This is a genomic window from Coraliomargarita parva, from assembly GCF_027257905.1.
Classification (GTDB): domain Bacteria; phylum Verrucomicrobiota; class Verrucomicrobiia; order Opitutales; family Coraliomargaritaceae; genus Coraliomargarita_A; species Coraliomargarita_A parva.
Window position 1 is genome coordinate 56,683 of sequence record NZ_JAPZEI010000007.1, and the last position, 56,117, is coordinate 112,799.

Sequence of the window (56,117 nt, forward strand, 5' to 3'; positions counted from 1 at the left end):
CGATGACCAGTCCGACCACGCCCGGCACCGCGAGTGCCTCGTCATAGATGGCCCTTAGGCGTTCAAGGGGGGCATAGGTGTTAGTGAAAGCCTGGAAGTAGGCCAAATGCTTGCCCGGATCATGGTAGCGTTTCTGATGAAAGCGGATGCCTTCCTCGATTTGTTGGCGCACGGGCTTTGCCGGATCGCAGTAGGCCGGGTTAAAGGCATCGTTGTCGCAGAAGGTACAACCTCCATGGGCAACGGTACCGTCCCGGTTGGGGCAGGTGAAGCCGGCATCAATCGAGACCTTCTGGACCCGTTGGCCGAAGGTACGCTTGAAATATTGGGGATAGGCGTTGAAGCGCCTCTCATGCCCCCAGCTGTAGTTCGCGCACATCGTAGAGCGACGGCACGCCGGTGCCGCCCGTTTAGATCTTCTCGACGATCTCGTCGGCCAGACCGTACTTGATCGCTTCGGGAGCGGTCATGTAGAAGTCGCGGTCGGTGTCCTTCTGGATCTGTTCGAGAGGTTGGCCGGAGGATTCGGCCAGAATGGCATTCAATTCGTCGCGCAGGCGCTCCATTTCCTTGGCTTGGATGTGGATGTCCACCGCAACCGCCACCATTTGCCCGGAAATGAGGGGCTGGTGGATCAGGACGCGAGAGTGGGGGTAGAGCAGGCGTTTGCCCTTGTCCGCGCCACAGAGGAGAATCGAGCCCATGCTGGCGGCCATCCCGGTCACAACTACGGTGATGGGAGAGCTGATCAGCTTCATGGTGTCGTAAATGGCCATGCCTGCGGTAATCGAGCCGCCGGGGGTGTTGATATAGAAAGTGATGTCCTTGCCCGGATCGGTCGCCTCCAGGTAGAGGAATTTCTCTGTTACGTCACGGGCCGACTTGTCGGAAACCTCGCCCCAGAGAAAGACTTTGCGTTGCTCCAGGAATGTGTCCTGGATCTTGCCCAGTCCGGCTTTTTCCTTGTCTTTGGACTTATCTTCTTTTTCGGCCATGGATATATACGTGTTCATGTAAGCATTAGGAGAGCAGAGCTTGGCGAGCTTTCAAGCCGTGAGTCTTATTCGGCTTCAATTTTTGCGATCCGGCGCTCGTGGCGACCTCCTTCAAATTCCGTGTCGAGCCAGATTCCGACGATTTTAAGTGCCAAGTCGACGGGCACCGGACGTGCGCCGATGGCGATGCAGTTGGCGTTGTTGTGCAATTTGGTCATTTCGGCGGACCATTCGTCCCAACAGAGGCCGCAGCGTACGCCTTTGACCTTGTTCGCGACAATCGCTTCGCCGTTCCCGCTGCCTCCCAGCACGATGCCGTAGTCGGCTTCACCGGACGCGACGGCCTGGGCGGCGGGGCGGATGAAATCCGGATAATCGCAGGATTCCGCGCTGTTGCAGCCGAAATCGAGGACTTCGTGTCCGCGCTGGCGGAGGAACTCGCTGATCGGTGCTTTCAAGGGGTATCCGGCATGGTCGGTGCCGATTGCAATCTTTAGGGAGGGCGTGCTCATGAAGCTTGAAGTAAAAGCCCTGCACTTGCCGCAGGGCAATACGTAATACACAAAAAGCTGCATCCTGGATGGCGGGGGCATTCGGTTGCGCCCGGGAATCGGCACATGAACCGAAAAAAAGAGTTGCACCGGGGGGCCAGTCGGCTAACTTCCGCCGTTTTTCCAAATTCACCAACTAAGTATTTAGCCATGCCGAGAGAGCACGTAACCATCGAATGCACTGAAGCCCGCGCCGAAGGCAAGCCGGTTTCCCGCTACATGACCACCCGCGACAAGCGTAAGCAGCCGGAGCGTGTGGAGAAGATGAAGTACAACAAGCATCTTCGCCGCCACACCCTGCACCGCGAAATCAAGAACTAAGGGTCGGTTCGACACTTTCTAAACAAAAACCCGCCATCAGGCGGGTTTTTTTGTGGCCCCGGTTCGAGCAGGGAAATAAAAGGGGGACTTGGATGCGGGAATGGCTTAGTGCTTGGTCTTTTCCACGCCCTTGCGCGATTTGCGCCAATTTTCCCGGTGTTTACGGATCCAGTCGAGGAGGGCGCGCTCAAAGCCGATGTCGCGACCCAGCTTTTCAGACTCCAGCCATTTGTGCCGGAGGATCTCGTCTCGTTCCGCCAGAAACTCCTGATACAGACTCGATTTCTGGGCGAATTCAGGCGCACCTTTGCAGGCTTGGGTGTTTGCGTTCATTTCCTCTGTGTCTTTCTTCGGGCTCATTGCTGGCAACCAACCTTAGATACATGTGCTATGTGAGAATACCTTAAATACAATTTCCGGCTAGTCAAAAGCGTTCTCTATTAATCTTTTATGAGCTTCTCTATCAGCTGTGCTGCGATCTGCTTAAATTCGCTGGACGCCGCGCTCTCCGGGTCGCTCACCACGATGGGGATTCCATTGTCGCAGCCGACGCGGATTGCCGGGTCGATCGGGACCTGGCCGAGTAGGTCGGTTTCGAGGGTGCGCGCTGTTTCTGCGCCACCGCCTTCACCGAAGAGGGCCTGCCGGCTACCATCGGGGCCTTCCAGATAGCTCATATTTTCCACCACACCGAGCAGTGGGACGTTAACCTTGTCAAACATCCGGGCGCCGCGGCGGGCGACTTGATAAGCTGCAGGTTGCGGCGTTGTTACCACGACCGCACCGTCAAGGGGCAGGGTCTGTACGAGGGAGAGTTGTGCATCGCCAGTGCCGGGGGGGAGGTCGACCACGAGGATCTCCAGTTCGCCCCAATTCACATTCTGGGCAAATTGCTGAATCGTCTTCATGATCATCGGGCCGCGCCAGATCACCGGTGTGTCTTCGTCGATCAGGAAGCCCATGGACATGGTGTGAATTCCGAAGTTCTCCACCGGGACAATCATGTCGTTCTGAATCTCAGGGCGGCCGGCGGCGCCGAGCATGAGAGGGACTGAGGGGCCGTAAATATCGCAGTCCATGATGCCCACGCCGCTGGGCATGCTGCGGGCTTCCAGTTCGCGCTGGAGGGCGCAGGCCAGATTGACCGTGACGGTGGACTTGCCCACGCCGCCTTTGCCGGAGGCAACCGCGACGGTATAGCGGACTTTCTGCATGGCCGGGCTGGACGAGGGGCCGACCGGGCTGCCGGAGGCTGGGGTCGGCTGTTGTTGCGGCTGGGAAATTTCCATGCGGACCTTCACGTCCTCGATTCCATCCAGACTGCCGACCGCCGCCTTGATGTCAGCTGCGATCTTTTCAGGGATGCTGCTGTCGCTGGTCGTGATCTCGACGCTGACCTGGGCGACTCCGCTGTCCAGTTGGACGTCACGTATCAGCCCGAAGGACACGATGTCCCGGCTGAAGCCCGGGTATTTCACGGATTTGAGGATTTCTTTAATTTGCTCGGTATCCACGATCTGAAAAATATCAAAGAGTTCGACAGTGAGACTGATTGGCTGCAACACAACCCGAAACATTGTGAATTTATTCAACCGTGAAAATTCCGGCCTCCATTCGATTTGCATTTGCGATTTCCGGCAAGCTGGGGCTAGTTCATTAGCCATGCGCTCCCTACATACTTTTTGCCTTTTTGCTTCACTCCTCATCGCCCTGGGATTGCCGGTTTCCGGGCAGGTTATTCAACTTGAGGATGCGACCCGAAGGAATGAAGGCATTATTCCCATCGCTCTGGAAAGTAGCGACGCCAATATCCGGGACCTGTCCGTGCGGGCCTTCCGTCTGCATGGTGCTTATTATGTGACGGATGCGGGAAAAGCCTCCTTTGCCGTCCGGATCGAGCGGGCCAGCGGGAGCTCTGTGCTTTTGACCATTCGCTCCGGGGGGCAGGAACTCTACCGGAGTACGGTTCCCGGGCGCGATTTACAGAATGCGGTTCTTCGTGCCTGTGACCTGACGGTCGACGGCACCGGCAAAAAGCGAGGTTTGAAGGGCTTTTTTGCCGGAAAGCTGGCTTTCGTGGGTAAACAACGCGGGGTTTCCGAAATCTATACCTCGGACCTGCTCTTTTCTCGGGTCACCCCGCTGACTGCTGACCGCGCGCTGGTGACGGGGCCGAAATGGGCTCCGGACGGCAACAGCCTGGTGTACACGACCTACTACAAGTCGGGCTTCCCTGACATCTACAAGCTGGACCTTCGGGCCGGGCGTAAGGTGCCGATAGCCACTTTCAAGGGGACCAACAACGGTGCCTGTTACAGCCGGGACGGCCGCAGGATCGCCATGACGCTCTCCGGCACCGGCAATTCCGAAATCTTTGTCTGTGACAGCTACGGCAAGAATGCCCGCCGCTTAACCACCAACCGCAGCCTCGAAGCGAGCCCGAGTTGGTCGCCGGATGGGCGTCGCCTGGTCTACACCTCGGACGCCCCGGGGAGTCCGCAACTCTATGAGATCTCTGCCAATGGGGGGCCGGCCCGTCGTATCCCCACGAATATCAGCAATTATTGCTCGGAGCCGGTCTGGAATCCCGTACATGATAATTTGATCGCCTTTACGGCTTCTGTCGCCGGCGGTTTTCAGATCGCTTTGTATGACGCCAAGACACGGAGCAGCAAGTGGGTGACCCAGGGGGGGAACTCTTCGCTCGAGCCGACATGGTTGAATGACGGCCGTCATCTGGTCTACACGCAACGCCAAGGGGGGCGCACGCGTCTCATGCTTCTGGATACGGAAACCGGCAAAAGCGTCGCGTTGCACAAACCCAATTTCGGGGATGCTTCCAGCGCCAGCTTCGTCTACTAGAACTAGAGCGTGCTGTGACTAATCCTCGTCGTCGCCGATCCCCAGTTTTTGGCGGACCTCGGGGAACTCACTGAGTTCACTGAGGAATTCATCGACCGAGAAGTCCGCGACCACGAAGTCGTCGAATTCGAATGTCGGGGCTTTGGTCTGGCCGCTGATTTGCACCATGGCATCCATATCCTTGGGGTTGGCGTACACGTCGCGCACGTCGAGTTCGACACCGTGTTGGTCGAAAAACGAGAGTGCTTCACGGCACCAGGGGCAGCCGCTTTTAACGTAGAGAATGGGAACATTTTTACGCCTCATGATAGCTTATAGAGTATACTGAAACGCCTGATTTACAACGCAAATTGAACGATCCCGATACTTTAGTTTCCTGCGCTTGCCAGGCCTCTTAAACTCGTATATAAGCCCAGTCTTTCTATGTCACCGGCCCAGCATGCAGCTCATTCCATCTCCGTAAAGGGCGCTCGGGAACATAACCTAAAAAACGTCAGCCTGGACATTCCGCGTGACTCCCTTGTCGTGGTCACCGGGGTGAGTGGTTCGGGCAAGTCTTCGCTGGCATTCGATACGATTTATGCGGAGGGCTATCGCAAGTACATCGACAGCCTGTCGACCAAGGCGCGCATGGTGCTGGAACAAATGCCGAGGCCGGATGTGGACTTTATTGAAGGCCTCTCGCCGGTCATCGCCCTGGAGCAGCGTACTGGGGCAGGGGCGAATCCCCGCAGTACGGTGGCAACTGTGACTGAAATTGCCGACTATGCGCGTGTGCTGTGGTCTGTTTGCGGTGTGGCCTATTGTCCGAAGGACGGCGGGCGAATCGAACGGCGGTCGATGGATGATTGCCTGACCCGTATTTATGCGGAGCCGGAGGGGAGCCGCCTGATGATCCTGGCACCTTGGATGACGGCCAAGCCTGCGATCTTGCGGGAAGAGTTACCCCGTTTGCAACAACGCGGCTTCCAGCGCGTGCGCCTCAACGGTGAGGTCCGGCGGCTCGACGACCGGGACCTGATTGACTCGAAGGCGGGCGAAGTGGCGGTCGAGATCGTGGTTGACCGGATCGTACTACGCCCGGACCAGCGCAGCCGTCTGGCGGACTCCCTCGAACTGGCGTTCAGTGAGGGAGATGACCGGGCCCTGGTGCTGCTGGAAGACCGGGAGCGGGGTGGATGGCGCGAAGTCGCCCTCAGCAACCGGCTCTCCTGTGTCAACTGCGGTACGGTATACGATGCACTCACCCCACGCCACTTTTCCTGGAACCACGCGGAAGGTGCCTGTCCGGAATGCGGGGGGATCGGGGAAACCCTGCAGTTTCAAGCGGAGTTGGTGGTGCCGGATCCGACCAAGTCGGTGCGCAACGGGGCGATCAAGCCCTGGCGTCTCGGTTCGAAGCAGATGATCATCAAGCGCAATGCGATTCTGAAGCAACTGGCGGAACAATTACCCTTTGATCCGACCGCACCATGGGAGGAATTGCCGCCCGAGGTGCGGGAGCAGATCCTCTTCGGGACCGGCAAGCGTCTGTTCAGTTTCAAGTTAAAGGGCGGCAACACCAAGCCGGAAGCGATGTCCTTCGCCGGGGTTATGGCCGATTTGGAAGAAACACGCCGGAGCACCAGCAGTGAGGGGCTGAAGGCCAGACTGATGGCCTTTCAGATCGGCAGCCGATGCAATACCTGCCGGGGCCGGCGCTTGCGGCCGGAGAGCCTGAGCGTCCTGATCGAAGGTTCCGGTTTGTCGGAATTCCTGTCCTTCTCGCTCGAGGGGGCGCATGCGTTCATGCGTCAATTATCAGGGAAGCCGGCCTACGCCAGAGTGGGAGATGCCTTGCGAGGTCTGTCGTCCAGACTGGATTTCCTGAACGAAGTGGGGCTCAGTTATCTCACGCTGGATCGTCGCTACACGTCACTCAGCGGAGGCGAAGCCCAGCGTGTGCGTCTGGCCACCCAGTTGGGCATGTCCCTGATGGGCGTTGTTTATATCCTCGATGAGCCGAGTATCGGCCTGCATCCCTTGGATAACCGGCGTTTGATCCAGACACTACTGGCGCTGCGCGACCGGGGCAATTCGGTGCTGGTGGTCGAACATGATGCCGAGACCATGCGGGCCGCCGACCATTTGATCGAACTGGGTCCGGGCGCGGGGGCCGAGGGCGGCTCTGTGATCTATGAGGGCAAGCCGGAAGCGTCCTATGAGTCGCCGGACAGTCGGTCGGGACCATTCTTAAGTGGCCGCTTCCGGGTCGAGAAGTATGCCGACACCTTGCGTCCGAAATCGGACTGGCTGGCGGTGAAGGAGGCCCGTGAACATAACTTGAAAGCAGTGGACGCCCGCTTTCCCGTCGGCTTGTTGACGGTTGTCTGCGGTCTTTCCGGTTCGGGCAAGAGTACCTTGGTCAACGATATCCTGGCCCGGGCGGCCGCCTTCAAGTTGAACCGGGCGAAGGCCATCCCGGGGCGGCATGGTGGTATTGAGGGCTTGGAGCACTTCAGTTCCGTGGTTCAGGTCGACCAGGAACCGATCGGTCGCAGCCCGCGTTCGAATCCAGCGACCTATACGAAGCTCTTTGACCAATTGCGCGACCTTTTTGCCAAGTGCTCTCTCGCCAAGATTCGGGGCTACAAGGGTAGCCGTTTCAGTTTCAATGTCGCCGGTGGGCGCTGCGAGCGCTGCAAGGGGGACGGCGTGATCAAGCTGGACATGCAGTTTATGGCGGATGTTTACAGTGAGTGTCCCAGTTGTCAGGGGCGGCGTTACAACCGGGAAACGCTGGATGTGAGGTTCAAAGGCTATAGCATCGCCGATGTGCTTGGTATGAGTGTGGATGAGGCCTTGGCCGTCTTTGCCAAACAACCGCGTATTGCGGAAAAGTTGCGAACGCTGGCCGATGTGGGACTGGGCTATATCAAGCTGGGGCAGCCGGCGACCACGCTCTCCGGGGGAGAAGCCCAGCGCATCAAGCTCTCTCTCGAACTGAGCAAGCGGCAGCAGGGGGAAACCCTGTATATCCTGGATGAACCGACAACGGGGCTGCACTGGCTGGACATTCAGAAACTGATGGATCTTCTGTTCAAACTGCGGGATGCCGGCAATACCATCTTAATCATCGAACATGATACGGATGTGATCCGGATGGCCGATTGGATCGTCGAGCTAGGCCCGGAAGGTGGCTCTGGCGGCGGGCAGATTGTCTATACCGGAGAGGTTCGCAAGTTCCTGGAGGGCTGCGAAACTGCCACTCAGCAAGTGCTTGCCTGACTTTGTTGCCGGGGTTATAGTCCGGGGATGTAGTCCCAGAAGCTACGATTCTGCTTAATCGTGACGCCGTTCTGCGAGCTGGTTGAGCTACATGCAGACAGGAAGAGGCAGGCCAGAATGAGAACGGCGGCGAGGCATCGGCGTGTGCGTGAGGTCATGGCAGGTTTATCCGTTGTGATTCAGGGCTGTTTTAGCCTGTTTGTCGTAGAGATTACGATATAATTCGCAGCGGCCGTGAAGTTCGGTATGTTTGCCACTGTCGATGATGTGCCCGGCCTCAAAGACAAAGATCCGGTCCGCGTGCTGGATCGTGCTGAACCGGTGGGCGATGATCAGGACGGTCCGTCCGCGGGACAGATTTTCCATCGCTGCCTGGATCTGGTGTTCGCTTTCCGCATCAAGCGCGGATGTCGGTTCGTCCAGAATGATGATGGGCGCATTTTTGAGGAAGGCCCGTGCGATGGAAATACGTTGGCGCTGGCCGCCGGACAGGCGTGAGCCGCGTTCGCCGACTTCGGTGTCATAGCCGTTTTCCAGCTCGGTGATGAAACTATGGGCATTGGCCATTCGGGCGGCCGTTTCAATCTCTTCCTGGCTGGCTCCGGGCTTACCGATTCGGATGTTGTTGGCGATGTTGTCACTGAACAGGATTGCTTCCTGGGAAACGAGGGCGATCTGACGACGCAAGTCCGCCTTGGATAAGGTGCGCAGGTCGATGTCGTCCACTGTGACCCGGCCTTCTCCCGGATCATAGAATCGGGGAACGAGGTTGGCAAAGGTCGACTTGCCGGCTCCGCTGGGTCCGACCAGTGCGACGACTTCACCGGCCCGGATGTCGACGTTGACGGACTTGAGTGCCGCCTCCTCACCGTAGCTGAAAGTGATGTTCTCGAAACGGACCGCGCCGGATGCATGTTCCATTCGTTGCGGGTTTTCGGCTTCGGGCACCGAATCTTCCGCGTGCAGGATGTACTCCAGTCGTAAAAGCGAGGCCTCGGCCTTGCGCAGGGTGTTGTTCACGCCACCCAGCTTCTTGACCGGTTGATAGCACATATACAAGGCGGTCAGGATGGATGCGAGTGCGGCTTGGTCGATTTCGCGTACGACCGCCACATAGAGGGCCACGACCAGCGCTATGGAGGTGACCAGCTCGATGGTCGGGTTCAGGGCCTTGTCGTACTTGACCACTTTGAGGGATCGTTTCAGCAAGGTCCGGCAGGCGCCGGCAAAGCGGTGCGTTTCCTTGCTTTCCAGGTTGTAGGCACGTACCTCCCGGATGGCGGAGAGGTTCTCGTTGAGTACATGGTTCAACTTGCCGGCTTGTTTCTGGGCGCGCTTGGCTTTCGCCAGAACGCGGTTACCGATTACCCGGATGGGCAGCACGCAAGCCGGTACGGAGGCCAGCGCAATGAGCAGGAAGGTGACGTCCGAGCTAACGAAGGAGAGGTAGACGAGGAAGGCCGCCGCACTGACAAGGGTGGCGGGTTCCTTGATCAGGCTGTCCACGACCTTGACGATCGCATTTTGCAGCTGCTGGGTGTCGCCCATGACGCGCGACATCAGGTCGCCCACCTTGTTCTTGTGGAAGAATGCCAGCGGCAGGGTCTGGATCCGCTCAAATACCAGGACCCGCAGCTGCTCCAGGACATGCATGCCGGTGTAGGCGATGAGATAGGAGTTGATGAAACTGCCTAAGGCCCGGAAGAGGAAGACCAGCGGGACCGCCATCAGCAAGCTGATCAGGGCCATGCCTTCAGGCGCATCGTCCTGAGTGAGCAAAGGGACCAGATACTTGATAATAAACGGCAGACCAAAGCCGCTCGAGGCTGCGTAGATCAAGCCGGCCAGCAAACCCAGGCCGAATTGCAGGCGTACGGGCTTCAGGTATTTGAAATAGGGACCGAAACGTTGGAGAGGCATAGGTCTTGCGGGATGCTTTCTGTGCCGGCTTAGTTGAAGCTGGCGATGACTTCAACCACACGTTGAATCATATCCGGGCTGAGGTCCGGGTAGATCGGCAGTGCCAGACTGTGGGCCGCGGCCCGTTCTGCATTCGGAAAGTCGCCCTTAAAGTAGCCCAACAGGCGGAAGCACTCCTGCTCGTGTAGGGCCAGCGGGTAGTAGATTTCACATCCGACGTTGTTGGCCTTCATGTGCTGCATGAGGGCGTCACGTTGATCGCTATAGATGACAAACTGATTGTAGATGTGGTAGTTGTTCTCAGTTTCCGGAGGCAGGACGACGCCGCCTTCCAGACCGGTTCCCAGTTGTTCATGGGTACGGACCAGCCCGGCCTCCTTGAAGAGTTTGCGGTAGAGCGCGGCATTCTCGCGGCGGGCTTCGTGCCAGCTGTCCAGATGGGGGAGTTTGATCCGGAGGACCGCAGCCTGAAGGGCATCCAGTCGGAAGTTGCCGCCGACGCGTGCATGGTAGTATTTGGGCTCCATGCCGTGGTTGCGCAGCTGGCGGGCAATTTGGGCGTAGTCCGCATCATCAGTCACGATCATTCCGCCATCGCCGAAGCAGCCCAGGTTCTTCGTCGGGAAAAAAGAAAGGCAGCCCATGTGCCCGAAGGAGCAGGCCCGGCGGCCATTCTGCTTGGCGCCGATCGCTTGGGCGGCATCTTCGATGACGAGCAGCTCGTGCTCGCGGGCCAGCCGGTTGATGGCCCGCATGTCGGCCATTTGGCCAAAGAGGTGCACCGGTGCGATGGCGCGGGTTTTATCGGTGATGGCCGCTTCGATCTTCGAAACGTCGATGTTGAAGCTGTCCGGTTCGATATCGACGAAGACTGGCTTGGCGCCGATTCGCACAATTGACCCGACAGTTCCAAAAAAGGTGTAGGGGGTGGTGATGACTTCGTCGCCCGGGCCGATTCCCATGGCCATCATCGCCACGATCAGGGCGTCTGTGCCGGAGGAGACCCCGACGGCATGTTCCGCACCACAGTAGTGGGCGACTTCCGCTTCGAGGCCTTCGACTTCTGGGCCGAGAATAAAGTATTGGGATTGCACCACGCGTGCGACCGCTTCGTCCAGTTCGGCGGCGAGGGCCTGATACTGGGGCTTAAGATCGAGCAGTGGGACTGTAATGGGCGTATCACTCATGTATGTACCCTATGTTTCTGGTATTTCATGAAATAGTCTAGCACGTATATCCAAGAGATGTTGCACCGGGGCAACTGTTCCCTTTTCTTATGCCCCATGCCTGAAAACGAGCCGTCTACGCCTTTGCTCTCTGTCCGGGACCTGAAGGTCCATTTTCCCGTGCGTGGGGGCGTCATGCAACATACGGTGGACTGGGTCCGCGCTGTGGACGGGATTTCCTTCGAGATCCCGCGGGGCAAAACGGTTGGTCTCGTCGGGGAGAGTGGCAGCGGCAAGACGACCACGGGGCGCGCGATTGCACGATTGGTGCCCGTCACGGCTGGCGAGATCCACTACGAGGAACAGTTGATTTCCCGTCTGGGGAATCGTGCATTTTTTCCTTATCGTAAAAAGATCCAGGTCATCTTCCAGGACCCATTCAGTTCGCTGAATCCCCGGATGACGATATTCAGTATAATAGCCGAGCCCCTTGAAATCCATTTCCCGCAATGGTCCCGGGCGCAAAGGCAGGCCCGGGTGGCCGATTTGCTGGAGAAAGTGGGCTTGAGCCCGGATTTCATGGAGCGCTACCCGCACCAGTTTAGTGGAGGCCAGCGCCAACGTATCGGCATCGCCCGTGCACTTGCGGTGGAACCGGAGTTTATTATCTGTGACGAGCCGGTCAGTGCCCTGGATGTCTCGGTTCAGGCGCAGATTGTCAATTTGCTCCAGGATCTGCAGGATGAGTTCGGTCTGACCTATCTCTTTATCGCCCATGACCTTGCAGTGGTGGAGCATATTAGTGACGAGGTTCTGGTCATGACGGAAGGCAGGATAGTGGAGCAAGCCAGCGCGCAGGAGATCTACTCGAACCCGCAGCATCCCTACACGATAAAGCTGCTGGAGGCTGTCCCCGGAATCTGAGGCGTCTAGCACTTGCCTTTTTTAGCCTCCGTCTTAGGCTTCATCACGATGAAAAGAACAATCAAGTTACTTGTGGGCGGCCTGCTAGTCGCATCACTGCTATCCCTGTCCGCCTGCAATACTGTAAAAGGTTTTGGCAAAGACGTCGAAGCTCTTGGTAAGACATTGCAGGGCTCGGCAGAGTGAGCGCTCTTCCTGTTGTCTTGGCCGTGTTGCACCCTGATGGGATGCCTTGATTTGTGGTTCTAGGTGAGCCACTCACGGTAGGGCTGCAGTGCTGCCTCGTCGGCGACGTCGAGCAATTTCTCGGCAATGGTCAATCGGTCGCTTTCTGTCAAGCGGGTGAAGCGTCGCAGGATGTCGGCGTTCGTTTGTACTTGTTCCACCGTGGTCATTCCGCTGACCCAGCTGCAGACCGGGAGGGAGAGGACAAACCACTGGTTCTCGTCCAGGCTGATCCGGTCCGGCACCACTCGCTTGCCGCCGATCATGTGGCTGGTAATGCGTCCCGCGCCCATGGTCTTCATGGCCAGAGGGGCGATTTGCCGCTTCCCGAGTTCCGGCAGGACTTCCTGGATGAAGCTGTCTTGTGAAACTGAGTCGACCGCGCTGATCGGCATGAGCAAGGCGTCGATGGGACGTTCTGTGGTCAGGTCCAGGGCTTTGAGCAGGGCAGCGGTCGAGTAATGACCGGAGACGCCACAGTGACGGATCTTGCCGGAGGCTTTGGCCTTTTCAATCACCGGTAGCATTTCCAGTACGCGTTTTTCGGCATCTGCTTCGTCGATCAGGGTGTGAACCATCCACAGGTCGATATAGTCTGTCTTCAGACGCTGAAGGGAGCGCTCCAATTGCGTAGCGGCGGGGAGCGCCGGGTCGCGCGTATCGCACTTGGACATGATGAAGACGTCTTCCCTGTATTTCGGCGTCAGGTAGTTGCCGTACAAGCGTTCCGATGCGCCCCCGAGATACTTATGCGCAGTATCGAAGAAGCGGATACCCTGTTCCAGGGCCGTCTCGATCAGGGCCTGCCCGTTCCGGTCTCCGCCGGAGGCTGAGTGAAACCCGCCGAGACCCAGTGCGGTGAGGGATTCGCCGGTTTTGCCGAAGGGGCGGACGGGGAGGGTTGCTCCCAGGCGGTCCGATCCCGAGGATACTATCGTGGCTCCCGACAAGTTCGGAGCAACCGCAGCCATGGTCGCGGTGGACTTGAGCATTTGAAGGATGAATTCACGCCGGTCCATGCGCAGGTATCAAATACGGAATCGGCCAAAAGTCGATTCAAGGTGCTTCTTTTTGGGGGGGCATACGGCTTGCAATACGTGTATAAGGATATAAACTCGCGAACCGTTATGAATAAAAAATACCTCACCCTGACCTGTCTCGCCGCTGCTTTTGTTTTGAATCCGCTTTTTGCCAGTCCCCCGGAGGGCAAGGGCAAGCCGGATGATGCGGCGATGAAAAAGATGGAATCCCAGGAAAAGAAAGCCCATTCCGAAATGAAGAAAATGGAAGGGGATGAAGCCAAGATGAAGAAGAAGGCGAAGTCCGAAGAGGACGAAGCCGAACACATGGCGGAGAAGTCCAAGGAAAAGTCGGAAAAGATGGCCAAGGAAAAGATGGAGAAGTCGGAAAAGATGGCTAAGGAAAAGTCGGATATGAGCGACAAGACCGAAGCCATGCACAAGGAGGCCGGAAAGGGCTCCGAAACCGGCCAGGAAATGCGTGAAGAACACAGCCGTAAGTGGTGGAAGTTCTGGGGCGAATAACCCCCTTCAATACATTTGCACTGAAACAAAAAAAGGCACCTCGATCCGAGGTGCCTTTTGTATACCGAAAGTCGTGCTGGACTACTGCTGGCTCAGTTTCTCAAGGATCTCGTAATTGCGCTGGACCATGGTGGTCGGATCTTCGAGCAGGCCGGCGGCCATGCGTGCATTGTCGAGCAATTGCTGACTGATCAGGGTGGCCAGGTCGCTGTTACTGCCGTGCAGGGAAGCCAGGTTCTTGACCAGCGGATGGCGCGGGTTGATCTGCAACTTGACCGGAGGTTCCGCACCCATCATGCCGCCTTTTTGCTGCATGGCTTTCATCATGCGGCGCATTTGTGCCGTCATCATCTTGTCGGCATTGACGATCATGGCCGGGCTGCCGACGAGACGCTCGCTGGCCGTGACCTCGCTAACGTCATCGCCGAGCTTCTCCTTGATGAACTTGCACAGGTCTTCGCTGGCAACGGCGTCAAGTGCCTCGGGCTTGTCGGTCTCGGTTTCCGGTGCGATGGCATCGAGGTCGATGTCGTCGCTGTCGGCGGAAACGAAGTTTTTCTCCTCGAAGTTACGTGCGTGGTTCATGACGAACTCGTCGACCGCCTCGTACATGTAGAGTACCTCGATATTGCGCGCCTTGAAGGCTTCGAGGTAGGGGCCGTTCTCGATCGCCTTCCGGTTCGGCCCGGAAATGTAGTAGATCTCCTTCTGGCCTTCCGGGGCGCGCGAGAGGTAGTCGGCCAGACTGGTGGTCTTGCCTTCCTCGGTGTAGGAGGACTCATAGCGCAGCAGTTTGAGCAGATGGTCACGGTGGGCGAAATCCGTGGTGACCCCTTCCTTGAGGAAGAGCCCGAAGGACTGCCAGAAGCTGTCGTAGGCTTCCGGATCGTTCTTGGCCTTTTCCTCCAACATCTTGAGGAAGCGCTTGGTGATCACCTTGTTCAGTTTCTGCACCAGCGTGCTGTCCTGCATGGATTCTCGGGAGATGTTGAGCGGGAGGTCGGCGCTGTCGACCACGCCGCGGACAAATCGAAGCCAATCCGGGAGCAGGTTCTTGGGGTCGCTGTCGATCAGGATCTTGCGGCAGTAGAGTGCCACGCCCGGTTCCATCCGGCCGAAGCCGAAGCCTTCCATGTTTTCTGTCGGCGCAAAGAGCAGGGTGTTGATCGCCAGTGGGGCATCGGCCGAGAAGTGAAGCCAGAAACGGGGCTCGTCGAATGCATTGGCCTGGAACTTGTAGAATTCCTTGTATTCCTCTTCGCTGATGTCGTTCTTGTTCTTCAGCCAGAGGGCTTCCACTGTTTTCAGGGTGTCACCATCAACCTTGACCGGGAACTGAACGAAGCTGGAGTAGTTCTTGATGATTGATTCGATCCGGTCCTTTTTCGCGAAATCCTTGTACTCGTCTTTCAGGTGGATGACGATACGGGTGCCGCGGCGTTCGCCCTCGACCGTTTCGATCTCGTAGGAGCCGGAACCGTCGCTGGTCCAGCAGAGGCAGTCTCCTTCGGTTCGCCAGCTCCGGGAGTAGACCTGGACCTTGTCCGCGACCATGAATACGGAGTAGAATCCGACTCCGAACTGGCCGATCAGGTTTTCATTGCGCTCGCCGCTTTCCTTCAGGGCGTTGAGGAAGGCCTTCGACCCGGAATGGGCGATCGTGCCGAGATTTTCGATCAGCTCGTCGTGTGTCATGCCGATTCCGGAATCGCGGATCGTGATGGTGCCGGCCTCTTCTTCCGTCGTGACTTGGATTTCCAGTTCAAGCTCGGCGTCAAAGATCTCTTTCTCTGTCAACTGCGTATGGCGCAGCTTCTCCGTCGCGTCGGATGCGTTGGAGATCAGCTCGCGGACAAAGATCTCTTTATCCGTATAGAGCGAGTGGACAACGATATCGAGGACCTGCTTGACCTCCGCTTGGAACTCGTGGCGTTCAGGTGCTTTCGTGCTCATATGTCTATTTTTCTGTGTGTTACGATTGAAAGTTGGGCGATAAGAAGCCGGAAACCGTAGGCAGTGCTTCCAAAAAATCAAGTGCCAGTCTGAGGAGAGTGCGCGGAAACCCCTGCCGCGTTAGGGGACGGGGTGTCCTATGGCAGCTTGGAGCAGTTGATACCACTCGACCCGGCTGAGTTGGATTGTTTCGGCTTGGGCCGATTCCTGTAGCCGTTCCGGAGTCAGGGTGCCGAGAATCGGCTGGATGCAGGCGGGGTGCCGCAGCAGCCAGGCCAGCATGATTGCCTGGGCCGAGCAGTTGTAGGACTCTGCGAAGGTGTGCACCAAATCCAGCAGCGCTTGTTTGGGGTGTGGTTCGTCTCCCGCGCGCGCATGGTAAAAGGCGCCGCCGCCGACCGGTGACCAAGCCTGCACGAGGATCCCGTGAAGTCTGCAGTAATCGAGTAGCCCTGTTCCCAGGCTGCCGGGTGTGTCTTGGTGCAGGTTGACATCGATCCCTTCGGCGATGAGCCAGGGATGCGCCAAGCTGATTTGCAATTGGTTGATCAGCAGGGGCTGGCGGATGTAAGCCCGCAGGAGTTCCATCTGACGGATACTGTGGTTGCTCAGCCCGAAGTGCCGGACTTTTCCATCATTCTCCAGATCGTCCAACGCGCGTGCCACCTCTTCCGGTTCCATGAGGGCGTCCGGACGGTGCAGGAGCAATGTGTCCAGATACTCGATTCCCAGTCGTCTTAGGCTGCCTTCGACGGACTCGACGATATGCTCGTAGCTGAAGTCATAGCGGGCGGGGGTCCCCGGGTTCGGCGTATTGGCGAATCGAATGCCGCATTTGGATTGGATATAGATCGATTCCCGCAGGTCGGGGTTGGCTTTGAGGTATTCGCCAAACACCTGTTCGGACTTGCCGTAGGTGTAGATGTCGGCGTGGTCGTAGAAATTGATGCCGGCTTCAAGGCTCGCGTCGAGAATCGTAAAGGCGCGTTGCCTCCAACTGTCGTCCAAGGGGCGCGTATCCCAATGACCGCCGATCGCCCCACAACCGTAGGCCAAGCGTGTCACGTTCCAATCTGTTTCGGGGAAGACAAAGGTTTGCATGGTCTAAATTTATCCAGGAGACCGCTCGTCTCAACCGAAATACCGTCTTCGGGATATGAAAATTCAATTGGAATTTCCGCTGTCTTGCCTCGCCTGCGGGAAGACTTCCTTGAAGTCCGTTCCGGCGATCCAGCCGCGCGAGCCTTGCTCGGTTACCACCTTGGCGAAATCATTGTGTCGTTCTAGGATGTGCAGGCGTTCGCCGGGCCGCGCCTGCCCGCTTTGCGGGGCGCCGGTTGCGGGGGCCGCATGCAGGCTGGCTGGGGTGTTGGAAAGACAGATGGCGCGATGACGGTCCTGCAGGCTCAGCCAGGTTCCGGCCAGGGCGAGGGTGCAGCTTATCAGGCAAATGGCTCGCAGTCCTTTGGTCGCCAGTCCGGCTTTCATGTCCCCCGCGATCGGGTAGAAGAGTGCGAGCGCTCCGATCCAGAAGCTGAGACAGAGTAGGGTGAGCCAGCTGTTGAGCGTGAGGGCGCGTCCTGCCAACTCGTACCATCGCGTTTCGGTTCCCAGCAAGCCGAGCTGTTCACGCAGGGCAGCCAACTTGAAATGGTATTCCGGTTGGTAGGGGGTGAGCTGCAGGGCGCGTTCCAACTGCCAGGCGGCCTCGGCGGGTTGCGCTTGCTGGTACAGGCTCAGTGCGAGGTTGTGATGTCCCGCGGCGGTTTCTTCCTGAACCAACGCCGCTTCGAACTGGCTTTGGGCGCCGGCATAGTCGCCGGCTTCATAGGCGGCGGTACCTTCTGAAAAGTTGCTCGCGCTCAGGGAGGCCAGGCATGTGAGAAAGGCGATTAAAGCGGGCAAGTATTTCATAGCGCTTTGAGGATACTTTCGAGTTTTTGGCGGTCGGCTTCGAGGTTCGCTTGCTGGCTTTGGCCGGAGTAGCGGATGGTGTCGGCTTTCTGGAAAAGCGACTCGCAGGCCTCTGCGGCCGTTTCGCTTCGGAGGCAAGGGCGGATTTCCGGATAGTCGGCATTACGCAGGTCCTTACCGCTCGCTTCGGTTGCCGCGAGTCGGATGCTGCGACAGGCACTGGCGTAGAAGCTTTCTGAGTCGCCTGCCGTGGCCGAGGCCATGGCTTCACTGAGGGCCGCCTTCGCCGCTTTCCCGGCTTCACGGGCCAGCCGGTAGCTGTGGTCCTGCTGTAATTTTCGCCGCTGCCTCAGCCGGACGATGCCAAAGGCAAAGGCCAGTGCGATTGTACCATGGAACACATAAAACAAAGGCTGGCGCAGCCAGTTGCCGTCGACCGTTCGACTGGCTCGGGGGCGGTAGTCCAAGACGAGGAGGGCCTCCTCCGCCGAGAGTTTGGGAATTGGGGCGGACGCCGTGTCTCCGTTCAATGGGTGTGCATCTCCGTTCAGGGTGCCGGCAGATGGATTGCCGGGTTTGCCGGGAGCGACCTCCATCGGAATGGGCGGACTGTCCAATTCAATGTATTGCTTGCTTTTCGGGTCGAAAAAAGAAAAGCGGACAGCGGGTAGTTCCTGGCTTCCGGCTTGTTGCGGAATGCAGATGTAGTCGAAGCGCTTCTTGCCATGCAGGCCGATTGCATCGCTGGGGACGAATGTGGATTCGGGCTTGTAGCTACGCCATGCCGGGCTTTCCGCCAGTTCGGGGCCTTCAATGCGGTCGAAGTTGCCGCTTCCTGCAATTTCTACAGAGAGCATGACCGGCTCTCCCACGCGGCTGCTTTTCGCATCGCTGTAGACTTGTAGGCTGAAGTCTCCGATCGCTCCGGAAAAGCTCTCGGGCTTGTCGGCCTCTGGCAGTGGCAGTACCTCGACCTGGAGCGGTTCGGTGTAGACGTTAAACTGCTCCGTGCGGCCGAAAAAGTCGTCGAAGATGCTGCCCCCGAAGGGAGAGCGTTGACCGAAGGGGCTGTTGGTGCCGGACTGGTCCGGAAATTGGGCGGATATCCGGAACTGGAAGCTCAGGTCCTGCAATCCGGTTTGGATCGGTGTCAGGGTCAAGGGCCAGGTGTCGACTTGGTAGCGCCGGCCCTTGTAGTTCTGCATGCTGTCTTCTGAATCGTTCTTCAATTCGCTGAGAACAAAGCCGTCGGACGTGCGGTCGAAGCTGTGGATGCGACGAAGGCGCACACTCGAGTCGATATACAACTGCAGGTCCATTTCAATCGTCTGGCCGATATACATCTGCTGCGGGACTTCCGCCTTGAGAAAGACCAGTTCGTCGACCGTCGGTGCCGCATTCTCCCCGCGCTTGAGCACTTCCAGCTTGGCGCTGGGGATGGTCAAGGTTTGGCCTTTGTATCGGATTGTGTAGCTGGGAATCGTGTAGGTGCCGGGGGTGGGGGCCTCGACATCACTAATGATGCTTTGTGTGCGCTTGTAGGTGGCCTGCATGTTGTAGATTTGCGTGCTCGAACCGCTGGTGGTTCGGGCGTTGCGCACATTCAACCCGTTCGTGTCCGGGATCTGCATCGAGGTGACCGGTTCGACCGACGGCATCTTCTGCTTGTCGGTTTCATAGATCTCGACGATATAGCGTATCGGATTCCCCAGATTGACCCGGGTGGGTTGGAAGCGCGCGCTGGCGGCAATCTCTGCCATCGCCATGGATTGCAGACCTATCAGTGCAAGTAGTATGAGCGGGATTCTGGACATGGTTACCAGTCTCGGATGTGTCCCCCTGTGCGGGGGCCCGGTGATTCAACGAAAGGTAATAATTGTTCCTTGCTTTGTAAACTGTTCAAGAGTGCCCGGGCATCCTCAGTGCTCATGCCCTCCACGGGCTCTGTCCCCATTGCGGTGCCCGGTCCTGCCTCGGATGTCTCGTTTTCGCCGTCTACTTCCGGTACCGGCATACTACCCGAGGCTTCGTCGGTTCCTTCTTCTCCAGAGGCTTGCTGGCCCGGTTCGCCGGCTTCCTGCTCCATGGATTCGCCTTGCTGGGCGTTATTCTCGCGGTCTTCTCCCTGTTGTTCGGATTTTTCGCCTTCTTCTGAGGGCTGTGGCTGCGGTGCCTGTTCGCCTTGTTCGCCGGAGTCTGGTTGCTGTTGCTTGTCGGATGGGGACTCGTCGGATTGCTCCTGTCCCTGTTGCTCCTGGCCGGATTCGCCTGGCTGTTGCTGATTCCCGCCCTGCTGGTCTTGGCCTTGCTGGCCGGATTCGCCCTGCTGGTTTTGGGATTGCTGGTCTTGAGAGTCTCCTGACTGCTGCTCCTGCCCTTGCTGCTCCTGCCCTTGTTGGTCCTGGCCCTGTTGATCCTGGGAATCACCGGATTGCTGCTGGTCTTGTTGGTCCTGTTCGCTCTGCTCCTTCTCCTGTTCGTCCTGATTTTGCTGCTGTTGTTGCTTCTGGTTCTCCAGGTAGTCTTCGAGGGCTTTGCGGCGTGCTTGGGTTGCTTTCGCATCTTCTTTGGCTGGCTGGTCCTTCGGGTCCATCTCGACCGCCGATTGATAGAAGTCTTCGGCCTGCTTCCATTTCTGCAGGGCCGTTTCGAAGTCCTGCTGCTCGAATGCCTTTTGCCCCTGTTGATAATAGGCATGGCCGAGATTGTAGAGTGCATCCCGTTGCAGGCCCAGGTCGCCGCTTTCATTGATGCTGCCTTCCAGCTCGGCTGCGGCGGTTTCAAAATGCCCTTCGACGAGATTGGCGTAGGCCTGGTTGTACAGTTCTTCGGGGCTGGCCTTGTCTGCCTCTGCTCGGCTTTGGCTCGGATAGAGGCAGGCGGCGGCGATGAGCACGACGACGGTACTCTGTCCGCGGCGGCGTATCAGGCCTTCAACTACCAGAAGTATGAGAGCGGCTCCGATTGCCCATTGAAAACGTTCGATGTGTACTTCCTGCATTTCGGATTCACGTTCTTCGCGGGGCAGGGCGTTGAGCACCTTGTTGTACAGCCTCTGAAGCGTATCCGGTTCCAGTTGCGAGTAAAGCCCTCCGGTTGTTTCCGCGATCTCCCTGAGTGTGGTTTCGTCCAGCTGACTGCGTACCGGCTGACCTTCTTCATCCCGAACAAATTCTTCGATGCCTTGCTCGTTGCGAATGCGCAAGTAGTCGCCCTCCGGTGTCCCGAAACCGATGCTGTGTATCTGTATGCCCTTCGCCTTGGCTCGCTCGGCGGCTTGCTGTGCGCTGCCCCCCAAGTCTTCGCCGTCGGTCAGGAGGACGACGACCTTGACGTTACTTTCTGTAGGGAAGGCCTTGGCCGCTTCGTCGATGGCGCCGCCCAAGTCGCTGCCGCCGCGCGTGAGCGAGGACGGGCTGACCGCTTCCAGATTCTCTCGGAAGGCTGCATAGTCGAGGGTCGGAGGCGTCTGCAGGAAGGCTTGACCGGCAAAGATGACGAGGCCGATGCGGTCGCTTTCGAGACGCTCGATCAGGTCGAGGATGGCGAGTTTGGCACGATCCAGCCGGGTTGGCCGCAGGTCCGTGGCCAACATGCTTTTGGAGCTGTCGAGCACGAAAACAATATCGAGTCCGCGGGCTTTGCGTTCCGTCCATTCAACTCCGTATTGCGGGCGAGCCAATGCCAGGCCGATCGTGGTGCAGGCCAGGCTGAGCAGGGTCGCCTTGATCAGTATGCGGCGCAGACTGGCCTTTTCGGTCAATTGTTCGAGAAGGCGGGCGGCTGCGAACTGCTGCAACAGACTGCTGCGCTTACGCAGTCCGTAGGCGATTAGAGCCACTACCAAGAGGGTGACTAGGGGGGTTAAATAGAGCCAGATGTGCGATGCAAATGTCATGGGAGTCGACGGTAGCGTGTGTTCGCGAGCATCTGCTCGATTCCAATCAAAAGGAGTCCGAGTCCGGCGGGCCAAATAAAGAGTTCAGTGAAACTGGCGTAGCTGCGCAGTTCGACTTTGGTTGTTTCCAGTGTATCAATTTCATCGTAGATCCGCTCGAGGTCCCCGCTCTCGGTGGCTCTGAAAAATTGGCCGCCGGTCAGTTCTGCGATCTGGCGAAGTTCGGTTTCGTCGTAGTTTGAAAAATCACTCCGTCCCCGGTAGATGGGGACCCCGTCGCGGTCGCGCAGCACCTCGCCGGCCCGGTTGGTCTCCGGGACCGGGACGCGCCCCTTTTTGCCGGTGGCGATCGTGTAGACCTTGATTCCCAGCGCTTTGGCTGCTTCGGCCGCCCCGATGGGCGTCAGCTCGCCTGCGTTGTTTTCCCCGTCGGTCAGGAGGATGACGATGCGGCTTCGTCCTTCCTGCTTCCGCAGGCGGTTGGCACTGGCTCCCAGCGCGGTGCCGATGGCCGTGCCACTGATGTCGATTTCGCCGAGTTCCAGACGTTTCAGGTTCTTTTTCAGCCAGTCGTGGTTCAGGGTGAGGGGGCTGACTACATAGGCGTCGGCCGCGAATACCACGAGCCCGATTCGGTCAAACTCCCGCTGGTCGATGAAGTCGTCGATCACACGTTTGGCTGCGTCGAGCCGGGTGACGATATCCTCACGGGTTGAGAGGTCGAGTGCCCGCATCGAACCGGACATGTCGAGAGTGACCACGATATCGATACCTTCTGCCTCCGTGTTATTGTTCATGCGGCCGATCTGTGGACGGGCCATGGCCGTGACGAGTGAGGCCAATCCCAGCCAGCGCAAGGTGAGCAGTATTTGTCCGGCACGGCTTCGGCGTCTCCGGCTGACCGCCTTGGCCAATTGGGTGCTGGAAAAACGAATGGCCGCATCCGGACCGTGACGTCCGGACCACCAGGCCAGTAGCGGCAGTAGCAGTAGTAGCAGGAAAAATAGTGGGTCCTGGAACTGGAAGAAACTCATGTCGGGAACTCCTCCTTTCCCGGAAGAGGCGGGGGAGCGCTCGGTTTCTCTGAGTCAGTGGCCGGAGTCGGGCTTAGGCCGAGGACGATCTCAGATGCCGTATCCGTCATCATGATACGCTCTTTTTCGGTAAAGCGGGCGAGGGCGAATTTTGCCCGGTCGCAGCAGCGCAGGAAGTCTTTCAGGTTGAGCTGTAGCTCTCCGGGGAGGCGGACACTGGCCAGACATTCCTCGGTGGTCTTTCCATGGGTTCGGTACTGCCGGACACGCTCCAGGTAGTTCAGGAGAATGCGCGAGCTTTCGACCGCATAACGCTCGTCGTCCCCGAGTTCCAAGGCGGCTTGTAATGCATTCAACGCAAGCGCTTCGGGTGAGGGGGGCGCGCTGCGCCTGCTCCCTTTGCGCAGAAAAGCCAGAATTCCCCAGACCAGCAGGCTGGCCAAAATGAAGCCGCCCAGGCACATTACAATGATTTGCCAAGTCTCGAACAAAGGCATCTCGACCGGACCTCTTAAGCGGTCCAGTGAGGGGCCATCCGGTAAGTCCGGAAGTGTGCTGGCTGGCATTTGAGCGAGAAACATTATTGTAATCGTGCTTTGGGCGGGGGGCGTACTTTGATCAGCGGCGACTGGCCCGGCGAGCGAAGAGCTTGCGCAATGCCGGGAGGTACGGTTCGTCCGTGCGGGCTTCGACCCAATCGAGTCCTTTTTTTCGCATGTTGGTCTCAAAGGCTTGGTTGCGGATGCGTGCCGCATCGGCATAGCGCTTTCGTGTCCGGGTATTTCCCGTGTCGATTTCGACGATCTCGCCGGTTTCCGCGTCCTCCAAGGCGACGATCCCGATGTCGGGGAGCTTTTCCTCGCGTGGATCCCGCAGCGCAATGCAAACCAGGTCGTGGCGTTGATTGGTCAGGCTGAGAGAACTGAAGAGGTTGTCTTCTTCGGCTTTGTGTCCGGGAGCGTTGTCGAGAAAGTCGGAGATCAGGAAGACCACTGCCTTGCGCCGCTGCACCCGGTTCAGGTAGTCCAGCGCGGCTTTATGGAGGGTCCCGCGACGTTTTGGTTCGAAGAACAGAATATCCCGGATTAAGCGCAAAACATGCCGCCTTCCTTTCTTGGGTGGGATGTAGTGTTCGATCTCATCTGTGTAAAGAAGCAGACCGACCTTGTCGTTGTTGAGCGTTGCCGAGAAGGCGAGCACGCTGGCGATCTCTGCCGCGCGTTCCCGCTTGCTCTGTTCCACCGAGCCAAAAATGCCGGAGGCGCTCAGGTCAACCATCAGCATCAGGGTCAATTCGCGCTCTTCTCGGAAGATCTTCACATAGGGCCGGTCCATCTTGGCGCTGACGTTCCAGTCGATCGTGCGAACGTCATCGCCGATCGCGTATTCTCGTACCTCCTCGAAATCCATACCCCGGCCCTTGAATGAGCTGTGATAGGCGCCGGTCACCGAGTCCGTCACCAACTGGCGGGTGCGGATCTCGAGGCGACGGACTTTTTTGATGATATCGGATGGAGTCACGGGTTATTGAGTGCGGAATTCGGGATACGGGACGCGAGATACGGGATGCTGGATGCGGGGTTGACTGCTCGAATTATGCATCCTGTATCCCGGATCAACGATTCGTGGGAATCGTTCTCTAGGGGACCGGAACGGCTTCAAGGATCGTTTTGACCAAATCCTCGCTCGTGATTTCTTCCGCTTCCGCTTCGTAGCCGGGAATGACCCGGTGGCGCAGCACATCCATGCCGATTTCCTTGACGTCCTGCGGAATGACATAGCCGCGACCCTGCATGAGTGCCCAGGCTTTGGCGGCCAGAGTCAAGCTGATGGTGGCACGGGGGCTGGCCCCAAATTGGATGTACTGTCCGAGTTTCAGGTTGAAGTCCTCCGGTTGGCGGGTCGCCAGCACGATATTGACGATATAGTCGCGTATCTTCGGGTCCACATAGACCTTGTTCACGGTCGTGCGGGCTTCGCGGATGATGTCCAGCGTCGTGACCGCGTCGACGTCGAGGTCCGGGCTGGTCGATGCCATCCGGTCGAGGATCTCACGCTCGTCGGCTTTGCTGGGATAGCCCACCTTGAGCTTGAGCATGAAGCGGTCAACTTGGGCCTCGGGCAGGGGATAGGTACCCTCCTGGTCGATCGGGTTTTCCGTAGCCAGCACGAGGAAGGGTTCCGGCAGCTTGAAGGTTTCGTCCCCGATCGTGACCTGACGCTCCTGCATGGCTTCGAGTAGCGCGCTTTGCACCTTGGCCGGAGCGCGGTTGATTTCGTCGGCGAGAATCAGGTTGGCGAAAATCGGTCCCTTGCGTGTGTGGAAACTGTTTTCCTTGGGGCTGTAGATCAGTGTGCCAATGATATCCGCCGGCAGAAGGTCGGGAGTGAACTGGATGCGCTTGAAATCCGCCGCGGTTGCTGTGGCGAGGGTGCGGATACTCAAGGTCTTGGCCAGGCCGGGAACGCCTTCCAGCAATACGTGGCCATTGGCCAGCAGGCCAACCAGGAGCCGGTCAACCAGATAATGCTGGCCGACGATGACCCGGCCGATTTCGTTTCTCAGCCGCGGGATCCACTCGGTGGCCGCTTCAATGGCTGCATCGTTTTCTAGAGTCGGTGTGGTTTCAGACATGATTTGAAACTTCGGTATAAGGTATGGAGCTATTCACTGACAACGAGTGATTGATGAAGTTTCAAATTGAAGAGGGGATTGCATTCAAGGGTCTTTTGTGCCTAATTGTCACACATGCCGGCGACTATCCTGATCGTAGATGATGAAAAGAACACGCGCGAGGGCTTGATGCTCGCTCTTGAGGACGACTATGATGTCTACTTGGCTTCGGGCGCGGATGAAGCCTTCAACTTGATGGAGTCGGAGACTTTTGATGTGATTCTGACCGACTTGCGGATGGCCGGAAAGTCGGGCCTGAAGGTTATCGACCGGGCCATTACCTTGCCGAATAAGCCGATCTGCATCATGATGACGGCCTATGGAAATGTGGAGACGGCGGTCGAGGCAATGCGGCGAGGGGCCTTTGATTTCCTGACCAAGCCGGTTAATCTGGAGAAACTTGAAATTCTTATCAAGCGCGCCTTGAAGTCCCGCACGATCGAGGAGGAAAATGTCGTGCTGCACCAGCGTCTGGACACGAAATACAGCTTCGACGGAATAGTCGGGAATTCTCAAGGTCTGGTGGAGGTGCTCGACAAAGTGAAACTGGTCGCGCCTTCGAAGGCGACCGTCCTGCTCGAGGGGGAGACGGGGACCGGGAAGGAATTGATTGCTCAGGCGATTCATCAGAACAGCAATCGTTCCCGGCAGGCCTTTGTGCCGGTGCACTGTGCGGCACTGGCGGCAAACCTGTTGGAGAGTGAACTCTTCGGTCACGAGAGGGGGGCCTTTACCGGCGCAACCGAGCGGCGTATCGGGCGCTTCGAGGCAGCCAACGGTGGTACGCTCTTTCTTGATGAAATCGGCGAAATTGACGCCTCCACCCAGGTGAAGTTACTGCGTTTTCTCGAGACGCGCACTTTTGAGCGATTGGGCAGCACAAAATCGATCCAGGTGGATGTACGTCTGGTTTGTGCGACCAATCGTAACCTGGCGGCGATGGTCAAGCGGGGTGAATTCCGCGAGGATTTGCTTTATCGTCTCAATGTTGTGACGATCAATCTGCCCCCACTGCGCGAGCGACCGGAGGATTTGCCCGTTTTGCTGAACCACTACATTCGCTATTTCAGTCAGGACAACGGACTGGATCCCGTGACACTGGACGAGTCCGCACTCGAAGTGCTGCTGCGATACCGTTGGCCCGGAAATATCCGTGAGCTTCGTAACTTCTGTGAAAATATCGTCGTGCTTAAGCGGGGCAGCGAGGTCACCGCCTATGATCTGGACCTTAAATATCAGTCCGATGATGCCTTGGATGTGCTTGAACCCGAAGTGCTCACCAGCTCGCCAACGCTCAGTCGCGAAGAGAATGAGAAGCGCCTGCTGCGCAACGCCTTGATCAAGGCAAACGGCAACCGCACGAAGGCCGCGGAACTCATGGGAATTAGTCGCCGGACTTTGCACCGCAAACTAGTCCAATGGCCGGAACTAGACCCTAAAGGCTAAGTCCGACTACTATGCCTTATGGTTTGACTCGGACCATACGAACCTCAGAAATGTCAAAGGTCGCAATATTCCCTTTTTCCCACGTTCATACTATCTCATGAGATTTGTCTCAGTTCTTTTCCTGACAGCGCTTCTTGGGCCAGCTGTCGGTGCCGATGAAATCCGGATATCTGCGTCCGATTTGTTGGCCGATTATATCCGCGAACCACTCGCGTCCTACGCCGAGGAGAATAACGCTACCATCGTGGTGGACAGCATCGGTACGCTTCCGGCCATGGATCGTATGCGGGCGAATGAGGCTGACTTGGCAATCATTGCCGTGCCGGAAGACAAGCCGGTCCCGCGCGATGAGTATGTTGTGTATCCCTTCGCTTATGATGTGGCTGTCGTAGTGGTGAATGAGAGTAACCCGATCGATGAGATCAGCTTGGCCCGACTCGGCGGTATCTTTGGGGCGAACGAGGAATTTAATTACAACAGTTGGGGTGACTTGGGCCTGTCCGGGTGGGGGAGCCGCTCGATCAAGCCTCTGGCCGGACAGAAGGATGGCAGCGTCTCGCTCGAGCTCTTCAAGCATGCCGTCCTCAAGCGAGGTGGGATGAAGACCTCGGTTACGGTTGTGAAAGACGAAGAAGTGGAGGATTTGGTTGTTTCAGATGCGCTTTCCATCGCGTTGCTACCGGGCCTGCCCCAAAATAAGAAACTCAAGAGCCTGATGGTTTCGTCCGCCAAGGACGGTCCCGCTTTTGGGCCGTCCGAGGATAATGTACACTATGGGGATTATCCCATTCGCCTCGCATTCTTCATTGTCTTTAATGAGCGGGATGCCGCCCGTCTCAAGCCGGTACTCCGCGTGCTTTTCGAAGATAAGGTGGCTGGTAGCTTGCGTGACAACTCACTCTTCGCCTTGCCGGATACGGTAAGACGTAAGCTCCTGATCGATTTGGAACTGGAGTAGACTTTTTTCAAAAAACGCATTGACTTGGGGGGCGGTCTATAGATTCTACCGCCTTTCTCCCACACAAGCGAGCGTAGCTCAGTTGGTAGAGCACCACCTTGCCAAGGTGGATGTCGAGAGTTCGAACCTCTTCGCTCGCTCCATTTTCAAAGCCCCCGTGGATAGGTTCCCGGGGGCTTTCTCGTGCTCGGACGAAGAGGTTAGAACTCGAATGGAGAGTTTGACGGAGCCCCTTGGGGCGGAGATGGCCCGGCCCGACAGGGCCGCTGCGTAGCAGTGAGGCTTGCCTCAGGCAAGCTCTTCGCTCGCGTGCTGTGGAGCTGAGGTCCTCCCATTTTTGGTGCGATCAAAAACTAGAAAATCTTATATAAAAAGGCATTGACTTAAGGAGGTGACTCAAGATTCTTCCCAGCTTTCTCCCACACAAGCGAGCGTAGCTCAGTTGGTAGAGCACCACCTTGCCAAGGTGGATGTCGAGAGTTCGAACCTCTTCGCTCGCTCCATTTTCAAAGCCCCCGCGGATAGGTTCCCGGGGGCTTTCTCGTGCTCGGACGAAGAGGTTCGAACTCGAATGGAGAGTTTGACGGAGCCCCTTGGGGCGCGCTATCTGCTATTCCACCGTCACCGACTTTGCCAGATTACGCGGCTTGTCGACGTCGCAGCCACGCTCCAGCGCGACATAGTAGCTGAAGAGCTGGACCGGGATGGACATCAGGATCGGTTTGATGATCTCATGGCATTCCGGAACGAGGATCAGGTCGTCGATCAGGTCCTCCGGTATGTCGCATTCCTCGGTGGCGATGCAGATGACTTTGCCCTTCCGCGCCTTGACTTCCTGGATGTTGGCGAGGCTTTTTTGGAAGATTTCACCGGACGTAGCTAGGAACACGCTGGGGCACTTTTCACTGATCAGGGCGATCGGGCCGTGCTTCATTTCGGCGGCTGGGTAACCTTCCGCATGTATATAGGAAATTTCCTTGAGCTTGAGCGCGCCTTCCAGGGCGATTGGGAACATGAGTTGGCGGCCTAGGAAGAGGCAGTCCTCGTAGCTTGCGTATTGCTTGGCTATGGCGGCAACCTTGTCGCTTTGCCCTAAAACGTCGCGTATGAGCTCGGGCAATTGTTTGAGTGCCTTGACGATGTCGACCCCATCACCGTAGCTGAGGTCGCGCAGGCGCCCCAAATAGAGGGCGACCATGGCGCAGAGCATGATCTGGGAGGTGAAGGCCTTGGTCGAGGCGACGCCAATTTCCGGGCCGGCGTGCTGATAGATGCCCCCGTCGCATTCCCGTGCGATGGTCGACCCGACACTGTTGTTGATGGATAGGGTCCGGTAGCCCTTGCGCTTGGCTTCCCGCAGGGCTGCCAGGGTGTCAATGGTCTCACCGGACTGGCTGATGGCAAAGACCAGCGTGTTTTTGTCGAGCGGGGCGTTCCGGTAGCGGAATTCAGAGGCGTATTCGACCTCCACCGGAATGCGGGCGTAGCGCTCGATCAAGTATTCCGCCACGAGGCAGGCGTGCCATGCGGTGCCGCAGGCGAGGAAGAGGATGCGGTCCACATGGCGTAATTCTTGGGGGCTTAGGTTCAAGCCACCAAAGACAGCCGTGCTGCTGTCGTCGGAAAAGCGCCCCCGCATCCCGTTTTCCAGGGCTGTGGGTTGCTCGAAGATCTCCTTTTCCATGAAATGGTGGTAGTCCCCGAGCTCGGCTTCAGTCGTATCCCAGTCGACCTGGTGAATGACGGCTTCGACATTCTTACTGCTGACTGTCGTGATTGAGAAATCGTCGTTGTGGAGGTGGACGACCTCGTTGTCGTTCAGGTAGACCACGTTCTGGGTGCAGTGGGTGATCGCATTGACGTCGCTTGCGATCAGGTTTTCACCTTTGCCGATCCCGATGATGAGCGGGGAACCCTTTCGCGCGCCGATCAGTTCGTCCGGGGCGTCGGTGCAGATTACCGCGATGCCGTAGGTGCCTTCCACGTGCTGGAGGCTCTTGCGGACCGATTCGAGGAAGCGATTCTTGCCGGACTCTTCGGGCTCCTTTGCGTAGTGATAGGCGATGAGGTTGGCGAGTGCCTCGGAGTCGGTTTCGGAACGGAAGCTATAGCCTTTCCCCACTAGGAACTTCTTCATTCCCAAATAATTCTCAATCACACCGTTGTGCACCAGGGCGATTTTGCCGTCGCTGCTGAGGTGGGGGTGGGCATTGGCTTCGGTTACGTCGCCGTGTGTGGCCCAACGGGTGTGGCTGATACCCAGACTGCCGCCGAGTTGGGACTCCGTCAGGGCTTCTTCGAGGTTTTTGACTCGGCCAGTGCGCTTGACGAGATCAAGTCCGTTTGCGGTGAGAACAGCCATTCCGGACGAGTCATAGCCCCTGTATTCCAGGCGTTTCAGCCCGTCCAACATCAAGTTGCCCGCCCGATGGCGGCCGACGTATCCAACAATTCCACACATAAAGCTTCAATTCAGCGCGAAGACCCTTAATAATCAAGCTTATTGGCTTATACTCAACAACCCCTAGTACACTGTGAAAAAACGTAAGATCGTCTGTATTATCATGGGCGGAGGCCGAGGTACGCGCCTCGTTCCGCTAACCAAAGAACGTTGTAAGCCGGCTGTACCGCTGGCCGGCAAGTATCGACTCGTCGATATCCCTATCAGTAACTGCCTGAATTCCGGCATGAATCAGATCTATGTGTTGACGCAGTTTAACACGGCGTCTTTGCACCGCCATATTCAGGAAGCCTACAAGTTTGATCCCTTCGGTGGCGGATGTGTCGATATCCTCTCTGCGGAGCAGACTGACCGCTCCGACGGTTGGTATCAGGGCACTGCGGATGCGGTGCGTCAGAACATGAACCACTTTGGGCCGATGGAGGAGGGGGACCTGTACGTTATTCTGTCCGGGGACCAACTCTTCCGTATGGACTTGGCTGATGTGGTTCGCGAACACGATGCCCACGGCGCGGACGTGACGATTACCGCCAAGCCGCTCGGTCTGGATGAAGCGGAGGGGCTGGGCCTGATGCGGGTGGACGACCATCTGCAAATCACTGAGTTTGTCGAAAAGCCGACCGATCCCAAGGTGATCCAGAGCTTGGCAGTTGGGGAGAGTGTCCGTCAGAAGATGGTGGAGCCGGGGAATAAGGACTACTGTCTGGCTTCTATGGGGATCTATGTGTTCAATGCCAAGACGTTGATCGAAGCGCTGGATTCGGATACGACTGACTTTGGTAAGGAAATTATACCTGGACTGCTCGGCGAAGTGAAGATGTTCAGCTACGTCTTTGATGCCTATTGGGAAGATATTGGTACGGTGAAGGCCTTCTTTGACTGCAACCTGCGGCTCACTGATACGATGCCGCCCTTTAATTTCTTCGATGAAGAGGCTCGTATTTATACCCGGGCTCGCTTCCTGCCTGCTTCGAAAATGAATTCGTGCCGGATTGACCGTGCCGTGGTGGCCGACGGGAGTATCGTGACGGATTCCGATCTGAAGCGTTGTTCCCTCGGGGTCCGCTCTGTGGTCAGTGACGGGGGTACCTTGGAGAATGTTGTGATGATGGGGGCCGATTACTATGAAACCGAAGATGACTTCGAGGAGAATCAGTCCTTGGGACGCCCCAATATCGGGGTGGGGCACAATTCGGTGATTCGTAATGCGATCCTCGATAAGAACGTCCGTATCGGTAAGAACGTGATCCTCGACCCGACGGGGCTTCCGGACAATTTTGGTCCGGATGTGGATGTCGCTATTCGCGACGGTGTACTCGTTGTTTGTAAAGACGCGGTGGTGCCTGATGGTTTTGTGATGAAAGCCTAGTTTTCCTTCCGCATACAACAGTTATTCTCCCTGTTTTTCTGAAGCCGCAGTCCGCATGGACTGCGGTTTTTGCGTTGCGAATTCCGCAAAATGGGACATGATGTATCTTGTAGAGAGCAAGTAATCCTCACACCCAACCCCACTATTGCTATGAAGAAATTACTCGTATGTACGGATGGCTCGAATTACAGTGAAGAATGTTGCCGTTACGGTGCTTGGCTTGCCCTGCAAAGCGGTGCTACAGTCGATGTTCTGTACGTTACGGATCTCCGTCAGTTTGAAATTCCGGCCGTTGCCGACCTGAGTGGCAGTTTGGGGATACAGCCTTTTGAAGGAATGATCTCGCAGATGCAGGAAGTCGAACGACACAAGGCTGGCTTTGTTGAGGAACATGCCATGCGTGTCTTAAGGGAGGCAGGTATGGGGAATAACGTGAGTTTTCATCACGAGACTGGTCTTCTCGTCGATGTCATTGAGCAGTATCAGGATGAGGTGGATCTTATCTTATTAGGCAAGCGCGGGGAAAATGCCAATTTTGCGACGGAACACTTGGGCTCTATGTTGGAACGGGTGGTCCGGGCAGCGAAGAAGCCCTGCTTGGTCACCTCACGTAAGTTTAAGCCTGTGCAGCAGGTGGCCATTGCCTATGATGGGGGAATCAGTGCGCGCAAGGCGCTTGATTACTTGTCTGCTGAGCCTTTCTTCAAACAGGTCCAGTTGCACTTGGTGACCGTGTCGGAAGGCAGTGATGAAACCGAAGCCTCCGGACGTTTGGCCGAGGCTGAGGCTAAACTGAAGACTGCAGGAATGGAGCCAGGCTGCCAGCTGCTGACTGGAGAAGTTGAGTCGGCTATTGCCAGCTATGTGGACAAGTCTCAGATCGACCTCCTCATTGCCGGGGCCTATGGACACAGTCGCATCCGCGAACTCATTATCGGCAGTACCACGACCGAATTACTCCGACGCTGCCGGGTGCCGGTCCTGTGTTTCCGCTAATTGGTCTCGCGGTGTTGTTCACCATGGGGGTCCAGTTTTTCCTCCAAGCTGGGCTCCCGCTGTCCGCGTAGTCGCGCCAGTACGATGAGTACAAGGCCGGCCAACATCAGGAAGATGGAGTAGAATTGTCCTCGGCTGAGACCGAGGATCAAGCCGGCATCCGGCTCGCGGAAAAGCTCTCCGATAATTCGTACGATTCCGTAGCCAAATAAGAACTCGCCAGCCAGTTGTCCGAAGGGGGGACGTGCAAACCACAGCCGGAACTGCAGATAGATGAAGAGTAACAGTCCTTCCAGTCCCGCTTCATAGAGCTGGGAGGGGTGACGCGGCTGCGGTGCATAGCTCAGGGTGGTCCGGTCAAAGACTGTGGGGCTGTCTGGAAAGATGACTGCCCATCTGACTTCGGTCACGCGGCCCCAGAGTTCTCCGTTGATGAAGTTGGCGATTCGGCCGAAGAAAAGGCCGATGGGAGTGACGGAGGTGACGATGTCCCCCAGTTCGAGGAGTGAACGGTTCTGGCGCCAGGCAAACCAGACCAACGCCAGGATCACCCCGACAAAGCCTCCATGGCTGGCCATGCCCCCCTGGTCGACGCGTATGATCGAAGCGGGGTGGGCCAGGAAATTGTCTAGGTCATAGAGCAGCATGTAGCCCAACCGGCCGCCTGCCAGTACGCCCAGGATGATTGCCGTCATGAGGGTGGCCCGGGCATCCGCATCGATAACGTACTTGCCACGGTTATTGTAGACGCGCAGCAGCGCCCACGCCACGATAAATCCGGCGAGATAGGCCAGCCCGTAGTACCGAATTCCCTCGAGGCCGAGTGGATTTTCAGGGAAGCGGACGAGAAAGGGGCTCAGGTCATGCACCCAGTAATTTGTCGGAGTCGCCATGGTCGTTGCCTGACTTTGTTGCTTTCGACGGAACCGATGGCAACCACAAGTTTCGGTTCAGTTCCCTTTCTGGCTTTGACATTTGGGGGTACCCTCCAATCTTTCTCTACAAGATGATGAAACCGACCCGCATGCTGCTCCTTCTCTGCCTTGGGAGCGCACTACTATTCCAATCCGCAAGTGCTCAGCAAAGTGATGCCTTGCGTGTCTCCGTGGCCAACCTCAGCCAGGATGTGAATATCCTCGCTCGTGAAATGAAATCTCTGCGTTTGGAAATGGAGGCGATGCGTCGTGAGAACGACCAGTTGCGCCGTCAGGTGGCGGCTGCTAGTTCGAACCAGAACACCGATACCCAAATTGCCAACTTGAGTGGGGCGATTGAAGCGCTGCGCAAGGAATACCGTGCCGCCGACGAGGCCCAGAAGCAGCAGATCATCGCTGAAGTGTCTCGCCAGATCGATGCCTTGGCCAAGGAGACGCAGGCGGCGATCAATACGGTAGCCAAGGCGGTCGATGCCCAACCAAGTGTGGCGGCCCCGGTTCATTTTTCCGACAGCTATCCCAAGACTGGAGTGACCTATACCGTGCGTTCGGGCGATACCCTCAGCAAAATCGCCCGCGAGCATGGATCGACAATCAAATACATCCAGGACGCCAACAAGATCGCCAATCCGGCCCGCGACCTGCAGGTCGGGCAAACCATCTTTATCCCTGTTTCCGAATAGATTATGAGTTCCAAAAGTCGACTTGGCCGTGGTTTAGGCGGCCTGATTTCTGGTGCCGGCAACAAGCCTGCGTCGGACGCCCCAAAGCCTAAGGCCAGCCCTGCAAAAAAAGTACCGGTTAAGACTGCTGCCAAGAAAACGGTGGCCGCTCCCCAATCCGCTCCGGACGAGGGGATTGGCTATCGTGAGATCAAGGTGAGCGATGTGGTGCCGAATCCCTACCAGCCTCGCCGCGAAATTAACCCTGCCCATGTGGAAGAATTGGCCAAAAGTATTCAGTCGGAAGGCTTGCTTCAGCCGATCGTGGTACGTCCGAAGGGGAAACAGTACGAGTTGATCGCCGGCGAACGGCGGCTTCGTGCATTCGAGCACCTCAAGCTGGCTTCGGTGCCGGCCCGTATTATTGAAGCGACCGATGCCTCTTCGGCCACACTGGCATTGATTGAAAATCTGCAGCGTGAAAACCTGAACCCGATCGACGAAGCGCTGGGATATGCCAGCCTGGTACGCGATTTTGACCTCACGCAGGAAGCTGCCGCCGAACGGGTGGGGAAGGGACGTGCCACTGTGGCGAATGCCCTCCGCTTGCTGAGCCTGAATTCGGAAATTCAGGGCTATCTCAGTCGGCGTCTCATCTCGACTGGTCATGCTAAGGTGCTGTTGGGATTGGAGAATGATGAGCACCGACGTTTGCTGGCCCGTCGTATTATCGAGACGGGGATGAGTGTCCGTGAGGCCGAACAAGAGGTCCGTCGTCTTAAAGAAGGCGCAAGTAAGGGCGCGACCGGCACGAAGAAAGGAAAGGCAGGCGATGCTGAAAGCACCGCGATCCGTGACCTTGAAAAGCGCATTGGTGAGCATTTCAACACACGTGTTTCCATGAAGCACGGTAACAAAAAAGGGAAGATTACGATCGAGTATTTCGGCAACGAGGACCTCGACCGCATCCTCGAAAAATTGGGCCTGCAACATTAACTGGCTGTTCTCGCCACATCCCATTCGAACGGACCTGCCATGAAGTATTGGCTAATGAAATCAGAGCCGGATGTCTTTTCCTTCGAAGACTTGAAGAGTCGACCCGGTCAAACTGAACCGTGGGACGGTGTACGCAATTACCAAGCACGCAATTTCATGCGGGACGATATGCAGGTCGGTGATCTCATCCTGTTTTATCATTCCAACACGAATCCACCCGGGGTGGCTGGGATTGCTCAAGTCGCCTCCGAAGCCTATCCGGATCCGACCGCTTTTGATAAAAAGTCGAAATATTACGATCCAAAGAGCAATCCGGATAGTCCGCGTTGGGTCTTGGTCGATGTGAAGTACAAGGCTGATTTAAAGCGTCTGGTCGCGTTGGAGGAAATGAAGGCCATGCCAGAGTTGCAGGAGATGCGTGTCCTGCAGCGCGGCAATCGCTTGTCCATCACCCCTGTCACTCAGTCTGAGTTTGAAGCGATTCAGAAGGCTGGGATGGGCAAAGCCTAGTTTGTGACTCTATCCCAAACGAATTCTGCTTAGGGAATTTTGTTGCGATGCGCGACTCGGTTGTGAGACTTCTGTTTGATCTCTACCGGAGTTATACATAGACAACCCATATGAAGCGTCGAATTTCTGAAAAACGTAAGACAGCCTTTTATCTGGGCACAGGTTTCATGGTTGTGGGAGGCCTTCTATTTGCATCCACTTTTCTTAGTTTCTTCCTTCACTTCGGAGATTTCTCGAATTTCGAGGCGAATGCAAAATCAGGTATGCTGAGGGCATTCGGTGGTATGGCACTTCTCTTTATCGGAGGAATCGTTCGTTCGGCCGGGGCTCGCGGCCTGGCTGGTTCGGGGGTCGTGCTAGACCCTCAAAAAGCACGCGAAGACTTGGAGCCCTACAGTCGAATGACGGGCGGTATGCTCAAGGACGCCTTGGACGAGGCTGACCTGCACCTTGGCGCAACGTCCGAAAAGGTGATCATGATCAAGTGCCGCGCCTGCGGTCAACTCAACGAAGACAATTCCAAATTCTGTCAGGAGTGTGGCCAGCCCTTGTAAACGAGATTACATTTATAGCCTTATATAAGGGACAGGCTAAATAAAATAGTTGACATGGCTTCGTGTGGTGTGATTGTTGGGCAGATGCGGATGCGGCGGTTGAAGGTAAATGGGGTGCGTGCGACTTATCATTGTATGACGCGGACGGTGAACGGGGAAATGCTTTTTGGGGACCGAGAGAAGGAGGTCTTGCGAAAAATGCTCTGGCAGGTCGCTGACTTTTGTGGCGTGGAGTTGTTGACTTACTGCATTCTGGGGAACCACTTCCATGTCTTGCTTGGGGTGCCTGTGGCGGAGGACGTTTCAGATTCTGAATTGATGCGGCGCTATCGTGTGCTTTATCCGAAACCGACGAAATACCAAGTTGCGTCAGCCAAAGTGATGGAAGCTGAGTTAACTGCAGGCGGCGAGGAGGCCGCAGCGATTCGAAGCAAGCTGCTTGCGCGGATGGGGGACGTTTCGGAGTACATGAAGGCCGTGAAGCAGCGCTTCTCAGTCTGGTATAATCGAACCCACCAGCGTTACGGGACACTTTGGTCGGAGCGCTTTAAGAGTGTGTTGGTTGAAGGCGAAGGGACGCCGCTCCAGACTATGGCGGCGTATATTGATTTGAATCCGGTGCGGGCAGGACTCGTGGAGGACCCGAAGGACTACCGCTTCTGTGGCTACGCTGAGGCGGTGGCCGGATTTCTTGAGGCTCGTGAGGGGCTTTTGCAAGTATGGGTGGACCGTGTGCAATCTATGGGCGATGCGCTGCGTTCGCACCGCATGCTGATTTTTGGCAAGGGCTCTGGGCCCGGTAACGGGCATACTATTTCGCGCGAACAAGCGCTGAAAGTCTTGGAGCAAGAAGATGCTGTCCTGCCTCGGGCGACCGTTCTGCGCTGTCGTGTTCGTTATTTTACAGATGGAGCCATACTCGGCTCTAAGGAATTTGTCCAAGGTTTCACAGGTAGCTGGCAAATCGACCGCGGACGTAAAAAAACGCCCAAAGTACGTGAACTGACCGGGGCCAATTGGGGCAATCTTTCCGTCATCCGGGGACTGAGAAGGCAAGTTTTTAGCTGAGCGAATCAAGCACCGGTCGCTGGTTGCCCAGGTGAATATAGCAGCTCGCGGGGTAACATGACTTAAGACTGCAACCAATGTGCGAGTTCGTCAGCGGAACGAATATAGGCATCGCTCTGATATTCAGGGGCCAATTGTTCGTGATAGGCGGGTTCGGCGTAGCGTTTGCCGTGAAGTAGGATCCTTGCGTGTTGACCAGGGGCGCGGACGAGTCGGCCGAGGGCCTGGTGTATGCGGCGCATGGCGGGAATGATATAGACGTCACGGAATGCCTCCTCGCGCGCCTGTGAGGGGGACGCATCCATCCTGGCGTCCTGCACGCAGTTCACCTCTGGAAGGGCCGGCCCCACGACCATCGCAGTATGGACGCGGCCTCCAAGTTGGTCGACACCCTCGGCATAGCTGGATCCGAGAATGAGGAAGATGGCGTCTGCCATAAACAGGCCTTCTTCGATGAACTCTCTTTGCTCATTCAAATCGACTCCTCGCGGTTGGACCATGGCGCGCAGTCCAGGATCGGTTGCGCTGAGGTAGGCTTTGACGTTTTCCGCATACTGGTAGCTGGCAAAAAAGACCGCTACGGGCTCTCCCGGGCTGTAGTGGGCGAGGGCCGCCACCGTCCGGGCGGTGGTTTCATAGTATTGTTCACGTGCCTTGAGACGGGTGTCTACGCGACAGTCAATGGCGACGTCATACGCATCGTCACGCCAGGGCGCATGGCCGATCGCCAGGACCGCGGAGCCGGCCGGCGAATCCGCGGAGGCCTTCTTCAGGCCGCAGCTTGTACGAAAGGAATCGTAGGGTGCGAGCGTCGCGGACATCAGTATGCTGCCGCTGAAGGCCTGCAGGCATTCAGCTGTCCATTGACTGGCGTCCAGGCAGGTGGCCTTCATCATGCCGGCGGACGGAAGCCAATGCAGCCATTGCCAGCTTGGACCGGCCAAGGCTTTGGCCAGATCCGGGATCCGCCAAATGATGTCGAGCGCGAAGGGAGCGGCGGCATCAAAATCGAAGCGCGCCTCGCGTAATTGCCTCTCAAAGTCTTCACAGAGATCGAGCAGCAGGTATTGGCTGTTGGGTGAAAGCGCTTGTTGGATGGGCTGTGCATCGATCACTTGGCACAGTTCCCGCCCGGTCCGCAGCAGTTGACGGGGGGCGCCGGCGGATTCGATCTCCTCCAGCGCAAAGAGTAGTTCTCCAGCATTTAATGCGACACTTAGTGCATCGGCGACCCGGTCTGGGAGATTGTGGGCCTCATCAACAATCAGCAGTGTACGGGCGGGATCAAAGCCATAAGGTTCGCTGAAGACCGCGCGGCTGGCGGGGGCAAAAACGTAATTGCTGTCCCCGATCCATATTTCCGCGTAGGGCAGGCACGCCTTAGTCAATGCATAGGGGCAGATCCCGGTTTCCGCTCCCAGACGCTTGGCCTCGTCGAGTGAGAAATGACCGTCTTTGAAGAGCTCCGGAGTGTGCAGGTCCGCTTCGAACCAAAGTTGTCCCAGTCCTTCGTCGCAACGGCTGTCTCCGGTGCAGGTGTGTGCGGGACTTTCAATGCGATGCTCCGTACGGTTGCGCATCTGGATATAGCGAATCCCATCTCCGATCATCCTCCGGAGCTGTTCGATCGTCTGGAGCTGACCGGTGGATTTGCTGGAGAGGTAGATGCAGCGCTCGTACATTCCTGACTTCATTTGACGCAGAGCGTGTTCCAGTACGATTCCGGTCTTTCCGAAGCCTGTCGGCGCCTCGAGTAGGACGGTGCGGGATTGCGTAGCGGCGATATCCAGCGTCTCGAATAATTCAGCTTGCCCCTCTCGAAGTTGATCAAAGGCGGGCTTCAGTTCGAAGTCTTCGAGCCGCACTCGAGCGTGCCGACGATCATTGAGGAAAGGAAGCAAAGCATCCAGTTGCTGCTCGAACGTTGACTCATGCTCGGGTTGAAGGCGCAGTGTCTGAGTCAGGCCACTGTCGATGTCGACAAAGAGCAGTTCCGCCTTTAACTCATACTCGCGGTAATCCGGAAGAACGCGGGCGAGGCCCAGATAGATGGCGACTTGTGCGATATAATCCGGATAGCGGTCCCATAGGATTTCCTCCGCATCGGGAAGGGGGTGACGAATCGTTTTTACCTCACGAAGAACGAGCCCTCCCGCCTGTGTGGGAACGATCTGGTCAATGCGTCCCTGTATATCAAAGCGCCATTCCTTGTGTTGCCAGACCGCTTGGACCGGAATCTCGAATCGAGCTTCCGGATGGCGTGCCTGTGTCGCGCTCTCGAGCTCCTTGTGCCACTGTTGCCCGATGGCAGCACGCCAAGCGTGTCCTCCGCTTCGCTCAGTTTTAGGGGCATTTCGGAAGCCGGCCAGTTCGCGCACATTGAGGCGCACACGACGTTCCAGAGGGTCGATCTGCATTATCGTTCGGTGTGTTTCGAACGCAGCAGGGGGACGATGTCCGGCGGTTGGTTGAAGATTCCGGAGTCGATCTTCTGGTTCGTCTTGATCGACTCGAATGTGATTTTCCCGAAGGCCGAATCTTCTACCAGCAGACTTAGTTCCGTGGGGAGCAGCACCCCGTCCACATATTCAAAATGTGTGGCTCGATAATCCATGTATTCTTTCACGTTCCCGATGACTCCGAGTCCTCCGTAACGTATGAGCAAGGAAGTCTCCTTGTCGAAGTAGAACCAGCTTCGCTCGTTCTTGGGGCCATATCCGACCACGAGATAAGTCGGACGCCCGTTTACCCGCGCCGTGCTCTGGTACTGAAAGACATATTTGGGCGAGAGCGGTAAGCCAAAGGGCTGAATCAGCCAGCGTTGGCACTTGAAATGTTGTGCCTCCTGTCCGTTCAAGATCACGTGAGGCAGCACTTTTGGGAGCTGTTGCTGTTCCCAGGCAACCAGGCCATCAAAGGCGCGGACGACCTTGTAGTCGCGCCCCAGATGATGCCAGGTATAGGTCAGACGGCGTTTACCATCCCGTGTTTCTACCAGGGTAAACTGACGGGTCGTCTTACCTTCGACGATGGTTCCGCTGGCTTCGATATTAAGCAAGCGCTTGTGTGCCTTGCGTCCCCCTGAAGAGGCGAGGTAATTGTTGATCAGTTTCTGACTGGTTGAGTCGGAATCTTTCGGGCGCACGATCGCCGGTTCTTCCGCTTCCTCTGCAGGCTGCGCGGTCTCTTGGGAGGGGCCGGACGATTGCGCATCCAAACTTGATGCAAATGAGCATAGAAAATGCATCATCAGCATCGACATAACGAATGCTTGTTTGCGGTGTTTTACAAAAAATAGGGTTTCCATGCCTACAAGTCCCTTTATCTTTGCTGAAGTTTCGAAAAGCACAACCTGATAACCTGACATGCGTATATTAATCACCGGCGGTGCCGGATTTCTCGGGAGTCATCTATGTGATCGACTCATTGAACAAGGCCATGAAGTCATCTGCCTGGACAATTTTTTTACCGGCCGAAAGCGCAATGTGAGCCACTTGCTGGGCAATCCGAATTTCGAGCTGGTCCGGCACGATGTGATTGATCCCTTCAAGGCGGAAGTCGACCAGATCTATAATCTGGCCTGTCCTGCCTCACCGGTGCACTACCAGTACAACGCCATCAAGACGATCAAGACCTCGGTGCAGGGCGCGATCAACTGTCTCGGGTTGGCGAAACGCACCAAGGCCCGCGTGTTCCAGGCGTCGACTTCCGAGGTTTATGGGGATCCGGATCCGTCGATTCACCCGCAGCCCGAATCCTATTGGGGGAACGTCAATCCCATCGGTATCCGTTCCTGTTACGACGAAGGCAAGCGTTGCGCGGAAACCCTGTTTATGGACTACCACCGTCAAAATGGGGTCGATATCCGCATTGTCCGGATCTTTAACACCTATGGTCCCCGCATGTGCCCCGATGACGGTCGAGTGGTCTCCAATTTCATTGTCCAAGCCCTGCAGGGCAAGGACATCACCGTATACGGCGAGGGCCAGCAAACCCGTTCCTTTTGCTACTGTGACGACCTGATCAACGGATTTCTCAAGCTGATGAATCAGGACGAGCTTACCGGCCCGGTCAATATCGGCAATCCGGGTGAATTTACCATCTATGAACTTGCCGAGAAGGTCATCGCACTGACCGGCAGCAAGTCAAAGATCATTCACGAGCCTCTGCCTTCGGATGATCCGAAGCAGCGCCAGCCGGACATTACGGTGGCACGTGAAAAGCTCGGCTGGGAGCCGACGGTTTGCCTGGATGAAGGCCTAAAGCCGACGATCGAGTATTTTGACAAACTCTTGAGCGAGGAACGTTAAGCGAAGCGCTGCCCCGGTACATTTGTCAGTGCGCGTGGAGCGAGCCCAGTCGGCCGTGTCCACGGACGCACTCGAAGAGGGCCATTGCCACCACGATGAGGACCATGCCTACGATCGCGACGGTTGTGGGCATGGACATGCTGAGAATCCAATAGCCGATAAAGGGGGCGAGGGATCCGCGTACCCCCGTTAGCGCCATATGCACGCTCATGTACGAGGCCGCCTTGCTGTCTTCAGGAGCGATCTTGGTCACCCATAGGCTCCAGAATATCTTGCCGCCGCTCTGGGCGAGTCCGGTAAAGGCCATCCCCAAGGTCAGTAGAAAGAAGTTCCGGGTGAAGAAGAAGAAGGCGATGCCGAGGAGAAAGCAGAGATTGAGCAGGTTGCGGTTACTCACAAAATGTAGACGGTCAAAGAGGCGGCCCCAGATCCAGGTGCTGCCAAGACGGGCGATGGCAGGAACGACGATCATGAGGATGCCGATGGTTGTATTGTCTGCATTGATGCCAAACTCCGGATTGGCCAGATACTCGACGCGCATCGGCAAGGTGATGAGGTTGCCGAGGCCCAGCAGCATCCATGAACCCAGCAGATAGCCGAAAAACTTATCTTTCCAGATCAAGCTGAAGTTCTGCCAGGGATTGCCGACGTCCTTAATGGACAAGCTTCTGCTTGGTATACGTGCCATGAAGAAACCATTGGCCAATGCCGCGAGCACCATGATGGCGAAGATGAGCCGGAAGTAATCCAAATCCATGTCAAGAATGCGACCTCCGAGGAATGCGAAGCAGATGGCGGCCCCTGCGGTCAGCATAAAGGGCAGGGACATACGGCTACCGCGTTCGCCGGGACGGTAGTTGTCCGTGTAGACCTGCAGCATCAGGGGGCCCTGTTGGGCCGCCGTCATTTGGCTGGTAACGGCAAAAAAGGTGAACAGCAGCAGGGTTCCGGAAAGGCTTGCGCCGCAGAGCAGGAGAGCGGCGACACCCATGATCAGGCCGGAAGCCGGTCCCGGACGCGCCCTGAAAAGACCGGCAAGGTATAGCGTCAGCGGAGCGATCAAAAAGCCCAAGGGGCCGGCACCGGCAATAAAGGCTTTCGGACTTTCGCCTGCATTGAAGTAGCGAATTGCCACGACCAGCGCAAAAGTCTGCCATCCTGTTTCCAGAATGCCTTGGAACGCCGCGCGCTTGCAGTCGTTGCGATAGGTGAGCTGGGAGCGTTCGGTCTGTGCCGGACCGGACAAATTTAGCGGCTCCAGTCGAGCATCCGCTTGATCGGCAAGTAGGCCTTCTGGCGGATGTCTTCGGGCATCTCGATCTGCGGCGACATGTCGCGGAGGCAGTCACGCAGCTTCTCGATGGTGTTCATCTTCATGAAACGGCACTCGTTGCAGGCGCAAGTGTCGGTCGGGCCGGCAATAAAGGTTTTTTCCGGTACCTCACGCTGGAGGCGGTGGATCATGCCAGTCTCAGTGACCACGATAAACTGCCGGGCTTCGCTGTCGCGGCAGAAGCCGATCATCTTTTCGGTACTGCAGACTACATCGGCGTTATCGCGCACCGTCTCGACGCACTCGGGGTGAGCGACCACGAGCGCCTCCGGGAACTTTGCCTTCAGTCGCTCAATGGCCTGTTGGGTAAAGAGGACGTGGGCATAACAGGAGCCCGGCCAGAGCTTCATGCTGCGTCCGGTTTGCTTGGAGACCCACTGGCCGAGGTTTTGGTCGGGCACAAAAAGGATTTCACGGTCAGCCGGCACTTTTTCGACGATCTTCATGGCATTGCCACTGGTGCAGATCACATCGGAGAGTGCTTTGACCGCAGCCGAACAGTTGATGTAGGCGACAATGTACACGTTCGGGTTGGCTTCCTTGTAGGCCGCCAGTTGATCGGCCGGGCAGGAGTCGGAAAGGGAGCAACCGGCTTCCATCTCGGGGAGGAGTACCGGCTTTTTCGGATTCACGATCTTGGCCGTTTCCGCCATGAAGTGGACCCCGCAGAATACGATGCAGTCGGCATCCGCTTCCGCCGCACGGTAGGCCAGTCCCAGGGAATCGCCCACGTAGTCCGCGACGCGTTGGATTTCCTCCACTTGATAATTGTGGGCGAGAATGACCGCGTTGCGCTCCTTTTTCAGGGCGAGCACCTCTTTCTGGATGTCAGAGAGCGGAGATTCCCCGCTGCGCGGGTTGAATACCATCGGTTCGTAGTTGAGTGTAGCGGTGGCCATGGGATGGGAATGGATGAAAACGAAACAAGTTCGGGGCATGTCTGAGCTAAGTCAAGCCGTGTTCCGTCCGACAGCTTGGCCGCAGGAGCGGCTTAAGGCCGAGTTTGCGGTGCTTTGCGCCGCCGTGTCAGTTTGGCGTCCCGCCCGACAGAGGGGAATCCCGGCTCCGGTACTTCTAGGATTCAAGCAGCTTTTCGCTCGAGCGTTCCCATTCGGGGCAAACACTGGCTAGATCAGGTCCAGATGGTATCGCCCGTCCTTATCGCAGGACAGTCCCAGATCCGCGCCGAAGGTGTGACCGAGGGGTTCTGCCCGCAGGACCGTTTCCTTGGGGCCTGCGGCATAGGTCCGGCCACTTCTCAGAAGCAGGACATGGCTGATTTCCGGGATGATCTCCTCGACGTGGTGGGTGACCATGACCAAGCCGGGACCGCGTTTGGCGGAGGCCAGTTTTCGGAGGCTGAGCAGGAACTGCTCGCGCGCTACCGGATCGAGACCGGCACAGGGCTCGTCCAGAATGAGCAGCTTCGGTTGGGCCATGAGCGCCCGTGCGATGAAGACCTTTTGCCGTTCTCCCTGACTTAGGACTGCCCAGGGACGTTCGGCTAAGCGTCGAACCCCCATTTTTCCCATGCAACGCAGGGCTTTCTCGGTTGGCTGCTGTTTGCTCCGCGTCCAATAGCCCAGTTGTGCGGTTCCTCCGCTCAGTACGGTTTCCAGAGCCAGCTCATCCGCAGGGACGCGGCGGGTCAGCGAGGAGCTGACGATGCCGATATGTTGTCTCAGTTCGTTCCAATCCGCCTCACCGTAGCGTTCGCCAAGCAGCCGGATATCCCCGGACGACGGCATGAAATAGCCGGTTATCGCGGAGAGTAATGAGGTTTTACCACATCCGTTGGCGCCCAAAATGGCCCAGTGCTCGCCCGTTTGGACGGTCCATTCGATTCCCTGGAGGATCCGGGTCTGACCGCGGTACAGCTTGAGTTCCTCGACTTGAAGGATCGGTTGTTTGCATGTCTTGGGCATATGCGGGGCGAATGAATCCGATTGAAACTATTTCCGCAAGCGACCTGTGCCGCTTTCAGGATCTGGACTGTAGACAAAAAAAAGCCGCCCGAGACGGGCGGCTTGATTTTTAGAAGCCTTGTTCTGTAGATTAGAGCAGCGTCTTGGCGACCGCAGCGACATTGTCGGCGGTCATGCCAAGTTCGGCCATGACTGTGTCGCCCGGAGCGGAGATGCCGAAACGATCGATGCAGACTGTCTTGCCGGCGAGGCCGACGTACTTGCCCCAGGTGCTTGAGACGCCCGCTTCCACCGCGATGCGAGCCGCACAGCTGACTGGCAGCACGCTTTCGATGTAGTCGGCGCTTTGGCGCTCGAAACGTTCGAAGCAGGGCAGGGAGACGACACGGACACCGTCGCCAAGTTGCTCGGCGGCTCCCATCGCATGTTGTAGTTCGGAACCAGTTGCCATGAGGATCAGCTTGAGCTCGCCGCTTTCCTTCTTCGCGATATAACCGCCTTTCAGGACACCTTCACGTCGTTCCGAGACGCTGAGGCTGTCTTGGGCCGGTACGTTCTGACGGGTCAGGATGAGAGCCGTTGGGCCGTCTGTGCGGCTGATCGCAGCGGCAAATGCGCCTGCTGTTTCTTCCGCATCGGCCGGGCGGATCACATCCAGGTTCGGGATGACGCGCAAGCCGCTGACCGTTTCGACCGGCTGGTGGGTCGGGCCGTCTTCACCGACACCCACGGAGTCGTGGGTAAAGATGTAGGTGACCGGCAGCTTGGCGAGGGAAGCCAGACGGATGGAGGGACGGACGTAGTCGGCAAACACAAGGAAGGTCGCGCCGCTGGCACGGAAGATCCCGTCGTAAGCGATCCCGTTGCAGATCGCACCCATGGCATGCTCACGAATGCCAAACCAAATATTGCGGCCAGCCGGTTCCTTGGCGGAGAAGTCCCCGCCGTCCTTGATATAATTCTTGGTCGAACCGTAAAGGTCGGCCGAGCCGGTAATGAGCTGCGGAACAGCCTTGGCTACGGCATTGATAACCGTGCCGCCGGAGGCGCGTGTTGCTGCCTTCGTGCCGGCGTCAAATTCAGGAATCTGGCTAAGTAGGTCGGCCGGGACCTCGCCCTTGACCGCTACGTCGAGTTCAGCTGCGAGTTCCGGATTCGCGGCACTCCAAGCCTTGAAGGTGGCTTCCCACTCGGAGTAGGCCAGCTTGGAGGCTTCGGCCTTTTCGGCGAAGAATGCGCGGACTTCGTCGGAGACGTAGAAATGTTCTTTCGGCAGTCCCAGTCCTTCGCGTGCCTCGTCGGCAAACTTGGCGCCGCCTTCACCGTGACCACCCGAAGTGCCGGCGACTTGAGGGATCCCACGGGCGATTTCGGTCTTGGCAATGATGACCTTGGGCTTGCCGTTGTCGTTGGCCTTGGCCGCCAGGATGGCTTCAGTCACGGCTGCGATGTCATGACCATCGATCGTGACGGCATCCCAACCCTGAGAGGCAAAGTAGCCTTCCGCATTCTCGCTCTGGGTCTGCACTGCCATGGCGTCGAGGGTGACGTCGTTGGAGTCATAGATCAGGATGAGGTTATCGAGCCCATTGTGACCGGCGAAGGCGATGGCTTCCTTGGCCACGCCTTCCTGCAGACAGCCATCCCCGTGAAGGGCGAAGACGTGCTGGTCGAAAATGCTGTGTTCCGCAGTGTTGAACTTGGCCGCAGCGCGCTTGCCGGAGAGTGCATAGCCCACCGCATTACCGATGCCCTGACCGAGCGGACCAGTGGTTGCTTCGACGCCAACGGTGTCGCCGTATTCCGGGTGGCCGGGTGTTTCGGAGCCGAGTTGGCGGAAGTTTTTCAGTTCCTCCAGCTTGAGCTCATACCCGGAGAGGTGGAGCCAGGTGTAAAGGAACATGGAGCCATGGCCACCGGACAGGACGAAGCGGTCACGGTTCAGCCACTTCGGTTCTGCCGGATTGTAGCGGAGGCCGCCATTGCCGTAGAGAGCGGCACCGATTTCGGCACAACCGAGGGGCAGCCCCAGGTGACCTGAATTGCAGGCGTGCACGGCGTCGATGGCGAGGCCGCGTGCTTGAGTGGCTGCTTGTGCGAGGATTTCTTTTTGCATGAGTCAGTCTTTCGATGATCTATTGAACACTATGGGTGCAAGATGCGTTAAAAGCGGAAACGATGAAGGGAGGGGCTGGAATGAAAAGAAAAAACCCGCTTGACCGTCATGAATTTGCCTCATTGCCCCAATTCAAAACTCGACAGTTTCCTGTCGTCATGGGTAAAAGGCGCGCATGACACATGATGAATTGGAAAATGGTTCGGTCCTGAACCTCGATTTTACGAAGCTGCGCAAGGTTGCGAATTGTGATGCAGACGTACTTCCGGCCATCGCTCAGGATGCGAAGACCGGCGAGGTGCTGATTGTCGGCTATGCCAATCAACTGGCACTGGATACGGCGCTTGAGTGCGGGATGGCCACTTTCTGGAGCACCAGCCGCAATGAGCTCTGGATCAAGGGCAAGACCAGCGGGGACTACCTCAAAATCGAAGAGATCCGGGTCAACTGTGAGCAAAATTCGATCCTCTACAAGGTGACTCCGGCAGGCAAAGGCGCTTGTCACACCAAGAACAAGGACGGTGTCGCCCGTTCCGGCTGCTATTACCGCCGCATCACCGGCGAGGGGGCGCTTGAGTTCACCGATCCGGCCCAAGTCTAAAGTTTGGGACTCGTTTCGTCCGGATTCCCTCCATGTGAGGGAGTCTCGATGAAGCGGAACGGCGTCGTTACCAGACGCTGAGGACTTCGTCGGCAATCTTGCGTCCCAGGTCGCGGGCCAGACGAGTCATCGCGTTGTATTCCGCGTGGTTGTAATCCTGCATCTGGTCGATTTCCGAGTCTGCATAGGGATTATCCACATAGACCGAGCTACGGTCGTTGAGCTTGCGGTTCTTGAAATAATAGTCGCCGGCCTTGGCATTGTAGAGCGAGGCTTCGGCATAGAGGCGGATATCGAAGTCACGGGCGATCACCGTGTCGGTGCTTTGGCGGGCCGCCGATTTCCGGTCATAGTCCGTCAGGTTGACGAGGAGAATCGCATCGGCGTTCTCTTCGCTGGTCACGACCTTGACCCGGCCGTCACGGATGAAGGCCTCGCGGATCTGTGAGCTGACCAGTGCCTGTGCTTGGGGAGCGAAGCTATCGTTGGTCGCGGGTGCGATGTAGATCGACTCAAAAGGGAGTTGTGAGGCGGAGCCCGGCTGATAGTTGGCGCAGCCCTGAAAGAGGACTGCCATCGTCAACAAGAGGCTACCGAAGAAAAGGACGCAGGTTTTTCTGGCGAGGATCATGAGCCGGCCGGGGATCGGATTAATTCAGGAAAAGAAGAGTGCGGACAAGAGATGAACCGGTGGTCGGTCGGACGCCTGACTCGATGTCCGAAATACGTGCGCGCGCCTCATCCGCTGCTTCGGACTCCGGTGCGATGGTGATCGTCTCGTTGTAAAAAATGAGGGCGGCGGAGTTATTGTTGCGGTAGTAATAGTAGAAATCACCCAGGTTCAGGCGGCTGCTGGCGAGCAGGTTTTCCATTCGCTCCAGATCCGCTTCGACCTCACCGAGGTAATTACTGTCCGGAAAGAGAATCATGAAATCCTCGTAGTAGCTGATCGCCTGGCGGGTGGAGCCTTGGTCGTATTCCTCACCCTTGACGAGGTTGGAGTAGACCTGAGCCAAATTGTAATAGGCATCGGGTGCGAGGATACTTTGCGGGTAGTAATTGATCAGGCGATCGAGCGCATCAATGGCCAGTTCGGCGTCACCGTGTTCGTCCTCAACCAGTGCCAGATTCATCAGTGCCAGTGGCGCATAATCCCCATAGGGGGCGTTGCGGACGATCATCGCAAACTCACGGGAAGCTTCACTATACTGACGGAAGCCGGGAATGACCCAAAAAATACGGCCACGAGCCCCTTCCATCAGGGCTGTGGCGCATTCGAACTGGGCGCTGATGACTTGGTCGAATTCCGCGAAGTTCGGGTGGTAGGTGACGACTTGCTGGAGGGATTCAAAGGCTTTGGCCCAGCGTTCCTTGGTCATCAAGATACGGCCACGGAGGTAGAGTGCCTCACCGGAAGCAATCGCGGTCGGGTATTCATTGGCCAACTTCTTGAAGACCCGGCTGGCACCGCCGAGATTGCCGGCTTCCATTTTGAGCTTTCCGATGGACAGCAGTTCGCTGGCTGCGGCTTCATCCGTGGAATCGGCTACGCGAAGCATTTGTTCCGCCTCCTTGTCGCCGCCAAACCAATCGAGCGGATTCAGTGACAATTGCGCCTGTAGCGACGCGTGCCCGATGAAAAATGCGAGAAGGACGATAGAGTAGAATGAACGCATATGCTTGGTTATTGCCATTTGATCAGTGTGGAGCCCCAGGTCAAGCCTGCCCCGAAGGCTACCAGCAGGACGTAGTCCCCGGAATGGATACGGCCGGCGCGGTAGGCCTCGTCCAGTGCGATACCAACCGAAGCCGCCGAAGTGTTTCCGTAACGGTCCAGATTGTTATGGAACTTGTCCATCGGGATGCCCAGGCGTTTCGCCAGACTGTCGATAATACGCATGTTTGCCTGGTGTGGAATGACCAGGTTGATGTCGTCCTTCTTCAGGCCGAAAGGCTCAATGGCGTCCATGCAGGCCTGTCCCATGACCCGGACCGCTTGCTTGAAGATCTCCTTTCCACTCATCTTCAGGAAATGCTGGCGTGCCTGGATCGATTCAATTGATGCGGGGATCGCGCTGCCACCGGCAGGTTGGCAGAGTACCGATGGATTGGATCCATCGGAGCCACCGGTGCAATTGAGAATGCCGACACCGGTAGCATCGCCGCAGCCCAAGACGGCTGCGCCGGCACCGTCGCCAAAGAGTACGCAGGTGGTCCGGTCTTCGAAATCGAGGATGGAACTGGTTTTTTCCGTTCCGATGATTAGAGCCCTCTTGAACTGTCCGGAGCGCAGCATGGCGCTTGCGATACTCAGTTCATAGACGAAACCGGAGCAAGCGGCTTGGATGTCAAATGCGGTGACATTGGGCAGACCCAGCTTGCTTTGTACCAGGCAGGCGGTCGAAGGGAAGGGCATATCCGGGGTCATCGTCGCGACGATGATGAGGTCGATTTCCTCCTTCGCGATACCGGCGGATTCGATCGCTTTGCGACCCGCTTCGCAGGCCATATCGCTGGTGGTTTCTCCCTTGGCGGCAAAGCGGCGTTCACCGATGCCGGTTCGGCTGCGGATCCATTCGTCGGAAGTGTCGACTAGTTTGGCCATATCGTCATTTGTGACGACACGTTCGGGCAAGTAAGAGCCAGTGCCGAGAATGACGACGGATTGCGAGGAATGAGGAGGCATGAAAGGGACGACGGGTGAGGCCGCAGGCTTACGCCTCGGCAGTGGCATCGGTGGCGGCTTCGGCCGGAGATTGAATCAGTTGGTTAGCTTGTTGGATTTCAGACCGAATTGAGTCAATCATATCGTGCGTCACGACTTCACGAGCCACCCGCAGCGCGTTGGCGATGGCAATATAATTAGAGGAACCGTGTGATTTGAGGATGTTGCCTTGAAGGCCCAGCAGAGGGGCGCCGGCATTTTGGTCCGGGCTGAGACGCACACGCATGGATTTGAAGGCGGAAGCGGAAAGTGCCGCGCCGATCTTCCGTTTGATGTTGCGGAGCATTTCCTCCTTGATGGTGGTCCCGATGAAGCTGAAGAGTGCTTCGCTGGACTTGAGGACGATATTGCCGACAAAGCCGTCGCAGACCACAACGTCGACTTCGCCTTCAAAGAGCTGGAAGCCTTCAATCGGGCCGATATAGTTGATCAGGCCGTTGAGCCTGTCGAGATAGCCGTGTGTCTTGTTGATGAGGCTGTTGCCTTTGCCTTCCTCGGTACCGATTGTGAGCAGCGCGACGCGTGGGCGCTCAATCCCGAGCGCGGCTTTTGCGTAGTTGGAGCCCAAGACCGCGTTGTGCACGAGGTTTTCGGCGGTCGATTCCGGGTTGGCACCGACATCGAGGAATACGAAAGGTTTACGCTTGCTCGGTATGATGGAGGCCAGCGCCGGGCGGTCGACCCCGGGAAGCGGGCGCATGCGGAGGGTGCCGCCGGCCATGAGGGCCCCGGTATTCCCGCAACTGACGACCGCATCGGCCGTGCCGTCCTTGAGCAGCTCAATGGCACGGACCATGGAGGAGTCCTTCTTGCGCTTGAGTGCCTGGATCGGCTTCTCGTGCATGCCGATTACCTCGGTCGTGTTGAGGACTTTGATACGATCCTTGTAGACATCCAGTTTCCGCACCTTCATCAAGCGTTCCAGCAAGCGTTGCTTGCCTACGAGGATGAAACGGCAATCGAGGCGGAGTTCTTCGGTGGCATAAAAAAGCCCACGGATAAACTCAGTGGGCCCTTTGTCTCCACCCATGGTGTCTACTGCAATGGTGCAGTTGACTGCGCTAGCGCCCATAGACGGTTGAAATATTGAGTTAAGGTCGTGCCTTAGACTTCGACGTCCAGCACTTGGCGGCCGCGGTACATGCCATTGGCGGGGTTCACGCGGTGGGGACGGAAGCGGGTCCCGTCTTGCGGATCCTTGGCAAGCTGAGGCAGTTCGAAACGAACTGCGCCACGGCGCTTGCGGCTACGTTGCTTGGACTGTTTGCGTTTGGGCTGTGCCATGAAATATGTCTCCTTTTAGTAAATGGTTGTGGCTGCGATGTGTGCCAAAGGGCGCGGATTAAAGGGCCTAAAATCGCCCCGTCAAGCCCCCTTTATCAAATATTTCAACTTGCTCAGGCAAGCTTAAGTACTTCCGCGACAAGCTTGTTAATGCCGCTCTCGGCCTGAGTGATGGACTCGGCGAGCATGTAGGCGGGAGTGGTCACGACTTTGTTGGCCGGATCCACGACCACGTCATCGACCGGGCAGTTCACATGCTTGGCGCCTTTTTTCTCCAAGGCGGCTGCAGTGTCCGCATCGTTTCCGATGGTGAGTTGGACGCCTTTGCTGCCGAGCGCGCTGGCTGCCAGGGCGGGGGCGATGCACATAAAGCCCAGGGCTTTACCTTGCTCATGGGCGGTCTGGATAAAATCGACGATCAGTGCGTCCGTATCATATTCCGCCCCGTCGAACGCGAGCGAGCAGAGGTTTTTGGCGGCCCCGTAACCACCCACAAAGATAATGGCATCAAATTCGTCCGGGGCTAGGTCGTTCATCGATTCGATCGAACCGCGCGCAATGCGGGCCGCTTCCTCCAGGACGTTCCGGTTTTCTTCTTCCTCTTCTTCACCGGTCGCATGGTTGACCACATGTTTTTGGGCGATATCGGGGGCCGTGCAGGTGACTTTGGCGCCAGCGCGGTCTAGCGCGAGCAAGGTGAGCACAGATTCGTGGATTTCTGCGCCGTCGAAGACACCGCAACCGGAAAGGACAACAGCAACTTTTTTCATAATCCGGCCATGTTGAGAGAGCTTGAGCGCCTGTGCAACTCTACATCTACGGCTTTAACCCAGCACGAAAAATACCGTGATGCCGAGGGCGATCCGGTACCAGGCAAAGAGCGAGAGGCCATGCTTGTTGAGGAAGCCCACCAGCCATTTTACGGCTAGGGCTGCGGCGATGGCTGCGACCAGAATACCGATGAGGATGGGGCCGAGCGGGATGGTCTGCAGGATGAGCGGGCCAACGCTGAGCGTCTTATAGGCGGATGCGGCGCTTAGGGTGACCAGTCCGAGAAGAAAGCTGAATTCCGCCGCCCGCGTCGGGCTCAAGCCGACAAGGTAGCCGCCTACGATCGTCATCATGGAGCGGCTGGTTCCCGGCCACATGGCGACACACTGAAGGAATCCCACGAGCAGGCATTTCTTCAAGGAAAGCTCATGCAGGTCGGGGGTCTGGGCCGTCTCATGCACGACGGACTCGCCCCGGTGTTTGAGCGTGTGCCAACGGGTGACAATCAGCATGAGGATGCCGCCGGCGATGAGCGCAATCACCACCGGGATGATCCCAAACAGTACGGATTCGATGAACTCGTCGAGCAAGAGGCCCAGGACGGCTGCGGGCAGAAAGGCCACAATTAGGTTGAGTAGTAGTTTCAGGCCGTTCGGGTCTTTTCCCAAGACGCCGAGGACAATGCTGAGGATGCGCTTCCAATAGATGAGTACGACGGCCAGGATCGCCCCGAACTGGATGATGATTGCATAGGCGTCGGCTGCATTGCCCATGGTGAATGGAGCGGTGGTTCCGTCGTCATCCCCCTCGACCATGACCGGTGCTCCGTTGCGGTCGGGCAGGGGGGTGTCCGAATCGAGCCCCAGCCAGGCATTGGTCAAGATCAGGTGTCCCGTGGAGGAGACCGGCAAATATTCGGTGATGCCTTCGACCAGACCGAGTATCACGGCGTCCGTGTAGCTCAAAGAACTTTTGGCTTCATGTCGGGGGTCCAGTGGCTCCCCCTTGAGGTCCACTTGGCTGAACAGCACGTTCGCCACGCTTAATCCGACTAGGAAACAAAAGATTCGTCCGGCCCACTTCATCGCATTGGTTGTATGCCTTCCGACACGATCAATGGGAAGGCGGAAATCGTGACAATTCGATTTGTGATCGTATAGGGGCCATTCTTTATGCTTGTCGTACCCCACGGAAGCAATTGGCTAGCACTTCAGTTTCAATATATGTGCGCACTGGAACAACTTACGGAACAGGCTCAGACCGGAATTGACCTGGATGCCGAACAGGCACGCCAAGCGGCCCAGTCAATGGCGGATGAAAGCGTGGCGGATGTGGACAAGGCCGGTTTTTTAAGGGCTTTGTCGGCAAAGGGGGAGACTGCGGTGGAAGTGGCCGCCTTTGCGGGCTGCTTTCGTGAGCTCGCCATCGATCCCGGAGTGGAGCCCTGGGCCGGGCGGGCGATCGACGTTTGCGGTACCGGCGGGGACGGTTTCGGTACCTTCAATATCTCGACGGCGGTTTCCTTTCTGGTGGCGGCCGCCGGCGTACCGGTATTCAAGCATGGCAACCGTTCGATCACATCGAAATGCGGCAGTGCGGACCTCCTGGAAGCCCTCGGGATTCGGCTACAAGCGCCGCATGACGTCTTGCGGGAGTCGCTCGCCAGCCTAAATTATTGTTTCTTCTTCGCTCCGGCGTTTCATCCGGCTTTCAAGGCAATCATGCCGGTGCGTAAGGCGCTGGCGGCTGAGGGACAACGTTCGATCTTTAATTTGCTGGGGCCACTGATCAACCCTGGGTGCCCTGCGCATCAATTGCTCGGAGTCTATGCGGACCACTGGGTCGGTCCATTGGCAGAAGCGCTTGGCACGCTGGGATTGTCCCGGGGACTGGTCGTCCATGGCAAGCCGTTGCCCGACGCTGCACTCGACGAACTCAGTTGCGCCGGGAGCAATACTTACGCGGGCTTCGGTTCCCTTGCCGGGCAATCCGGTGCATTGGACGTACGCGAGTACGGTTTGTCCCCCTGTAATCCGTCTGAACTGAAAGGCGGCGACGTGGCGGATAATCTTGTTATTCTGAAAGACTTGTTCAGCGGGGACGCTTCGAAGGTCTCGACCGGCCTGCGGGACAGTGTGCTGTTGAATGCCGGAGCGGCGCTGTGGGCTGCGGGGGCGGCAGCGGACCTCCGGTCGGGGATCGAATCCGCCCGTAGTGTCCTGTCAAGCGGTGCTGCTCTCGACTGGCTGGACCGTGCGAAGGATTTCTACGAAGGTGTCAGTAACTAGTGAATTCGGGTTATGGGGAAATATTTCGGAACAGACGGCGTACGCGGCACCTATGGTGACACATTGATGAACACGGGCTTTGCCTATCGTCTTGGGTCTGCGCTGGGCCGCTATCTGGCTGCCTCAAAGCGCAATGCCATGCTCAATGCGGTGATTGGCCGCGATACACGCATGAGCGGTCCGAACCTTGTGGATGCCCTCGTGCAAGGCTTAAACAAGCACGGGGTTCATGTGCATGATCTTGGGATTGTCCCGACGCCGGCCGTCGCCCAGTCGGTGCTTGAGCAACTGTCCGATGTCGGCATTGCCGTCACCGCTTCCCACAATCCCGCTCAGGACAACGGGATCAAACTTTTCAACTCCAAGGGGTGCAAGCTGACCGTGGTCGAGGAAGACGCACTGGAGAAGCTGGTCGATGCGGAAAGCGATTCGCTGGATGATCGGCCTCTGGCGAAATCCTATCCCCTGGACGGGGCCGCCTTTTATATCAACTACCTGAGTTCCTTGATGGATCAAGGCTGTCTTTGTGGTTGGAAGATCGTTCTGGACCTGGCGAATGGTGCGACCTGTGAGACTTCGCCTGCGGTGTTTCGCCGCTGGGGCGCGGAGCTTATTCTGATCGGGGACAATCCCGACGGCGAGAACATCAACAAAGGTGTGGGAAGCGAATGTCCTCAGGCGCTGTGTCAAGCCGTGCGCGAGCACAAGGCCAATCTGGGGGTGGCACATGACGGCGATGGCGACCGCTTGGTCGTTTGCGACGAGAAAGGCGAACTGGTTGACGGAGATGTTCTACTTGGAATTTTTGGTCTCTATGCCCTGAAATCCGGAGCGCTCCGTAACAATACGCTGGTCGCCACCATCCAGAGCAACCTGGGGCTGGACCATGCGCTACGCCAAGCCGGTGGCCGTGTCGAGCGGGTGGACGTGGGCGATCGCAATGTCGCCCGCAAAATGCGTTCACTGGATGTGAATATCGGCGGCGAGTCCTCCGGTCATATTATTTTTTCCGACTTTGCGACAACCGGAGATGGCCTGCTGGCCGCGGTCAAGTTGGTTGAACTGATGTGCAAGACCCGTAAGCCGCTCTCTCAGCTCAGGCGTGAAATCACCTTGTTTCCCCAAAAGACCCTCAATCTGAAGGTGGCGGAAAAGCGTCCTCTGGACACGCTGAAGAAGCTTCCCCGGGCCATGGAAAAGCTGGAAGCCGAGTTTGGCGAATCCGGCCGGCTCCTGGTGCGCTATTCCGGGACTGAGCCGAAACTGAGGCTTTTGGTGGAGGCGGAGGACCCCAAAGTTGTGACAAAAGCTCTAAAATCCCTTGAAAAGGCTGCACGAGCCGATCTGGAGGTAATTGATAGTTGACCAACAGCAGTCTCGGGCTGAGCATGAAGTTTCGTAACCATGCAAGAAATTCCCCTAAAAGACCTTGATAACCGTCTACAAAAGCAAATCGAGAATGCTCGTAAGGCGGTCGATAAGAATCCGGCCTATGCCGTCGATATTTTGATGAATATCGTGAAGCGGCACCCCGAGTGTTTGGAAGCACGCAAGATTTTGC

General features: G+C 57.2%; 54 protein-coding genes and 2 tRNA genes (2 of these 56 only partly in view). 22 read left to right on the plus strand and 34 right to left on the minus strand.

The genetic code is table 11. The features are described from left to right. The 3 genes from mnmL to rpiB form a co-directional block, all read right to left on the minus strand. Positions 1-379 carry the 5' end (the start) of a tRNA modification radical SAM protein MnmL/YtqA gene (mnmL, locus tag O2597_RS11765; RefSeq protein ID WP_269525040.1) on the minus strand. It extends 566 nt beyond the left edge of the window, so the window shows 379 of its 945 coding nt (coding positions 1-379); the start codon lies at positions 377-379; its stop codon lies beyond the left edge, outside the window. A gap of 31 nt (positions 380-410) precedes the next feature. Further along, complete coding sequence (locus O2597_RS11770) at positions 411-995, minus strand: ClpP family protease (protein ID WP_269525042.1); 585 nt, start codon at positions 993-995, stop codon at positions 411-413. Between the two features lie 65 nt (positions 996-1,060). Beyond that, the gene (gene rpiB / locus O2597_RS11775; protein WP_269525044.1) at positions 1,061-1,507 is read right to left on the minus strand and encodes a ribose 5-phosphate isomerase B; all 447 of its coding nucleotides are present in this window, start codon (positions 1,505-1,507) and stop codon (positions 1,061-1,063) included. Between the two features lie 189 nt (positions 1,508-1,696). Between rpiB and rpmG the strand changes: the two genes are divergently transcribed. Further along, the gene (gene rpmG / locus O2597_RS11780; protein ID WP_269525046.1) at positions 1,697-1,867 is read left to right on the plus strand and encodes a 50S ribosomal protein L33; all 171 of its coding nucleotides are present in this window, start codon (positions 1,697-1,699) and stop codon (positions 1,865-1,867) included. Between the two features lie 105 nt (positions 1,868-1,972). Here rpmG and O2597_RS11785 read toward each other — a convergent pair whose 3' ends face one another. After that, positions 1,973-2,227 (minus strand): hypothetical protein, encoded by a 255-nt coding sequence (locus tag O2597_RS11785; RefSeq protein WP_269525047.1) that lies wholly within the window; start codon positions 2,225-2,227, stop codon positions 1,973-1,975. Between the two features lie 80 nt (positions 2,228-2,307). Next, complete coding sequence (locus O2597_RS11790) at positions 2,308-3,444, minus strand: Mrp/NBP35 family ATP-binding protein (RefSeq protein WP_269525049.1); 1,137 nt, start codon at positions 3,442-3,444, stop codon at positions 2,308-2,310. Positions 3,445-3,529: 85 nt separating this feature from the next. On the opposite strand from O2597_RS11790, the gene O2597_RS11795 reads away from it, so the two are divergent. Beyond that, the gene (locus tag O2597_RS11795) at positions 3,530-4,729 is read left to right on the plus strand and encodes a hypothetical protein (RefSeq protein WP_269525051.1); all 1,200 of its coding nucleotides are present in this window, start codon (positions 3,530-3,532) and stop codon (positions 4,727-4,729) included. A gap of 18 nt (positions 4,730-4,747) precedes the next feature. Here O2597_RS11795 and O2597_RS11800 read toward each other — a convergent pair whose 3' ends face one another. Then, entirely contained in the window at positions 4,748-5,035 is a 288-nt protein-coding gene (locus O2597_RS11800; protein WP_269525053.1) for a glutaredoxin family protein, read from the minus strand. A gap of 117 nt (positions 5,036-5,152) precedes the next feature. On the opposite strand from O2597_RS11800, the gene uvrA reads away from it, so the two are divergent. Further along, positions 5,153-7,996: an excinuclease ABC subunit UvrA gene (gene uvrA / locus O2597_RS11805; protein WP_269525055.1), complete on the plus strand. Its 2,844-nt coding sequence runs from the start codon at positions 5,153-5,155 to the stop codon at positions 7,994-7,996. 14 nt (positions 7,997-8,010) lie between these two features. On the opposite strand, the gene O2597_RS11810 is transcribed toward uvrA, so the two are convergent. The 3 genes from O2597_RS11810 to O2597_RS11820 are packed head-to-tail and all read right to left on the minus strand — an operon-like array spanning position 8,011 to position 11,103. Then, entirely contained in the window at positions 8,011-8,154 is a 144-nt protein-coding gene (locus O2597_RS11810) for a hypothetical protein (protein ID WP_269525057.1), read from the minus strand. Between the two features lie 7 nt (positions 8,155-8,161). Then, entirely contained in the window at positions 8,162-9,916 is a 1,755-nt protein-coding gene (locus O2597_RS11815) for an ABC transporter ATP-binding protein (protein ID WP_269525059.1), read from the minus strand. A gap of 29 nt (positions 9,917-9,945) precedes the next feature. Further along, positions 9,946-11,103 carry a DegT/DnrJ/EryC1/StrS family aminotransferase gene (locus O2597_RS11820; RefSeq protein ID WP_269525061.1) on the minus strand — a complete coding sequence of 386 codons (1,158 nt, stop codon included), beginning with the start codon at positions 11,101-11,103 and terminating at the stop codon, positions 9,946-9,948. A 96-nt stretch (positions 11,104-11,199) separates the two neighbouring features. On the opposite strand from O2597_RS11820, the gene O2597_RS11825 reads away from it, so the two are divergent. Continuing rightward, positions 11,200-12,006: an ABC transporter ATP-binding protein gene (locus O2597_RS11825; protein WP_269525063.1), complete on the plus strand. Its 807-nt coding sequence runs from the start codon at positions 11,200-11,202 to the stop codon at positions 12,004-12,006. A gap of 48 nt (positions 12,007-12,054) precedes the next feature. Beyond that, positions 12,055-12,192, plus strand: coding sequence for an entericidin A/B family lipoprotein (locus O2597_RS18635; protein ID WP_345783012.1), 138 nt, complete (start codon positions 12,055-12,057; stop codon positions 12,190-12,192). Positions 12,193-12,251: 59 nt separating this feature from the next. Here O2597_RS18635 and O2597_RS11830 read toward each other — a convergent pair whose 3' ends face one another. Further along, a complete protein-coding gene (locus O2597_RS11830; RefSeq protein WP_269525065.1) occupies positions 12,252-13,223 on the minus strand; it encodes an aldo/keto reductase in 972 nt (323 codons plus the stop codon). A 135-nt stretch (positions 13,224-13,358) separates the two neighbouring features. Between O2597_RS11830 and O2597_RS11835 the strand changes: the two genes are divergently transcribed. Next, positions 13,359-13,775 carry a hypothetical protein gene (locus O2597_RS11835; RefSeq protein WP_269525067.1) on the plus strand — a complete coding sequence of 139 codons (417 nt, stop codon included), beginning with the start codon at positions 13,359-13,361 and terminating at the stop codon, positions 13,773-13,775. Positions 13,776-13,856: 81 nt separating this feature from the next. Here the strand turns inward: O2597_RS11835 and htpG are convergent, their stop codons facing one another. The 9 genes from htpG to O2597_RS11880 all read right to left on the minus strand — a co-directional run bounded on the left by htpG (position 13,857) and on the right by O2597_RS11880 (position 25,209). After that, the gene (gene htpG, locus O2597_RS11840; protein WP_269525069.1) at positions 13,857-15,728 is read right to left on the minus strand and encodes a molecular chaperone HtpG; all 1,872 of its coding nucleotides are present in this window, start codon (positions 15,726-15,728) and stop codon (positions 13,857-13,859) included. A gap of 120 nt (positions 15,729-15,848) precedes the next feature. Then, the gene (locus tag O2597_RS11845) at positions 15,849-16,829 is read right to left on the minus strand and encodes an aldo/keto reductase (RefSeq protein WP_269525071.1); all 981 of its coding nucleotides are present in this window, start codon (positions 16,827-16,829) and stop codon (positions 15,849-15,851) included. 63 nt (positions 16,830-16,892) lie between these two features. Then, entirely contained in the window at positions 16,893-17,642 is a 750-nt protein-coding gene (locus O2597_RS11850) for an SH3 domain-containing protein (protein ID WP_269525073.1), read from the minus strand. Then, positions 17,639-19,456 (minus strand): BatD family protein, encoded by a 1,818-nt coding sequence (locus O2597_RS11855; RefSeq protein ID WP_269525075.1) that lies wholly within the window; start codon positions 19,454-19,456, stop codon positions 17,639-17,641. The genes O2597_RS11850 and O2597_RS11855 overlap by 4 nt, the downstream gene beginning before the upstream one ends. 2 nt (positions 19,457-19,458) lie before the next feature. Then, complete coding sequence (locus tag O2597_RS11860) at positions 19,459-21,540, minus strand: VWA domain-containing protein (protein WP_269525077.1); 2,082 nt, start codon at positions 21,538-21,540, stop codon at positions 19,459-19,461. Then, the gene (locus tag O2597_RS11865; RefSeq protein WP_269525079.1) at positions 21,537-22,574 is read right to left on the minus strand and encodes a VWA domain-containing protein; all 1,038 of its coding nucleotides are present in this window, start codon (positions 22,572-22,574) and stop codon (positions 21,537-21,539) included. The genes O2597_RS11860 and O2597_RS11865 overlap by 4 nt, the downstream gene beginning before the upstream one ends. Continuing rightward, complete coding sequence (locus O2597_RS11870) at positions 22,571-23,155, minus strand: hypothetical protein (RefSeq protein ID WP_269525081.1); 585 nt, start codon at positions 23,153-23,155, stop codon at positions 22,571-22,573. Before O2597_RS11870 ends, O2597_RS11865 begins: the two co-directional genes overlap by 4 nt. 37 nt (positions 23,156-23,192) lie before the next feature. Beyond that, the gene (locus O2597_RS11875; RefSeq protein ID WP_269525083.1) at positions 23,193-24,095 is read right to left on the minus strand and encodes a DUF58 domain-containing protein; all 903 of its coding nucleotides are present in this window, start codon (positions 24,093-24,095) and stop codon (positions 23,193-23,195) included. A 118-nt stretch (positions 24,096-24,213) separates the two neighbouring features. Continuing rightward, positions 24,214-25,209: an AAA family ATPase gene (locus O2597_RS11880; RefSeq protein WP_269525085.1), complete on the minus strand. Its 996-nt coding sequence runs from the start codon at positions 25,207-25,209 to the stop codon at positions 24,214-24,216. A 114-nt stretch (positions 25,210-25,323) separates the two neighbouring features. Between O2597_RS11880 and O2597_RS11885 the strand changes: the two genes are divergently transcribed. From O2597_RS11885 to O2597_RS11900, 4 genes are all read left to right on the plus strand, one after another. Further along, positions 25,324-26,694, plus strand: a complete 1,371-nt coding sequence (locus O2597_RS11885; RefSeq protein WP_269525087.1) for a sigma-54-dependent transcriptional regulator — start codon at positions 25,324-25,326, stop codon at positions 26,692-26,694. Positions 26,695-26,791: 97 nt separating this feature from the next. After that, complete coding sequence (locus O2597_RS11890) at positions 26,792-27,652, plus strand: PstS family phosphate ABC transporter substrate-binding protein (protein ID WP_269525089.1); 861 nt, start codon at positions 26,792-26,794, stop codon at positions 27,650-27,652. A gap of 67 nt (positions 27,653-27,719) precedes the next feature. Then, positions 27,720-27,795: transfer RNA gene (locus tag O2597_RS11895), tRNA-Gly, on the plus strand. A gap of 284 nt (positions 27,796-28,079) precedes the next feature. Then, a tRNA-Gly gene (locus O2597_RS11900) sits at positions 28,080-28,155 on the plus strand. 107 nt (positions 28,156-28,262) lie between these two features. Here the strand turns inward: O2597_RS11900 and glmS are convergent. Next, the gene (gene glmS, locus O2597_RS11905) at positions 28,263-30,113 is read right to left on the minus strand and encodes a glutamine--fructose-6-phosphate transaminase (isomerizing) (RefSeq protein ID WP_269525090.1); all 1,851 of its coding nucleotides are present in this window, start codon (positions 30,111-30,113) and stop codon (positions 28,263-28,265) included. Between the two features lie 73 nt (positions 30,114-30,186). Between glmS and O2597_RS11910 the strand changes: the two genes are divergently transcribed. Then, the gene (locus O2597_RS11910; protein ID WP_269525092.1) at positions 30,187-31,482 is read left to right on the plus strand and encodes a glucose-1-phosphate adenylyltransferase; all 1,296 of its coding nucleotides are present in this window, start codon (positions 30,187-30,189) and stop codon (positions 31,480-31,482) included. A 150-nt stretch (positions 31,483-31,632) separates the two neighbouring features. Further along, positions 31,633-32,478 (plus strand): universal stress protein, encoded by an 846-nt coding sequence (locus O2597_RS11915; RefSeq protein WP_269525094.1) that lies wholly within the window; start codon positions 31,633-31,635, stop codon positions 32,476-32,478. Here the strand turns inward: O2597_RS11915 and lgt are convergent. Then, the gene (lgt, locus tag O2597_RS11920) at positions 32,475-33,371 is read right to left on the minus strand and encodes a prolipoprotein diacylglyceryl transferase (RefSeq protein ID WP_269525096.1); all 897 of its coding nucleotides are present in this window, start codon (positions 33,369-33,371) and stop codon (positions 32,475-32,477) included. The two genes, O2597_RS11915 and lgt, sit on opposite strands and share 4 nt — an antisense overlap. A gap of 113 nt (positions 33,372-33,484) precedes the next feature. Between lgt and O2597_RS11925 the strand changes: the two genes are divergently transcribed. From O2597_RS11925 to O2597_RS11945, 5 genes are all read left to right on the plus strand, one after another. Beyond that, positions 33,485-34,096, plus strand: a complete 612-nt coding sequence (locus O2597_RS11925) for a LysM peptidoglycan-binding domain-containing protein (protein WP_269525098.1) — start codon at positions 33,485-33,487, stop codon at positions 34,094-34,096. Positions 34,097-34,099: 3 nt separating this feature from the next. Further along, positions 34,100-35,071, plus strand: a complete 972-nt coding sequence (locus O2597_RS11930; protein WP_269525100.1) for a ParB/RepB/Spo0J family partition protein — start codon at positions 34,100-34,102, stop codon at positions 35,069-35,071. Positions 35,072-35,110: 39 nt separating this feature from the next. Then, positions 35,111-35,581: an EVE domain-containing protein gene (locus O2597_RS11935; RefSeq protein WP_269525102.1), complete on the plus strand. Its 471-nt coding sequence runs from the start codon at positions 35,111-35,113 to the stop codon at positions 35,579-35,581. 110 nt (positions 35,582-35,691) lie between these two features. After that, positions 35,692-36,135 carry a zinc ribbon domain-containing protein gene (locus O2597_RS11940; protein ID WP_269525104.1) on the plus strand — a complete coding sequence of 148 codons (444 nt, stop codon included), beginning with the start codon at positions 35,692-35,694 and terminating at the stop codon, positions 36,133-36,135. A gap of 54 nt (positions 36,136-36,189) precedes the next feature. Then, positions 36,190-37,203, plus strand: coding sequence for a transposase (locus O2597_RS11945; protein ID WP_269525106.1), 1,014 nt, complete (start codon positions 36,190-36,192; stop codon positions 37,201-37,203). 62 nt (positions 37,204-37,265) lie between these two features. On the opposite strand, the gene O2597_RS11950 is transcribed toward O2597_RS11945, so the two are convergent. Then, entirely contained in the window at positions 37,266-39,620 is a 2,355-nt protein-coding gene (locus O2597_RS11950) for an ATP-dependent DNA helicase (RefSeq protein ID WP_269525108.1), read from the minus strand. Next, positions 39,620-40,420 carry a hypothetical protein gene (locus O2597_RS11955; RefSeq protein WP_269525110.1) on the minus strand — a complete coding sequence of 267 codons (801 nt, stop codon included), beginning with the start codon at positions 40,418-40,420 and terminating at the stop codon, positions 39,620-39,622. Before O2597_RS11955 ends, O2597_RS11950 begins: the two co-directional genes overlap by 1 nt. Before the next feature lie 148 nt (positions 40,421-40,568). On the opposite strand from O2597_RS11955, the gene O2597_RS11960 reads away from it, so the two are divergent. Further along, positions 40,569-41,513, plus strand: coding sequence for a UDP-glucuronic acid decarboxylase family protein (locus O2597_RS11960; protein ID WP_269525112.1), 945 nt, complete (start codon positions 40,569-40,571; stop codon positions 41,511-41,513). Positions 41,514-41,538: 25 nt separating this feature from the next. Here O2597_RS11960 and O2597_RS11965 read toward each other — a convergent pair whose 3' ends face one another. The 4 genes from O2597_RS11965 to tkt form a co-directional block, all read right to left on the minus strand. Beyond that, positions 41,539-42,759: an MFS transporter gene (locus O2597_RS11965; RefSeq protein ID WP_269525114.1), complete on the minus strand. Its 1,221-nt coding sequence runs from the start codon at positions 42,757-42,759 to the stop codon at positions 41,539-41,541. Positions 42,760-42,761: 2 nt separating this feature from the next. Further along, on the minus strand, positions 42,762-43,715 hold the full coding sequence (gene nadA / locus O2597_RS11970) for a quinolinate synthase NadA (protein WP_345783014.1): 954 nt from the start codon (positions 43,713-43,715) through the stop codon (positions 42,762-42,764). A gap of 258 nt (positions 43,716-43,973) precedes the next feature. Beyond that, positions 43,974-44,771 carry an ABC transporter ATP-binding protein gene (locus tag O2597_RS11975; protein ID WP_269525118.1) on the minus strand — a complete coding sequence of 266 codons (798 nt, stop codon included), beginning with the start codon at positions 44,769-44,771 and terminating at the stop codon, positions 43,974-43,976. 130 nt (positions 44,772-44,901) lie between these two features. After that, a complete protein-coding gene (gene tkt, locus O2597_RS11980; RefSeq protein WP_269525120.1) occupies positions 44,902-46,887 on the minus strand; it encodes a transketolase in 1,986 nt (661 codons plus the stop codon). 175 nt (positions 46,888-47,062) lie between these two features. Between tkt and O2597_RS11985 the strand changes: the two genes are divergently transcribed. After that, the gene (locus O2597_RS11985) at positions 47,063-47,488 is read left to right on the plus strand and encodes a phosphoribosyl-AMP cyclohydrolase (protein WP_269525122.1); all 426 of its coding nucleotides are present in this window, start codon (positions 47,063-47,065) and stop codon (positions 47,486-47,488) included. Positions 47,489-47,555: 67 nt separating this feature from the next. Here O2597_RS11985 and lptE read toward each other — a convergent pair whose 3' ends face one another. From lptE to O2597_RS12020, 7 genes are all read right to left on the minus strand, one after another. Continuing rightward, positions 47,556-48,119 (minus strand): LPS assembly lipoprotein LptE, encoded by a 564-nt coding sequence (gene lptE / locus O2597_RS11990; protein ID WP_269525124.1) that lies wholly within the window; start codon positions 48,117-48,119, stop codon positions 47,556-47,558. A gap of 19 nt (positions 48,120-48,138) precedes the next feature. Next, complete coding sequence (bamD, locus tag O2597_RS11995; RefSeq protein ID WP_269525126.1) at positions 48,139-49,164, minus strand: outer membrane protein assembly factor BamD; 1,026 nt, start codon at positions 49,162-49,164, stop codon at positions 48,139-48,141. A gap of 8 nt (positions 49,165-49,172) precedes the next feature. After that, positions 49,173-50,174, minus strand: coding sequence for a beta-ketoacyl-ACP synthase III (locus tag O2597_RS12000; RefSeq protein ID WP_269525128.1), 1,002 nt, complete (start codon positions 50,172-50,174; stop codon positions 49,173-49,175). A gap of 28 nt (positions 50,175-50,202) precedes the next feature. Further along, positions 50,203-51,285, minus strand: a complete 1,083-nt coding sequence (plsX, locus tag O2597_RS12005) for a phosphate acyltransferase PlsX (protein WP_269525130.1) — start codon at positions 51,283-51,285, stop codon at positions 50,203-50,205. Between the two features lie 32 nt (positions 51,286-51,317). Further along, positions 51,318-51,497 carry a 50S ribosomal protein L32 gene (gene rpmF, locus O2597_RS12010; protein WP_269525132.1) on the minus strand — a complete coding sequence of 60 codons (180 nt, stop codon included), beginning with the start codon at positions 51,495-51,497 and terminating at the stop codon, positions 51,318-51,320. A 113-nt stretch (positions 51,498-51,610) separates the two neighbouring features. Continuing rightward, positions 51,611-52,267 (minus strand): isoprenoid biosynthesis glyoxalase ElbB, encoded by a 657-nt coding sequence (gene elbB, locus O2597_RS12015; RefSeq protein WP_269525134.1) that lies wholly within the window; start codon positions 52,265-52,267, stop codon positions 51,611-51,613. A gap of 54 nt (positions 52,268-52,321) precedes the next feature. Beyond that, the gene (locus tag O2597_RS12020) at positions 52,322-53,308 is read right to left on the minus strand and encodes an undecaprenyl-diphosphate phosphatase (protein WP_269525136.1); all 987 of its coding nucleotides are present in this window, start codon (positions 53,306-53,308) and stop codon (positions 52,322-52,324) included. 183 nt (positions 53,309-53,491) lie between these two features. Between O2597_RS12020 and trpD the strand changes: the two genes are divergently transcribed. The 3 genes in view from trpD to O2597_RS12035 are tightly spaced (at most 39 nt apart) and all read left to right on the plus strand, a layout consistent with a single transcriptional unit that may run on beyond the window. Continuing rightward, positions 53,492-54,556, plus strand: coding sequence for an anthranilate phosphoribosyltransferase (gene trpD / locus O2597_RS12025; RefSeq protein ID WP_269525138.1), 1,065 nt, complete (start codon positions 53,492-53,494; stop codon positions 54,554-54,556). A 12-nt stretch (positions 54,557-54,568) separates the two neighbouring features. Next, on the plus strand, positions 54,569-55,921 hold the full coding sequence (gene glmM, locus O2597_RS12030) for a phosphoglucosamine mutase (RefSeq protein WP_269525140.1): 1,353 nt from the start codon (positions 54,569-54,571) through the stop codon (positions 55,919-55,921). A gap of 39 nt (positions 55,922-55,960) precedes the next feature. Further along, positions 55,961-56,117, plus strand: partial view of a tetratricopeptide repeat protein gene (locus O2597_RS12035; protein WP_269525142.1) — the beginning only. Its footprint extends 1,253 nt past the window's final position; the window shows 157 of its 1,410 coding nt (coding positions 1-157); its start codon is at positions 55,961-55,963; its stop codon lies beyond the right edge, outside the window.

Excerpts from the sequence above, each read along its gene's own strand:
- glmM (WP_269525140.1), top strand. The coding sequence starts at position 54,569 with ATGGGGAAATATTTCGGAACAGACGGCGTACGCGGCACCTATGGTGAC.
- plsX (WP_269525130.1), bottom strand. The coding sequence starts at position 51,285 with ATGGGCGCTAGCGCAGTCAACTGCACCATTGCAGTAGACACCATGGGT.
- O2597_RS11835 (WP_269525067.1), top strand. The coding sequence starts at position 13,359 with ATGAATAAAAAATACCTCACCCTGACCTGTCTCGCCGCTGCTTTTGTT.
- O2597_RS11865 (WP_269525079.1), bottom strand. The coding sequence starts at position 22,574 with ATGAGTTTCTTCCAGTTCCAGGACCCACTATTTTTCCTGCTACTACTG.
- O2597_RS11785 (WP_269525047.1), bottom strand. The coding sequence starts at position 2,227 with ATGAGCCCGAAGAAAGACACAGAGGAAATGAACGCAAACACCCAAGCC.
- rpmG (WP_269525046.1), top strand. The coding sequence starts at position 1,697 with ATGCCGAGAGAGCACGTAACCATCGAATGCACTGAAGCCCGCGCCGAA.
- bamD (WP_269525126.1), bottom strand. The coding sequence starts at position 49,164 with ATGCGTTCATTCTACTCTATCGTCCTTCTCGCATTTTTCATCGGGCAC.
- elbB (WP_269525134.1), bottom strand. The coding sequence starts at position 52,267 with ATGAAAAAAGTTGCTGTTGTCCTTTCCGGTTGCGGTGTCTTCGACGGC.
- O2597_RS11945 (WP_269525106.1), top strand. The coding sequence starts at position 36,190 with ATGGCTTCGTGTGGTGTGATTGTTGGGCAGATGCGGATGCGGCGGTTG.
- O2597_RS11935 (WP_269525102.1), top strand. The coding sequence starts at position 35,111 with ATGAAGTATTGGCTAATGAAATCAGAGCCGGATGTCTTTTCCTTCGAA.
- O2597_RS11820 (WP_269525061.1), bottom strand. The coding sequence starts at position 11,103 with ATGAGTGATACGCCCATTACAGTCCCACTGCTCGATCTTAAGCCCCAG.
- O2597_RS11940 (WP_269525104.1), top strand. The coding sequence starts at position 35,692 with ATGAAGCGTCGAATTTCTGAAAAACGTAAGACAGCCTTTTATCTGGGC.
- O2597_RS11950 (WP_269525108.1), bottom strand. The coding sequence starts at position 39,620 with ATGCAGATCGACCCTCTGGAACGTCGTGTGCGCCTCAATGTGCGCGAA.
- rpiB (WP_269525044.1), bottom strand. The coding sequence starts at position 1,507 with ATGAGCACGCCCTCCCTAAAGATTGCAATCGGCACCGACCATGCCGGA.
- lgt (WP_269525096.1), bottom strand. The coding sequence starts at position 33,371 with ATGGCGACTCCGACAAATTACTGGGTGCATGACCTGAGCCCCTTTCTC.
- O2597_RS11960 (WP_269525112.1), top strand. The coding sequence starts at position 40,569 with ATGCGTATATTAATCACCGGCGGTGCCGGATTTCTCGGGAGTCATCTA.
- uvrA (WP_269525055.1), top strand. The coding sequence starts at position 5,153 with ATGTCACCGGCCCAGCATGCAGCTCATTCCATCTCCGTAAAGGGCGCT.
- O2597_RS11815 (WP_269525059.1), bottom strand. The coding sequence starts at position 9,916 with ATGCCTCTCCAACGTTTCGGTCCCTATTTCAAATACCTGAAGCCCGTA.
- htpG (WP_269525069.1), bottom strand. The coding sequence starts at position 15,728 with ATGAGCACGAAAGCACCTGAACGCCACGAGTTCCAAGCGGAGGTCAAG.
- O2597_RS11830 (WP_269525065.1), bottom strand. The coding sequence starts at position 13,223 with ATGCTCAAGTCCACCGCGACCATGGCTGCGGTTGCTCCGAACTTGTCG.
- O2597_RS11880 (WP_269525085.1), bottom strand. The coding sequence starts at position 25,209 with ATGTCTGAAACCACACCGACTCTAGAAAACGATGCAGCCATTGAAGCG.
- O2597_RS11855 (WP_269525075.1), bottom strand. The coding sequence starts at position 19,456 with ATGTCCAGAATCCCGCTCATACTACTTGCACTGATAGGTCTGCAATCC.
- O2597_RS11790 (WP_269525049.1), bottom strand. The coding sequence starts at position 3,444 with ATGTTTCGGGTTGTGTTGCAGCCAATCAGTCTCACTGTCGAACTCTTT.
- O2597_RS11985 (WP_269525122.1), top strand. The coding sequence starts at position 47,063 with ATGACACATGATGAATTGGAAAATGGTTCGGTCCTGAACCTCGATTTT.
- tkt (WP_269525120.1), bottom strand. The coding sequence starts at position 46,887 with ATGCAAAAAGAAATCCTCGCACAAGCAGCCACTCAAGCACGCGGCCTC.
- O2597_RS11925 (WP_269525098.1), top strand. The coding sequence starts at position 33,485 with ATGATGAAACCGACCCGCATGCTGCTCCTTCTCTGCCTTGGGAGCGCA.
- O2597_RS11825 (WP_269525063.1), top strand. The coding sequence starts at position 11,200 with ATGCCTGAAAACGAGCCGTCTACGCCTTTGCTCTCTGTCCGGGACCTG.
- rpmF (WP_269525132.1), bottom strand. The coding sequence starts at position 51,497 with ATGGCACAGCCCAAACGCAAACAGTCCAAGCAACGTAGCCGCAAGCGC.
- glmS (WP_269525090.1), bottom strand. The coding sequence starts at position 30,113 with ATGTGTGGAATTGTTGGATACGTCGGCCGCCATCGGGCGGGCAACTTG.
- O2597_RS11870 (WP_269525081.1), bottom strand. The coding sequence starts at position 23,155 with ATGTTTCTCGCTCAAATGCCAGCCAGCACACTTCCGGACTTACCGGAT.
- O2597_RS11860 (WP_269525077.1), bottom strand. The coding sequence starts at position 21,540 with ATGACATTTGCATCGCACATCTGGCTCTATTTAACCCCCCTAGTCACC.
- O2597_RS11975 (WP_269525118.1), bottom strand. The coding sequence starts at position 44,771 with ATGCCCAAGACATGCAAACAACCGATCCTTCAAGTCGAGGAACTCAAG.
- O2597_RS11810 (WP_269525057.1), bottom strand. The coding sequence starts at position 8,154 with ATGACCTCACGCACACGCCGATGCCTCGCCGCCGTTCTCATTCTGGCC.
- O2597_RS11885 (WP_269525087.1), top strand. The coding sequence starts at position 25,324 with ATGCCGGCGACTATCCTGATCGTAGATGATGAAAAGAACACGCGCGAG.
- O2597_RS11795 (WP_269525051.1), top strand. The coding sequence starts at position 3,530 with ATGCGCTCCCTACATACTTTTTGCCTTTTTGCTTCACTCCTCATCGCC.
- O2597_RS11770 (WP_269525042.1), bottom strand. The coding sequence starts at position 995 with ATGGCCGAAAAAGAAGATAAGTCCAAAGACAAGGAAAAAGCCGGACTG.
- O2597_RS11850 (WP_269525073.1), bottom strand. The coding sequence starts at position 17,642 with ATGAAATACTTGCCCGCTTTAATCGCCTTTCTCACATGCCTGGCCTCC.
- lptE (WP_269525124.1), bottom strand. The coding sequence starts at position 48,119 with ATGATCCTCGCCAGAAAAACCTGCGTCCTTTTCTTCGGTAGCCTCTTG.
- O2597_RS11915 (WP_269525094.1), top strand. The coding sequence starts at position 31,633 with ATGAAGAAATTACTCGTATGTACGGATGGCTCGAATTACAGTGAAGAA.
- O2597_RS18635 (WP_345783012.1), top strand. The coding sequence starts at position 12,055 with ATGAAAAGAACAATCAAGTTACTTGTGGGCGGCCTGCTAGTCGCATCA.
- O2597_RS11845 (WP_269525071.1), bottom strand. The coding sequence starts at position 16,829 with ATGCAAACCTTTGTCTTCCCCGAAACAGATTGGAACGTGACACGCTTG.
- nadA (WP_345783014.1), bottom strand. The coding sequence starts at position 43,715 with ATGGTATTCAACCCGCGCAGCGGGGAATCTCCGCTCTCTGACATCCAG.
- O2597_RS12000 (WP_269525128.1), bottom strand. The coding sequence starts at position 50,174 with ATGCCTCCTCATTCCTCGCAATCCGTCGTCATTCTCGGCACTGGCTCT.
- O2597_RS11800 (WP_269525053.1), bottom strand. The coding sequence starts at position 5,035 with ATGAGGCGTAAAAATGTTCCCATTCTCTACGTTAAAAGCGGCTGCCCC.
- O2597_RS11930 (WP_269525100.1), top strand. The coding sequence starts at position 34,100 with ATGAGTTCCAAAAGTCGACTTGGCCGTGGTTTAGGCGGCCTGATTTCT.
- trpD (WP_269525138.1), top strand. The coding sequence starts at position 53,492 with ATGTGCGCACTGGAACAACTTACGGAACAGGCTCAGACCGGAATTGAC.
- O2597_RS11890 (WP_269525089.1), top strand. The coding sequence starts at position 26,792 with ATGAGATTTGTCTCAGTTCTTTTCCTGACAGCGCTTCTTGGGCCAGCT.